At 65.0% G+C, this 57,671-nt stretch carries 48 protein-coding genes, 2 tRNA genes and 1 pseudogene (1 of these 51 running past the window's edge); 19 read left to right on the top strand and 32 right to left on the bottom strand.

From position 1 onward, the window contains the following. The 4 genes from pstA to phoU form a co-directional block, all read left to right on the top strand. Nucleotides 1–1,035 carry the 3' portion of a phosphate ABC transporter permease PstA gene (pstA, locus tag IG178_RS06110; protein ID WP_193211640.1) on the top strand. The gene continues 87 nt to the left of window position 1, outside the view, so 1,035 of the gene's 1,122 nt are visible here — the last part of the coding sequence; its start codon lies off the left edge, out of view; the stop codon is at nt 1,033–1,035. Further along, nucleotides 1,029–1,811 carry a phosphate ABC transporter ATP-binding protein PstB gene (gene pstB, locus IG178_RS06105; RefSeq protein ID WP_193211639.1) on the top strand — a complete coding sequence of 261 codons (783 nt, stop codon included), beginning with the start codon at nt 1,029–1,031 and terminating at the stop codon, nt 1,809–1,811. Before pstA ends, pstB (IG178_RS06105) begins: the two co-directional genes overlap by 7 nt. A 79-nt stretch (nt 1,812–1,890) precedes the next feature. Continuing rightward, nucleotides 1,891–2,700 carry a phosphate ABC transporter ATP-binding protein PstB gene (pstB, locus tag IG178_RS06100; protein WP_193211638.1) on the top strand — a complete coding sequence of 270 codons (810 nt, stop codon included), beginning with the start codon at nt 1,891–1,893 and terminating at the stop codon, nt 2,698–2,700. Nucleotides 2,701–2,711: 11 nt separating this feature from the next. Beyond that, entirely contained in the window at nt 2,712–3,410 is a 699-nt protein-coding gene (gene phoU / locus IG178_RS06095) for a phosphate signaling complex protein PhoU (RefSeq protein WP_193211637.1), read from the top strand. A gap of 5 nt (nt 3,411–3,415) precedes the next feature. On the opposite strand, the gene rhaM is transcribed toward phoU, so the two are convergent. Further along, a complete protein-coding gene (gene rhaM / locus IG178_RS06090) occupies nt 3,416–3,730 on the bottom strand; it encodes an L-rhamnose mutarotase (protein ID WP_193211636.1) in 315 nt (104 codons plus the stop codon). After that, a complete protein-coding gene (locus tag IG178_RS06085) occupies nt 3,727–4,929 on the bottom strand; it encodes a bifunctional 3,4-dihydroxy-2-butanone-4-phosphate synthase/GTP cyclohydrolase II (RefSeq protein ID WP_193211635.1) in 1,203 nt (400 codons plus the stop codon). The genes rhaM and IG178_RS06085 overlap by 4 nt, the downstream gene beginning before the upstream one ends. A 164-nt stretch (nt 4,930–5,093) precedes the next feature. On the opposite strand from IG178_RS06085, the gene IG178_RS06080 reads away from it, so the two are divergent. The 5 genes from IG178_RS06080 to IG178_RS06060 are packed head-to-tail and all read left to right on the top strand — an operon-like array spanning nt 5,094 to nt 9,762. Next, entirely contained in the window at nt 5,094–6,146 is a 1,053-nt protein-coding gene (locus tag IG178_RS06080; protein WP_193211634.1) for a sugar phosphate isomerase/epimerase family protein, read from the top strand. Nucleotides 6,147–6,157: 11 nt separating this feature from the next. Continuing rightward, nucleotides 6,158–7,237 (top strand): Gfo/Idh/MocA family protein, encoded by a 1,080-nt coding sequence (locus tag IG178_RS06075; protein ID WP_193211633.1) that lies wholly within the window; start codon nt 6,158–6,160, stop codon nt 7,235–7,237. 13 nt (nt 7,238–7,250) lie between these two features. After that, nucleotides 7,251–7,589, top strand: coding sequence for a hypothetical protein (locus IG178_RS06070; protein ID WP_193211632.1), 339 nt, complete (start codon nt 7,251–7,253; stop codon nt 7,587–7,589). Between the two features lie 30 nt (nt 7,590–7,619). Continuing rightward, nucleotides 7,620–8,780, top strand: coding sequence for a Gfo/Idh/MocA family protein (locus IG178_RS06065; protein WP_226894975.1), 1,161 nt, complete (start codon nt 7,620–7,622; stop codon nt 8,778–8,780). Nucleotides 8,781–8,838: 58 nt separating this feature from the next. Continuing rightward, nucleotides 8,839–9,762: a ThuA domain-containing protein gene (locus IG178_RS06060; protein WP_193211631.1), complete on the top strand. Its 924-nt coding sequence runs from the start codon at nt 8,839–8,841 to the stop codon at nt 9,760–9,762. A gap of 6 nt (nt 9,763–9,768) precedes the next feature. Here IG178_RS06060 and IG178_RS06055 read toward each other — a convergent pair whose 3' ends face one another. Genes IG178_RS06055 through IG178_RS06045 form a run of 3 tightly spaced genes read right to left on the bottom strand, consistent with a single transcriptional unit; the run spans nt 9,769 to nt 13,083 of the window. Next, nucleotides 9,769–11,103 carry an SGNH/GDSL hydrolase family protein gene (locus IG178_RS06055; protein WP_193211630.1) on the bottom strand — a complete coding sequence of 445 codons (1,335 nt, stop codon included), beginning with the start codon at nt 11,101–11,103 and terminating at the stop codon, nt 9,769–9,771. A gap of 43 nt (nt 11,104–11,146) precedes the next feature. After that, nucleotides 11,147–12,139 carry a beta/alpha barrel domain-containing protein gene (locus tag IG178_RS06050; protein ID WP_193211629.1) on the bottom strand — a complete coding sequence of 331 codons (993 nt, stop codon included), beginning with the start codon at nt 12,137–12,139 and terminating at the stop codon, nt 11,147–11,149. Next, the gene (locus IG178_RS06045; RefSeq protein WP_193211628.1) at nt 12,136–13,083 is read right to left on the bottom strand and encodes a carbohydrate kinase family protein; all 948 of its coding nucleotides are present in this window, start codon (nt 13,081–13,083) and stop codon (nt 12,136–12,138) included. Before IG178_RS06045 ends, IG178_RS06050 begins: the two co-directional genes overlap by 4 nt. Nucleotides 13,084–13,343: 260 nt before the next feature. Here IG178_RS06045 and IG178_RS06040 point away from each other — a divergent pair, with 260 nt between their 5' ends. Both IG178_RS06040 and IG178_RS06035 read left to right on the top strand, forming a co-directional pair. Continuing rightward, complete coding sequence (locus IG178_RS06040; protein WP_193211627.1) at nt 13,344–17,381, top strand: beta strand repeat-containing protein; 4,038 nt, start codon at nt 13,344–13,346, stop codon at nt 17,379–17,381. Nucleotides 17,382–17,510: 129 nt separating this feature from the next. Next, nucleotides 17,511–18,386 (top strand): helix-turn-helix domain-containing protein, encoded by an 876-nt coding sequence (locus IG178_RS06035; protein WP_193211626.1) that lies wholly within the window; start codon nt 17,511–17,513, stop codon nt 18,384–18,386. An 11-nt stretch (nt 18,387–18,397) separates the two neighbouring features. Here the strand turns inward: IG178_RS06035 and IG178_RS06030 are convergent, their stop codons facing one another. Further along, nucleotides 18,398–19,264 (bottom strand): hypothetical protein, encoded by an 867-nt coding sequence (locus tag IG178_RS06030; protein ID WP_193211625.1) that lies wholly within the window; start codon nt 19,262–19,264, stop codon nt 18,398–18,400. Between the two features lie 116 nt (nt 19,265–19,380). On the opposite strand from IG178_RS06030, the gene IG178_RS06025 reads away from it, so the two are divergent. After that, nucleotides 19,381–19,986, top strand: coding sequence for a class I SAM-dependent methyltransferase (locus IG178_RS06025; RefSeq protein ID WP_193211624.1), 606 nt, complete (start codon nt 19,381–19,383; stop codon nt 19,984–19,986). Here the strand turns inward: IG178_RS06025 and IG178_RS06020 are convergent, their stop codons facing one another. The 4 genes from IG178_RS06020 to IG178_RS06005 form a co-directional block, all read right to left on the bottom strand. After that, nucleotides 19,987–20,907 carry an endonuclease/exonuclease/phosphatase family protein gene (locus IG178_RS06020; RefSeq protein WP_193211623.1) on the bottom strand — a complete coding sequence of 307 codons (921 nt, stop codon included), beginning with the start codon at nt 20,905–20,907 and terminating at the stop codon, nt 19,987–19,989. Next, nucleotides 20,904–21,965 carry a peptidylprolyl isomerase gene (locus IG178_RS06015; protein WP_193211622.1) on the bottom strand — a complete coding sequence of 354 codons (1,062 nt, stop codon included), beginning with the start codon at nt 21,963–21,965 and terminating at the stop codon, nt 20,904–20,906. The genes IG178_RS06020 and IG178_RS06015 overlap by 4 nt, the downstream gene beginning before the upstream one ends. 58 nt (nt 21,966–22,023) lie before the next feature. Continuing rightward, on the bottom strand, nt 22,024–22,335 hold the full coding sequence (locus IG178_RS06010) for a hypothetical protein (RefSeq protein WP_193211621.1): 312 nt from the start codon (nt 22,333–22,335) through the stop codon (nt 22,024–22,026). Between the two features lie 78 nt (nt 22,336–22,413). Further along, on the bottom strand, nt 22,414–23,601 hold the full coding sequence (locus IG178_RS06005) for a L,D-transpeptidase (RefSeq protein ID WP_193211620.1): 1,188 nt from the start codon (nt 23,599–23,601) through the stop codon (nt 22,414–22,416). 172 nt (nt 23,602–23,773) lie between these two features. Between IG178_RS06005 and IG178_RS06000 the strand changes: the two genes are divergently transcribed. The 3 genes from IG178_RS06000 (at nt 23,774) to IG178_RS05990 (ending at nt 26,587) form a co-directional block, all read left to right on the top strand. Then, a tRNA-Gln gene (locus IG178_RS06000) sits at nt 23,774–23,847 on the top strand. Between the two features lie 24 nt (nt 23,848–23,871). Then, nucleotides 23,872–23,945: transfer RNA gene (locus IG178_RS05995), tRNA-Gln, on the top strand. 209 nt (nt 23,946–24,154) lie between these two features. Beyond that, nucleotides 24,155–26,587, top strand: coding sequence for a malectin domain-containing carbohydrate-binding protein (locus IG178_RS05990; RefSeq protein ID WP_193211619.1), 2,433 nt, complete (start codon nt 24,155–24,157; stop codon nt 26,585–26,587). A gap of 10 nt (nt 26,588–26,597) precedes the next feature. Here the strand turns inward: IG178_RS05990 and IG178_RS05985 are convergent, their stop codons facing one another. From IG178_RS05985 to nagB, 12 genes are all read right to left on the bottom strand, one after another. Next, a complete protein-coding gene (locus IG178_RS05985; protein ID WP_193211618.1) occupies nt 26,598–27,704 on the bottom strand; it encodes a GAF domain-containing sensor histidine kinase in 1,107 nt (368 codons plus the stop codon). Nucleotides 27,705–27,825: 121 nt separating this feature from the next. After that, the gene (locus tag IG178_RS05980) at nt 27,826–28,557 is read right to left on the bottom strand and encodes an amino acid ABC transporter ATP-binding protein (RefSeq protein WP_193211617.1); all 732 of its coding nucleotides are present in this window, start codon (nt 28,555–28,557) and stop codon (nt 27,826–27,828) included. Beyond that, on the bottom strand, nt 28,547–29,323 hold the full coding sequence (locus IG178_RS05975; protein ID WP_193211616.1) for an amino acid ABC transporter permease: 777 nt from the start codon (nt 29,321–29,323) through the stop codon (nt 28,547–28,549). The genes IG178_RS05980 and IG178_RS05975 overlap by 11 nt, the downstream gene beginning before the upstream one ends. Before the next feature lie 6 nt (nt 29,324–29,329). Further along, complete coding sequence (locus tag IG178_RS05970) at nt 29,330–30,133, bottom strand: transporter substrate-binding domain-containing protein (RefSeq protein ID WP_193211615.1); 804 nt, start codon at nt 30,131–30,133, stop codon at nt 29,330–29,332. A gap of 383 nt (nt 30,134–30,516) precedes the next feature. Next, the gene (locus tag IG178_RS05965) at nt 30,517–32,670 is read right to left on the bottom strand and encodes a choice-of-anchor L domain-containing protein (protein WP_193211614.1); all 2,154 of its coding nucleotides are present in this window, start codon (nt 32,668–32,670) and stop codon (nt 30,517–30,519) included. A gap of 174 nt (nt 32,671–32,844) precedes the next feature. Further along, nucleotides 32,845–34,101, bottom strand: a complete 1,257-nt coding sequence (locus IG178_RS05960; RefSeq protein WP_193211613.1) for a hypothetical protein — start codon at nt 34,099–34,101, stop codon at nt 32,845–32,847. 600 nt (nt 34,102–34,701) lie between these two features. Continuing rightward, entirely contained in the window at nt 34,702–37,881 is a 3,180-nt protein-coding gene (gene secA / locus IG178_RS05955; protein ID WP_193211612.1) for a preprotein translocase subunit SecA, read from the bottom strand. Between the two features lie 254 nt (nt 37,882–38,135). Next, nucleotides 38,136–39,254, bottom strand: coding sequence for a phosphotransferase enzyme family protein (locus IG178_RS05950; RefSeq protein ID WP_226894973.1), 1,119 nt, complete (start codon nt 39,252–39,254; stop codon nt 38,136–38,138). Continuing rightward, complete coding sequence (locus IG178_RS05945) at nt 39,251–41,098, bottom strand: sodium:solute symporter family protein (protein ID WP_193211610.1); 1,848 nt, start codon at nt 41,096–41,098, stop codon at nt 39,251–39,253. Before IG178_RS05945 ends, IG178_RS05950 begins: the two co-directional genes overlap by 4 nt. A 24-nt stretch (nt 41,099–41,122) precedes the next feature. Beyond that, the gene (locus IG178_RS05940; protein ID WP_193211609.1) at nt 41,123–41,977 is read right to left on the bottom strand and encodes a PIG-L deacetylase family protein; all 855 of its coding nucleotides are present in this window, start codon (nt 41,975–41,977) and stop codon (nt 41,123–41,125) included. Next, nucleotides 41,974–43,371, bottom strand: a complete 1,398-nt coding sequence (locus IG178_RS05935) for an ROK family protein (RefSeq protein WP_193211608.1) — start codon at nt 43,369–43,371, stop codon at nt 41,974–41,976. Before IG178_RS05935 ends, IG178_RS05940 begins: the two co-directional genes overlap by 4 nt. Before the next feature lie 5 nt (nt 43,372–43,376). After that, a complete protein-coding gene (gene nagB / locus IG178_RS05930; RefSeq protein ID WP_226894971.1) occupies nt 43,377–44,141 on the bottom strand; it encodes a glucosamine-6-phosphate deaminase in 765 nt (254 codons plus the stop codon). 253 nt (nt 44,142–44,394) lie between these two features. Between nagB and IG178_RS05925 the strand changes: the two genes are divergently transcribed. The 4 genes and pseudogenes from IG178_RS05925 to IG178_RS25885 all read left to right on the top strand — a co-directional run bounded on the left by IG178_RS05925 (nt 44,395) and on the right by IG178_RS25885 (nt 46,542). Beyond that, nucleotides 44,395–45,297: a helix-turn-helix transcriptional regulator gene (locus IG178_RS05925; RefSeq protein WP_193211606.1), complete on the top strand. Its 903-nt coding sequence runs from the start codon at nt 44,395–44,397 to the stop codon at nt 45,295–45,297. A gap of 60 nt (nt 45,298–45,357) precedes the next feature. Next, nucleotides 45,358–45,873, top strand: coding sequence for a type 1 periplasmic-binding domain-containing protein (locus IG178_RS05920; RefSeq protein WP_226894969.1), 516 nt, complete (start codon nt 45,358–45,360; stop codon nt 45,871–45,873). 33 nt (nt 45,874–45,906) lie between these two features. Next, nucleotides 45,907–46,173 (top strand): annotated as a pseudogene (locus tag IG178_RS25890) (substrate-binding domain-containing protein); the annotation flags it as partial. Next, a complete protein-coding gene (locus IG178_RS25885; protein WP_343225935.1) occupies nt 46,168–46,542 on the top strand; it encodes a helix-turn-helix transcriptional regulator in 375 nt (124 codons plus the stop codon). The pseudogene IG178_RS25890 and the gene IG178_RS25885, both read left to right, overlap by 6 nt. Nucleotides 46,543–46,548: 6 nt before the next feature. On the opposite strand, the gene IG178_RS05910 is transcribed toward IG178_RS25885, so the two are convergent. The 10 genes from IG178_RS05910 to IG178_RS05865 all read right to left on the bottom strand — a co-directional run. Further along, nucleotides 46,549–47,337 carry an SDR family oxidoreductase gene (locus tag IG178_RS05910; RefSeq protein ID WP_193211603.1) on the bottom strand — a complete coding sequence of 263 codons (789 nt, stop codon included), beginning with the start codon at nt 47,335–47,337 and terminating at the stop codon, nt 46,549–46,551. Nucleotides 47,338–47,395: 58 nt separating this feature from the next. Beyond that, nucleotides 47,396–48,235 carry a metal ABC transporter permease gene (locus IG178_RS05905; protein ID WP_193211602.1) on the bottom strand — a complete coding sequence of 280 codons (840 nt, stop codon included), beginning with the start codon at nt 48,233–48,235 and terminating at the stop codon, nt 47,396–47,398. Beyond that, nucleotides 48,232–49,101 carry a metal ABC transporter permease gene (locus tag IG178_RS05900; RefSeq protein ID WP_193211601.1) on the bottom strand — a complete coding sequence of 290 codons (870 nt, stop codon included), beginning with the start codon at nt 49,099–49,101 and terminating at the stop codon, nt 48,232–48,234. Before IG178_RS05900 ends, IG178_RS05905 begins: the two co-directional genes overlap by 4 nt. Next, nucleotides 49,094–49,999, bottom strand: a complete 906-nt coding sequence (locus IG178_RS05895) for a metal ABC transporter ATP-binding protein (RefSeq protein WP_193211600.1) — start codon at nt 49,997–49,999, stop codon at nt 49,094–49,096. The genes IG178_RS05900 and IG178_RS05895 overlap by 8 nt, the downstream gene beginning before the upstream one ends. Continuing rightward, nucleotides 49,996–50,925, bottom strand: coding sequence for a metal ABC transporter substrate-binding protein (locus IG178_RS05890; protein WP_305067821.1), 930 nt, complete (start codon nt 50,923–50,925; stop codon nt 49,996–49,998). The genes IG178_RS05895 and IG178_RS05890 overlap by 4 nt, the downstream gene beginning before the upstream one ends. Nucleotides 50,926–50,991: 66 nt before the next feature. Then, complete coding sequence (locus tag IG178_RS05885; RefSeq protein WP_193211599.1) at nt 50,992–51,759, bottom strand: transporter; 768 nt, start codon at nt 51,757–51,759, stop codon at nt 50,992–50,994. Between the two features lie 86 nt (nt 51,760–51,845). Next, nucleotides 51,846–54,074, bottom strand: coding sequence for a hypothetical protein (locus tag IG178_RS05880; protein ID WP_193211598.1), 2,229 nt, complete (start codon nt 54,072–54,074; stop codon nt 51,846–51,848). 11 nt (nt 54,075–54,085) lie between these two features. After that, nucleotides 54,086–56,068 (bottom strand): BatA domain-containing protein, encoded by a 1,983-nt coding sequence (locus IG178_RS05875; protein ID WP_193211597.1) that lies wholly within the window; start codon nt 56,066–56,068, stop codon nt 54,086–54,088. Nucleotides 56,069–56,119: 51 nt separating this feature from the next. Further along, the gene (locus IG178_RS05870; protein ID WP_193211596.1) at nt 56,120–57,016 is read right to left on the bottom strand and encodes a DUF58 domain-containing protein; all 897 of its coding nucleotides are present in this window, start codon (nt 57,014–57,016) and stop codon (nt 56,120–56,122) included. Next, nucleotides 57,016–57,671: AAA family ATPase (locus IG178_RS05865; RefSeq protein ID WP_193211595.1), on the bottom strand; the 656-nt coding region annotated here is incomplete at its 5' end. The genes IG178_RS05865 and IG178_RS05870, both read right to left, overlap by 1 nt.

The raw sequence follows: 57,671 nt of genomic DNA, 5'->3' as shown, positions 1-57,671 counted from the left end.
ACCTGGGGCATCGTCATCGTGGCACTGCTGCTTTTCGGCCGCATCTGCTGGGACGGCGTGCCGGTGCTGGTGAAGCCTGATTTCCCTTTCATCGACGTCGCCTTCCTCACGGAGAAGACCGAGACCCTGCACGTGTTCGACGATGCCAACGCGGAGCGTCACAGCCTTCCGGCATCTGAATATTACCAGTGGGTCGACGAGCACGGCGCGGACGCCGTGTTCAACGCCCAGACCTACTCCTACTCCGGGGGCGGGATCGCCGGGCCGATCGTCGGCACCGCGCTGTTGACCTTGCTCAGCATCATCCTGGCGCTGTTTTTCGGGGTGGCCGCGGCGATCTATCTCAGCGAATACGCCAAGCAGGGGAGGTTCATCAACCTGGTGCGCCTCGCGATCCTCAACCTGGCGGGCGTGCCTTCCATCGTCTTCGGCCTGTTCGGTTTCGCTGTCTTCGTGCTGGTGGCGCCGGTCTTCACCGACGTGCCTTCGGACCGCTCCTTGTTTGCAATTCCCCTGGGCTTCACCTGGCTGAGTTTCCAAGGCTGGAACTCGTCGCTGATCGCCGGATCGGCGACCCTGGCGTGCATGATGTTGCCGGTCATCATCACCGCTTCGGAGGAATCCCTGCGCGCGGTGCCCCAGGGTTTCCGCGAGGCGTCGCTGGCGCTCGGGGCGACCCGCTGGCACACCATCCGGAAATGCGTGCTGCCCTTCGCGATGCCGGGAATCCTGACCTCGTCCGTGCTGTCGCTGGCCCGGGCGGCCGGGGAGACCGCGCCGATCATGTTCACCGCCGCGGTGGCCGCCAAGGATGACTTCCCGTGGGAAGGGGTGTCGGGGCCGCTCGGCGTGCTGCAGAGCCAGGTGCAAGCCTTGCCTTATCACATCTACACGCTGGCCGCGAGGATCCCGACGTCGGAGTACACCCAGCGCGCGCAGTACGGCTCGGTCTTCGTCTTCCTGCTGATGATCTTCATGTTCTCGACGCTCTCGATCGTCCTCCGCAACCGCGTCCGCTCGAAACTCAAATGGTAAGCGATCCTCCCACCAAGGCGGTCCCCGCGGTCGCCATCGAGAACCTGCGCTTCCAGTACGGCGACAAGCAGGTCCTGCACGACATCAGCCTCGACATCCCGTCGCGCGAGATCACCGCGTTCATCGGTCCTTCCGGCTGCGGGAAGTCGACCCTGCTGCGTTGCATCAACCGCATCAACGACCGCATCCCCGGAGCCCGCGTCAGTGGCGGGTCGATCCGGGTCGCCGGGATCGACATTTCCCGCCCGGACCTCGACCTGCAGATGTTGCGCCGGCGGGTCGGCATGGTGTTCCAGAAGTGGAATCCTTTCCCGAAATCGATCTACGACAATGTCGCCTACGGCCTGCGCATCCACGGCAAGAAATCCGGCACCGAGATCGACGAGCGGGTCGAACACTGCCTGCGCCGGGTCGCGCTGTGGGACGACGTGAAGGACCGACTCAAGGCCAGCGCCTTCGGGCTTTCCGGCGGGCAGCAGCAGCGGCTGTGCATTGCCCGGACCATCGCCACCAAGCCCGACATCATCCTGATGGACGAGCCCTGCTCGGCGCTCGACCCGCTTTCGACGCTCAAGGTCGAGGAGCTGCTGCTCGAGTTGAAGCAGGACTACACGATCATCATCGTGACCCACAACCTGGCCCAGGCCAGCCGCTGTTCCGACAAGACGGCCTTCTTCTATCTCGGCAAGCTGATCGAGCACGGCCCGACCGGGAGGATCTTCACCACGCCGCAGGTCCAACAAACCGAGGCCTATGTCTCCGGTGCCTTCGGGTGATCCGTCGGGCCGACCTTTACAAGACGCCATGCCACTGGTAACCGAAGCACCGCCGAGGGAACGCCCGACGACCCCGCCGATGACGCAGGAACACCCCGCCACACCCGCCGCCGCCTCCCCGACCTCGTCGGCGGTTCCGGCCATTCAGGTGAAGGGGGTGGACTTCAGCTACGGCGACAAGCAGGTCCTCAAGGATGTCACCCTCGACATCCCGACCAACGAGGTGGTCGCCTTCATCGGTCCCTCGGGCTGCGGCAAGACGACCTTGCTGCGCTGCTTCAACCGGATGAACGATCTGGTTCCCGGCGCCGCGGTGACCAAGGGCTCGATCATCATCGAGGGGGCGAACATCGCCGACAAGGCGATCGACCCGGTCGAGTTGCGCCGCCATGTCGGCATGGTGTTCCAGAAATACAACCCGTTCCCGCGCAGCATCTACGACAACGTGGCCTACGGCCCGCGGACGCTCGGCGAACGCAAGAAGTCGGTGCTGGACGAGGTGGTCGAGAAATCGCTGCGCCGCGCCGCCCTCTGGGACGAGGTGAAGGACCGGCTGGACGACATCGCCACTGGCTTGTCCGGCGGCCAGCAGCAGCGGCTGTGCATCGCCCGGACCATGGCGGTGGACCCGGAAATCATCCTGATGGACGAACCGTGCTCGGCCCTGGACCCGATCGCCACCGCCCACGTCGAGGACCTGATCCTCAGCTTGCGCGAGCACTACACCATCGTCATCGTCACCCACAACATGCAGCAGGCGACCCGCGTGTCCGATCGCACCGCCTTCTTCTACCTGGGTGAGATGGTCGAATACGACACCACCCGGAAAGTCTTCGAAAATCCCTCCCACAAGCGTACCATGGATTACATTAGCGGTCGCTTCGGTTGATCCAGAACACCATGCACTCCGATACCCCACACATCCTCCGCGAGTTCGACCTTGCCTTCGAAATGCTGCGCAAGGAGGTCATCTCGATGGCCGGCCAGGCGCGCCTCAACCTGGAGCGTGCCATGGAGGGCCTGCTCTCGCGCGACATCGAACGTTGCAAGGCGGTGGTGGCGGATGACGACGAGGTCGACGACGCGGAATTGAGGATCGACCGCATCGGCATGGAGACGCTGGTGCGCTTCCATCCGGTCGCCAGCGACCTCCGCCAGGTGATCACGTCGATGAAGGTCGCGTCCAATCTCGAGCGGGTGTCGGATCATGCGGTGAACATCGCCAAGCGCGCCCGCAAGATGCTGTCTCGCCCGGAGTGCCCCGAGATCACCTTCATCGAGCCGCTCTACGCGTTGGCCGACCAGCAGATGCGGGACGCGCTTTCCGCCTACACCGACCGGAATTCCGAGCTCGGGGCCTCGCTGCAGCTGCGGGACAAGGAACTCGACAAGATGCACAAGCGTCTGATCGCGACCTTCACCGCTCGGCTGGAAGAGGGCGGGGAGCGGGCGGAGGACTTCCTCCACCTGATCTTCGTCGCCCGCTCGCTCGAGCGGATCGGCGACCTTGCAGTCAACATCGGCGAAGATGCCGTGTTCCTCGACTCCGCCAAGGACATCCGCCACGAGAAACCGGCCAAACCCGATGAAACGGCCTGACCGTTTCAGTCGAGGTGGAAGACCTCGGTCAGTGGCGCCGACACCGGCGAATCATCGTCGTTCGCCGGCATCACGTCGCTCATGAACTTCCACCAGCGCCGGCAGACGTCCGTCTGGGCGATGGCCGCCCAGCGCTCTTCGCTTTCAATCTCGGCGTAGCCGAACAGCCGGCCGGATTCCGCATCGAGGAAGATCGAGTAGTTATGAACCCCGTGGCTTTTCAAGACCGCGGCCAGCTCGTCCCAGATCGGCTGGTGACGGCGGGCGTATTCCTCCTCCATGCCGGCATTCACCGACATCGCGAATGCCTTCCGGATCATAGGTGATGGCCCATGCGCTCGCGCTTGGTGTCGAGGTAGCGGGCGTTGTGGACGTTGGCGGGCAGGCTGATCGGCAGTTGTTCGACGATCTCCAGCCCGTAGCCCTCGAGGCCGACGACTTTCTTCGGGTTGTTGGTCAGCAGCCGGATCTGGCGGACGCCCAGGTCGTAGAGGATCTGGGCGCCCATGCCGTAGTCGCGGAGATCGGAGGCGAAGCCGAGGCGCTCGTTGGCTTCAATGGTGTCGAGCCCTTGCTCCTGGAGCTTGTAGGCGTGGATTTTGGCGGCGAGGCCGATCCCGCGGCCTTCCTGGCGGAGGTAAAGCAGCACGCCGCCGTCCTTGGCGATCTGCTCCATCGCGGCATCGAGCTGGCCGCCGCAGTCACAGCGCTGGGAAAGGAACACGTCGCCGGTCAGGCATTCGGAGTGGACCCGGACCAGCGTGGGTTTGCTCGAATCGATCTTGCCCCGGACCAGCGCGAGGTGGTGGGAGCCGTCGGTTTCGACCCGGTAGAGGTTGCACTCGAACTCGCCGTGGTCGGTCGGCAGCTGGATGCTTTCCTCGCGGATCACCAGCTTCTCCGAGCGGCGGCGCCACTCGATGAGCTGGGCGATGGTGCAGGCCTTGAGCCCGTGTTCCGCCTGGAACTCCCCGAGGTCGCCGACCCGCGCCATGGTGCCGTCTTCCTTCATGATCTCGCAGATCACGCCGGCGGCGGGCAGGCCGGCCAGGCGGGCGAGGTCGACCGATGCCTCGGTGTGCCCGGCGCGCCGCAGCACCCCGCCGCAGCGGGCTTGGATCGGGAAGACATGGCCGGGGTGGACGAAGTCGTTCGGTCCGGCCGCCGGGTCGGCCAGCAGCTTGACGCAGCGCGATCGGTCCGCGGAGGAAATGCCGGTGGTCACACCGGTGGCGGCATCGACCGACACCGTGAAGGCGGTCCGCTGGACCTCGCGGTTGCGGCGGGTCATCTGCGGCAGGTCCAGCTCGTCCGCGCGCTCCTGGGAAATCGGTGCGCAGATCAGGCCGCGGCCATGGACGGCCATGAAGGAAATGATCTCGGGAGTGCACAGCGCCGCGGCGGCGACCAGGTCGGCCTCGTTTTCACGCGACGGGTCGTCGGCGACGATGACGATGCGTCCGGCGGCGATCTCCGCGATGATTTCCTCGATCGGGCTGAAGTTGAGCTCGGTTGCCATGAACGGGGGCAGCGTCGTCCGCGGCAGGCCGGAGGTCAAGGAGCGCGCACGGGGTGGGGGGAAGGATACACCTGCATGTCGCGATTTTCCCGGTTCAAACGGATTTTCCCTTTCCCCCGGTGAAAGGGCTTGGCCAATCTGGACGCACCAAACGACCCACGATCATGTCACGACCCGTCACACTTTTCACCGGCCAATGGGCCGACCTCCCCGCGGAAGAACTCTTTCCGAAGATCAAGGCCATGGGCTTCGATGGCGTCGAACTTGCCTGTTGGGGCGACCACTTTGACGTCCAGAAGGCGCTCAACGAGCCCGGCTATGTCGAAGGTCGCTGGGAGCTGCTGAAGAAGCACGGCCTTGTCTGCTACGCGATCTCCGCCCACCTCGTCGGCCAAGCGATCTGCGACCCGATCGACGAACGCCACAAGGCGATCCTGCCCGAGCACGTCTGGGGCGACGGCGAGCCGGAAGGCGTCCGCCAGCGCGCGGCACAGGAGATGATCGACACCGCCAAGGCGGCGCGGAAGTTCATCGACGCCGGCAAGGCCTACATGGCCGACAAGCCGGCCGGATCCGGCAAGGCGGTCGTCAACGGTTTCACCGGTTCGTCGATCTGGGGCGCGCTCTACGCTTTCCCGCCGACCAGCCAGGAATACATCCAGAAGGGCTTCGACGACTTCGGCAGCCGCTTCAAGCCGATCCTCGACGCCTTCGAGAAGGAAGACGTCTACTTCGCGCTGGAAGTTCACCCGACCGAGATCGCCTTCGACATCGCCTCGGCTCAGCGCGCGGTGGAGGCCGTGGGCGGCCACCCGCGCTTCGGCTTCAACTACGACCCCAGCCACCTCGGCTATCAGGGCGTCGACTACGTGAAGTTCATCTATCAGCTCGGCGACCGCATCCACAACGCCCACATGAAGGACGTCTGGTGGGGCCACGGCGACGGCAGCGTCGGCGTGTTCGGCGGCCACACCGATTTCTGCGATGCCCGCCGCTACTGGGATTTCCGCAGTGTCGGCCGCGGCGACATCAACTTCGAGGAAGTCATCGTCGCCCTCAACGACATCGGCTACGCCGGACCGCTTTCGATCGAGTGGGAGGACGGCCGCATGGACCGCTTCCACGGCGCCACCGAGAGCTGTGCCTTCGTCAAGAACCTCGACTTCCCGCGGAACACCGTCGCCTTCGACGCCGCCTTCGACAAATCGAACCAGTAATTCAAAGAATCATGTCCATCAAAGTAGGAGTCATCGGAGCCGGCGGAATGCTGCGCTATCACGCGGAAGGTTTCCGCAAGGCCGGAGCCACCCTTGCCGCCGTCGCGGATCCCGCGCCGGGTGCCGCCGAGCGCGCGGCCAAGCAGTGGGACATTCCCAGTGCCTATGACAGCGTCGACGCGATGCTCGCCGAGGCGGATCTCGACGCGGTGTCGATCATCGTGCCCAACAAGTTCCACATGCCGCTGGCCATCCAGTGCCTGGAAGCCGGCAAGCACGTCTTCAGCGAGAAGCCGCCGGCGCTCAATGCCGCGGAGGTCGAGGAGATGATCGCCGCCGCGGACAAGGCCGGCAAGAAGCTGATGTTCAACTTCAACAACCGCGCGCGGCCCGAGTCCCGCGCGATGGCCGCCTACATCGCCGACGGCACCGTCGGCAAGATCAACTCGGCCCAGGCCAAGTGGGCGCGCCGCACCGGCATCCCCGGCTTCGGCGGCTGGTTCACCTCCAAGGCGCTGTCCGGCGGCGGTCCGCTGATCGACCTGCTGCACATGATCGATCTCTCGCTCTACTTCATGGGCTACCCGGAGCCGGCCTACGTGATGGGCCAGACTTTCCACGACTTCATCACCGACAAGAATTTCAAGGGCCCGTGGGGCATCCCCGACCGCGCCGACGGCACCACCGACGTGGAGGCCGCCGCGCACGGCTTCGTCACCTTCAAGACGGGCCAGACGCTTTCGCTGCAGGTCTCCTGGGCGGAGATGATCCACCGTGAGGAAGCCTCGGTGGTCTTCCAAGGCACCGGTGCCGGCGGCAAGGTCGAGCGCCTGTTCGCCGTCGACGGCATCGACGAGACCGCCATCGACACCTGCGAGCTCTACGTCCAGGAGAACGGCCGTTCGGTGAACCGGACCATCGTCTGCGAGCCCTGCGAGGACATGGGCCGCAGCGATTCCGCCGCCAACTTCATCGACGCCATCACCGGCAAGGCCGAACCGCTTAACACCCCGGACCAGTCGCTGAAGCTGATGAAGATCATCGACGCGATCTACGAGTCCGCCGCGACCGGCAAGCCGGTGGCGGTGTAAAACATTCAGGCTGATGAACGGATCCCGCTGGCTACTCCTGCTGGCTTTTGCAGTAGGGGTGTCGGCGGGTCTCGTTTGGCCGAAAGTGTGGCGTGCCTACCAAGGCCCTTTTTACAACTCTCAGACTTTCGATTGTCCTCCGAATCATCAAGTGCAGGTGATTGGTCCGGAGAAAGGCGATGGCTGGCTCGTCGTTGTTGAAAAGGGGATCAACGCTCCGGTCCAATCCCGAAGGATCGAAAACATCGAAAAATGCGAGGGGTTCGGCTTCGATTCCGTGAACGGTAATTTTGACTACGTGTGGTACAATGATTCGGCCGAAATGCAGGTTGGGTCCTTGAAAGTGCGATAACGACAATCCTCCTAAGATTTCTAAACCTCTATGAACCGCAAACTCCGCATGGGCATGGTCGGCGGCGGCCGTGGCGCCTTCATCGGCGCCGTGCATCGCATGGCCGCCAATCTCGACGGCCAGATCGAACTCGTCGCCGGCTGCTTTTCCTCCGACCCGGAGAAGAGCAAGGCCTCGGGCGACGATCTGTTCCTCGATCCGTCCCGCGTCTACTCCTCCTATGCCGACATGGCCGAGAAGGAAGCCGCGTTGCCGGCCGACCAGCGCATCGACTTCGTGTCGATCGTGGTCCGCAACGACCTCCACGTTCCGGTCGCCAAGGCCTTCCTCGCCGCGGGCATCAATGTCATCTGCGAGAAGCCGATGGCGCTTTCGCTCGCCGAAGCGAAGGAGTTCGCGGCGATCGTCGAAAAGTCGGGCAAGGTCTTCGCGCTGACCCACAACTACACCGGCTACCCGATGGTCAAGGAGGCGCGGGCGATGGTGAAGGCCGGCAAGCTCGGCCGGCTGCTCAAGATCGTGGCGGAGTACCCGCAGGGCTACGGTTCCAGCGCCTTCAAGGAAGCCGCCCCGAGCAAGATCGCGAACTGGCGGATGGACCCGTCGATCTCCGGGATCTCCAACTGCATCGGCGACATCGGCTCTCACGCCGAGAACCTCGCCCGCTACATCACCGGTCTCGAGATCGAGGAGCTTGCCGCCGAGTTGACGACCTTCGTGCCGGGCCGCCACCTCGACGATGACGGCAACATCCTGGTTCGCTACCAGAACGGGGTGAAGGGGATCGTCTACGCCTCGCAGGTCTCGAGCGGCGATGAAAACAACCTCAACGTCCGCATCTACGGCACCGAGGGTTCCATCGAGTGGCACCAGGAGCATCCGAACGAGCTGATCGTCAAGTTTCCCGACAAGCCGCGGGAAATCTGGCGGCGCGGGAACTCCTACAACGGTCCCGAGGCGAGCAAGTTCACCCGACTTCCGTTCGGTCACCCGGAGGCTTTCATCGAGGCCTTTGCCAACATCTACCTCGCCGCCACCGAGGCGATCCGCGACGAGGTCGAGGGCAAGTTCCCGCGTGAGGGAGGTTACGACTTCCCCGACGTCAACGACGGGGTCGAAGGCATGGCCTTCATCGAGGCTGCGGTTGCCTCGTCGAAGAACAACTCGGCCTGGACCAAGCCCGGCGCCTGATGACGGAAATGACCGGAAAGTCCGGGTGGCGGACCGGCGTAGCGTTGAGCCCTAGATCATGAAGCCCAGCCTCCTCCTTCCCCTTGCCGGCGTGGTCGGCACCTTCCTCCTCGTCGCCGCCGGTCCCGATCAGGAACAGGCGCCGCCGGGAGCCGCCGACGCCATCTCCAAGGCCTTGCCCGCCGAGGCCTACGCGAAGCCGGCAAAACCCCGCAAGGTGCTGGTGTTCTCGAAGACCGCCGGTTTCCGCCATACCTCGATCGCCACCGGCAAGATTGCCCTCACCGAACTGGGCAAGAAGACCGGGGCCTTCGAGGCGGTGGTCAGCGACGACCTCGCGAACTTCGAGCCGCAGGCGATCGCCAAGTTCGATGCCATCGTCTTCCTCAGCACCACGATGGATCCGTTCACCCCGCCACAGCAGCTGCTGGACAAGATGAACGAGGTCGACCGCAAGGATGCTCTGGAGCGGGTCAAGCGACTGCAGAAGAGCTTGATGGATTTCATCAAGGGCGGGAAAGGCTTCGTCGGCATCCACGCCGCCACCGACACCTTCTACAACTGGCCGGAGTACGGAGAGATGATCGGCGGTTACTTCAACGGTCACCCCTGGGGCTCCGGGCAGGAGGTTTCGATCAAGGTCGAACCCGGCCGGGCCGAGCACCCGCTGGCCGCCATGTTCGGGGGCAAGAACCTCGAGTTCAAAGAGGAGATCTATCAGTTCAAGGAGCCCTACGACTCGAAGAAGGTCGAGATGCTGCTCCGCATCGACACCGACAAGACCGACATGACGCTGAACGGCATCAACCGCAGCGACAACGACTTCGGGGTGGCCTGGGCGCGGTCGTGGGGCAAGGGCCGCGTGTTCTATTGCTCGCTGGGTCACAACGACCACATCTACTGGAACCCGGAAGTGCTCCGTCACTACCTCGCCGGCATCCAGTGGGCGATCGGCGACTTCAAGGTCGAGATCGGCAAGTGAGGTGATTCACCGGGGCACCGCGTTCAGGCGGACGAAGCCCCGCTCCGCCGTTGCGGGGGTGACCGATACCGTTCCGTCCGGTGCCACATTGGTCCGGGCGGCGGGCACCGGCAGCCAGTCCATCAGGTTGCCGGATTCCTCCGCGGTGAGGGTGGCGTAGCGGAGCGCGGTGGGGTCGGGCTGCCACGACAGCGAGCTGCCGGGGGCGAAGCTTCCCGCGAAGGGTTCGCTGAAGTCGCCGGGAGAGGTCCCTAGCAGCTGCTCGACCAGATTCGGCAGGCCGTCGTGGTCGGGATCCTCGTCCATGCCGGATCCCGCGAGGCCGGCGGCGGCGATCCAGTCGAGGTAGGGTTGATCGGGGTCCAGTCCCAACAGGTTCTGAAGGATCTCCCGGTCGGAGAAGGGCGTGAGCTCCCGGCCGGTGGCCGTTTCGAGGGCACCGATGATCTCGTTGGCGATCAAGGCCTGACCGACGGTTGAAACGTGGAAGTCGTCCCGGCAGAACACGTGGTCCGGAGGATTCTGGTTGGATCCATCCACGGTGAAGATCGTTCCGTTGAGGTGGAACGGGTTTTCATCGAACAGCCGGTCGGTGAGGTGGTCGATCCGGGCGACGGTCGGCGGAACCGCCAGTCCCGCGGCCCAGGCGACCAGGTCCTCGTTGAACGCCGCGATCTTGGCCCGGGTCGTGGCCTGCTTGGCGGGATCGTTGTAGATGCCGGAGATCTGTGGCGTCGCGCCGACATCGGGCACGGTGCATAGCACGATCGGGACGTTCGGCCGGTAGGTGCGCACGAAGGTGCGGACTGCCGCCAGCCGGTTGAGGATCCGGTTGAAGAAGTTGTCGGCCTCGGTGTCGTTGAAGAGGTCGTTGTAGTCCTGCTTGAGGTCGTTCGCGCCGAGCAGGATCACCACCGCTTCGGCGACGGAGAGCTGGTCGATGAGGGCACTACGGGTCTCGTAGTAGGCGTATCCGAGCGGCTCGCCGGACGGCGGGTCGAAGGGATCGTCGGTGTTGATCAGGTTGAACCAGTTGTCGGTGGTCATGCCGGGGATGCCGAAGTTCCACTCGTGGCCGGCGATGCGGAGGTCACCGTAGGCGGGTGCGGTGCTTTCGTAAGGCCCGAGGGAGACTTCGGTGGGCCGGAAGATGCGGAACAGCTCCGGCCAGCTGCGCGTGTTCGCGTTGTCCGTGTCCGATGCCGGCGCGGAGAAGGTGAGTTCGAAGGCATACTCCTCGGTCATGCTGTCGCCGATGGCGAGCACCCGCAGCGGTGTAGCGCCGGAGGCGAGGGTGAGGAGCAGGGAAATCAGGAAGGTGCGGCAGGTGGTGAACGGCATGGTTGGTCTCCCGCACCCTAGCCCAGATCCGCGGATCTCCAAATCAGCGGGCGTAGCTCAGTTCGGTCGCGGTCAGGGCGAGGTCCTCGTCGAGCGTCCTCCGTGGCGGCAATCCGGCCTTTTGCAAGGTGTCGTGGTAGGACTTCACCGCGTCCACCGGCGTGAGATCGCCATCGGTGATCCGCCTGAGGTGGCGGATGAATTCCACCGGGTGCTCGGCATCCTTGATCTTGCGGCCGAACAGGGCGACCCGCGCGCCGTGCTTGCGGGCTTCGCCGATCAGCTTGAAGGCGTCGTGGGTGGTCCCCGAGCTGCCACCGAGAATGCCGACGATCAGGTTCTGGGGGTCGTAGGCGGCGAGGTCCTCGATCGCCCCGGGTGAAAGGAAGGGGATTTTCAGGAACACCGGCCAGTTGCCGCAAGGGACGCCCGCGAGCGTCCGGCAGATCTGGTCGTTGAGGAAGTGGGGAAGGTCCCCGTCGTCGACGCGACCGGTTAGATTCGGTGCGAACACCTCGAGGAAGTAGTGGAAGCCCAGCCGGGCCGCGTTGAGCCGGAAGTCCTTGAAGGCCTGCAGGCTCTCGTGGTCGGCCTGGAGGTCGTTGTTAAAGGTGATCGAATAGAGGCCGAGTTCCGCGCCGGTTGCCGCGATCGCCTCCTCGAGATCACAGGTGGCGAAGGGGCGCGATGCCTCCTCGCGGTAGCGAGCGCCGCGGCCGCACCAGATGTCGGTGGTGTCGTTGGCGCGGATCGCCGGGGTCACGGCCGACGCCTCGAAGACCCCTTCGTCCCGCAGCAGGCCGAGCTGGGAGACGGAGGCCAGCAGGATGTCGATCTCGCCGTCGTCCACCACCTCGCGGATGCTCCGGCGGAAACCGGGCATGGTGTTCCAGCGCCTGCCGTCGGCGGGGTAGGGGGCGCCGGCCGCGGGGATGCCCCAGGCCATGTCGGCATCCTTGGCATCGGCGATGATGAAGGCCCGCGGGTCGCGATTCGTGCGGATGGCGTCGAGCTTTTCTAACAGTCGGGTTTTCATGGGAGAGATGAAGCCGCCGCCTGCAGGGCGGGCGAGAAGCGGTGGAGTTCGTTCCGGAGGGTGGCTCGGTCGGGAATCCCGCTGCGTCCCCCGAGCGCCGTGGCCACCCGCGATGCCACCCATGCGGCGAACTCCATGCGCAGCGGAAGCGGCCAGCCGCGGAGGAGTCCGACGGCGTAGCCGCCGTGAAAGGCGTCGCCGCAACCGTTGGTATCGACAACCCGGGTCTCGAAGGCGGGTTGGTGAAGGATTCCATCCGGGGTGAGTGCCCAGCTGCCGCGGTCCCCGTCGGTCACCAGCATCTGGCCCGTGCCTATCTCTGCCAGCGCCCGCAGCGCCGCTTCCGGGGTGTCCTGACCGGTGGTCGCGCGCGCGGTATGCAGCGGCAGCAGCACGTCGGAGGCAAGGGAAATGCACTCGTGCACGAATCCCGTCTCGCCGTGCTCGAGGTCGATGATGCTGGGGCAGGAGATGCTTGCCGCAGCGCGCAGCATCCCCAACGCGGCGGTGGTGTCATAGCCGTCGACGATGACCAGCCGGGCTTCCTTGATCGCCGCAAGCGGGATGTCCTCGTCCCGAATCCAGCCGTAGTCGTGCAGGTTGTAGAAAACGGTGCGCTCGCCGGAGGCTCGGTCGATCTGGATCATCGACACGCCGGCCCGCTCACCGGGGGCCATGATCAGGTGATCCGGCAGGATCCCGGCCTGAGCGAACTGGGAGCGGGACAGGCGGCTGATCGGGTCATCGCCGAGGCGGGCTAGAAACGCGGTTGCATGGCCGAAGACCGCGGTCACGCACGCGGCCGTTGAAGCCGGCCCGCCGCCTTGAACCTCCATCTCGGGAGTCTCGTACTTGCCTCCGGCCACCACGCCGGCGGGCGGCCGGGCGAGGAAGTCGACGACGTTGATACCTGAGGCGATGACTTCAGCGGTGGGCGGGTGCATGGGAAGACGTTGCGGTAAGGTAAACGGGGGATCCCGCGGTTTTTTTCCGGACAGATCCAATCCGCCGGATGCCGCTGCGACAAGGGCCGGAGGTGGTCGCGGCCCGGTCACTAGGGAAATGCATAGGTAGGCAGGGCAGGGGAGCTGGTCTTGACTCCCGCCAGCCTGAGGAAACAGGCGAGTCGCAGTCCAATCACCACATGAAGCCCAACTTATCCCCGATATCCCGCCCTTCGCTCGTCATCTGTCTGGCACCGATCTTGACCTTCGCCTCCGCATCGGCGGACGTGATCGCGCTCAACGAGCAAGCCACCACCAACGATTGGATATTCCCGCTCGGCACCAATCTGCTCGACGGTGCCACCGCCACCCCCGGGACCGCCTCGACCCATGAAGGTTCTTCCGGCGCCTGGTCCACCTTGACCGACGGTTTGCTCGGCCTGCCGGGTGAAAATGCCAGCAGCGTCACCCCGAACAACGGCGAGTCGGTCATCTTCCCCCTGGATACCGCGGCCCAGCCGGCGGGCTATGACATCACGTCCTTCGACTCGTACTGCGCGTGGGGCGACAGCGGGCGCGACAACCAGGACTACACCCTGGAATACTCGACCGTGGCGGATCCGCTGACCTTCATCCCCATCGCCACCGTCGCCAACCACACCGGGAATCCCAACAACTGCACCCACACCCGGCTGACCGATACCTCGGGCTATCTGGCCACGGCGGTGCACTCGATCCGGATCAACTTCGCCGGCCAGGAGAACGGCTACACCGGCTTCCGCGAATTCATCCTGCTGGCCGATCCCGCGGTGGTCACCACCGTCAACGAGTCCAACAGCACCGGCACCTGGACCCTGCCATCGGGCACCAACCTGCTCGACGGCGCGACGGCCAACACCCCCTCCGTGCCGGCGGGTGCCAACCATGGCAACGGCGACATCACCTCTTCGAGCTGGACCACCTTGACCGATGGCACGGTCGGCACCCCTGCGGTGCAGACGCAGGCGGTGGCCCCCTTGAACGGGACCTCGGTGATCTTCCCGCTGGATACCTCGGTGAATTTCAACGGCTACAACATCAGCTCCTTCGATTCCTACGCGGCCTGGGGGGACAGCGGCCGTGACAACCAGGATTTCGCGATCCGCTATTCCACGGTGGACGATCCGACGACCTTCATCCCGCTGGCGGCAGTCAGCAACCACACCGGCAACCCGCTCAACGCGACCCACACCCGCATCGCCCCGACCTCCGGCTTCATGGCCACCGGCGTGGCGGCGGTCCAGTTCCTGTTCAACAACCAGGAGAACGGCTATGTCGGCTACCGCGAGTTCATCATGCTCGGCAGCGCCGCCCCTTTGGCGGATCCGCTCACCTGGACCGGCGGCAGCGGCTCCGCGGGCACGGCCGACTGGGTGACCACCCCGGACAGCAACTGGGCGGAAACCGACGGCGGGGCGCCGGCCGACTACGACAGCCTCGCGCCGCTGACCTTTGACAGCACCGGGAGCAACACGGACATCAACATCCCCGCGGCCCTGACGGCTTCGTCGATGGGCTTCGCCAACGGCGACACCGTGCCCTACAACTTCGGCGGCGAGGCAATCACGGTGAGCAACGGCCTGACGGTCTCCGGTTCCGGGGATGTATCCTTCGGCGGCTCCCTGAGCGTCGCGACAGGCACCGTCCACGCGGGTTCGGGAAGCGTGGCATTCAATGGTCCGCTCCAATCGAACGGCCTGACCGTGTCGGGGACGGGGGAGGTAACGCTCGGCGTCGCCAACCCGCTCTCCGGAACGACATCGGTGGGCAATGGCGTGCTGAATGCCATGGATGACGGATCCCTTGGGACCAGCGCGCTGATCGTGACCGGAGGTTCGGTCAATTTGAGCTCCGCGGCACCGGTCGTCGGCAGCCTTGCGGGAACCGGCGGGGACATCGTGCTCGGCAATCCGCTGAGCCCGGCCTCGACGACGCTCCTTGTCGGCGACGGCAACATCACCACCTTTGCCGGCGACATTTCGGAGGCCGCGGGTGACAGCGGCAGTCTCACCAAGACCGGCAGTGGCAGCCTGACCCTCGCGGGAACGAACAGTTACACCGGCCCGACGACCGTCACCACAGGCGGTCAGCTCGAGATCAGCCAGCCGTCCGCACTCTACAACGCGAACACTGCGGCCTGGACCGCCGCCAACCTCATCGTGCAGCCGGATGCGGTCCTGGCATTCAACGTGGGGGGTGCCGGTGAGTTCACCGACAGCGACATCGCCGCGCTCGATACCGGCGGCTTCGCGGCCGGCGCCATCATCGGGTTCAACACGGGCAACGGCGACTTCGCCCTGGATCACGCCCTGGGCGGCGACATCAGCCTCGTGAAGAACGGCGTCAACACCCTGACCCTGACCGGTGGCAACACCTACAGCGGATCCACCCGGATCACCCGCGGGGTGATCGAGGCGGCGAATCCCGCGGGCGCCTCGATCCCTGGCGACATGGTGGTCGGCAATGCGTCCTTCGACGTCTTCCTCAACATGGCGGCCGACCATCAGTTCGGGGCGGGCTCGATCCTGTCCTTCAACACCGGGCCGGGCGCGCCGAACGGGAAGGTGAACCTGCGCGGGACCGCCCAGACCATCGCCGGACTCGACAGCGCGCCGACCAACAAGGTGGCCCTGATCCAGAACGACGAGATCGGCCAACCGGGCTACACGACCAATCCGGGCCCTGCCTCGCTGACGATCGACGCTGCCGGCGATCACAGCTTCTACGGAATCATCCGCAACCAGGACGGCGATCCCCTGTCGTTGGTCAAGAATGGCCCGGGGACCCAGGAACTCCTGAACAGCGCGGCCCAGGGATACGGCTATAGCGGTCCCACGACCATCAACGACGGGACCTTGCGGCTGAACTTCAACGGCGGGAACTCCGGGTTTGCCTCGGACATCACCGTGAACAGCCCGGCGACCTTCGAAATCGACGGAACCTTCAGTTTCAACCGCGTCATCTCCGGCGACGGGACGGTCGTCAAGACGGGGTCGGGCGCGGTGGTGCTCAACAACGGCAGCAACAGCTACGCCGGTGGCACCGTGGTCAACGACGGCATCCTCGGGCTCCATGCGACCCAGGGAACCCTCGGCGAGGGCACGGGCCCCGGGCAGACCTGCGTCGCCGGCGAGATGATCCCGTCCAACGTCATCACCGTGAATGCCCCGGGCGTGCTCTCGCTCGACTTCATCGCACCGCTCGGGAACTCGGGCATGCTGCCGCAGTTCGCCCCGTCGGTGGTGATCAACGACGCCGCGACGCTGTCCGGCGGCACCAACACGGTGGCCTTCGTGCCCAACCTGACCCTCGACGGCGGCATCGTACAGATCGCCGATGGAGCGACGCACGGCGGCTTCAACACCAACCTGGCCTTCGTCGGGACGGTAGCGGTCGGCGGGGTGAGCGAGTTCCCGTCGTTCATCTTCACCACCGGGGTCGGGACCAATGCCAATGCCTCGCTCGGGTCGGTGGGCCTGCCGGGAACGGTCTTCGACGTGGCCGATGTGACCGGGGATTCCGGGGTGGACCTCGACGTCAGCGCGGTGCTCCGCGACGTGCTCGGCTTTGCTTCGCCGCTGACCAAGACCGGCCCCGGCACGATGTGGCTGGAACTCGGCAACAGCTACACCGGCACGACCACGGTCGAGGAAGGGGAGTTGAGGCTCGAGGTGGCGTCCCTGGCCGACGGTGCGAACGTCGTCATTGCCGCCGCGGGAACGCTCGATCTGGCCCACGGCGAGGAAGACACGATCCGCGGTCTGATTCTCGATGGCGTGCAGGTCGCTGCCGGGACCTACGGCTCCACCACCAACGCCACGCCCGGGATCATCCAGACCCCGCGGATCACCGGTGATGGTCTCCTGGTCGTAACGGTGGATCCGCCGGTGGACTTCGAGACCTGGGCACTGGTCATTCCGGATGCCGGTGCGCGGGACCGCGAGGATGACGCCGATGGCGACGGATTCACGAACCTCGAGGAGTTCATTTTCGGCACCTCCGCGGTCGACGCCGACGGTTCGCTGACTTCGATGGAAGCTTCCGGCGGTGACCTGATCGTCCGCTGGAACCAGCGCATCGACGCCGGCACCTATGAACTTCAGGAAAGCAACACCATGGAGTCGTGGCCGGTCAGCCTCGTCGTTCCGGTCGAGGATGCCGACCAGACGGGCGTGCCCGAGGGCTATGTCCGCATGCAGGCCACCTTCACGACCGGGGCCGGCAAGGACTTCATCCGGATCGAGGGCGCCGAGTTCTAACCTTCCGTTACCTCTGGTCCGACCGCGGCCTCTTCCCCGTCCCCGGGGGAGGGGCCGTTTGTCGCGGAGACGGTCCGGTGCAAGGATCGGCGTTGCCTCGATCGCGCAGCGTGGCAAGCTGGCCGCGTCGTGAGCAGTTCCCCCAAGGCGCAATTCGAGATGGTTCCGCAAACCGATCGCGAATCGTTCGCCGTCAGGGAATTCAAGTTGAAGCGCTTTCCTAGCGGTTGGCACTACCATCCCGAGATCGAGCTGACCTGGGTGGTCGAAAGCAGCGGCCGCCGCTGGGTCGGCGACCATGTGAACAACTACCAGGCCGGCGATCTGGTCTTGATTGGGCCGAATGTGCCGCACTACTGGATGAACGACGAGACCGGGCGTCCGGATGAAATGGCCCATTCGATCGTGATCCAGTTCCGGCGGGACTGCTTCGGCGCGGACTTTTTCAGCTTGGTCGAGATGCGCGGGGTCGACGAGCTGCTCAAGCGCTCGATGCGCGGCCTCCAGTTCGACGGGGCGGTGCGCGACCGGGTCGCCGGACGCATGAGCGGCCTGCTCGGAATGGTGGGGCTTCCGCGCTTCGTCGAGCTGGTTTCGATCCTCGGGGAACTCGCCAAGGCCACCGACGCCAAGCCCCTGTCCAGTCCCGGATTCACGCCGCGGCCCGACCAGGGCAGCGTCGAGCGGGTGGACAAGATCTACGAATACATCGCCCGCCGCTCCGCCAGCGATTTCAACCATGCCGAACTCGCGGGATTGCTCGGGATGAGCCCCTCCGGGCTTTCCCACTACTTCAAACGCACCGTCGGCACCACCTTGAGCTCCTTCGTCGCCGAGGTCCGCATCGGCCAGGCCTGCCGGCACCTGATCCTCGGCGACCGCCCGGTATCGGAGATCGCGTTCAAGGCCGGTTTCGAGAACCTCTCCAGCTTCAACGCCTGGTTCCGGCGCCTGCGCGGGATGAGCCCGCGGGATTTCCGCCAATCCCACCGGCGGGGGAGCTGAGGGACCGGCGCTCAGCTGGCGCCGAGGCGGGCGAAGCGTCGCTTCAGGTCCGGCTTGTCGAGGTCGTCGGGCGTCAGCCATCCGGGGAGCCCCGGGTGCCAGAACGGCTCGTAGATGCAGGTCTGGCCACCGATCACGCCGCCGAGGTAGCTGAAGGTGCTTTTGGCGACGAAGAGGATGTCGCTGGAGACGAAGTGGTGGAAGGACTCGAAGACATCGTCATCCAGGTGCAGCCGGGCCCCGAGGTCGGCATAGGCGCGGAAGTCGGCGGCCTCGCCCTGCGAAAAGAGCCGGACCGTGGCGTGGTCGGGCCCGACAGCTTCCACGACCTTCCGCAAGCGTCCGATCATCACGTCGTCGGTCGTGAAGCGCTCGGAAAAGCGCCCGCTTGAGCCGACGTCGCCGCGGCGGAGATGGACGGCAATCTGGACCCGGCCATCGTCGTAGCCTGCCAGGTAAGGTTTGTCGGAGAGCAGGTATTTTTCCCGCAGCTCCGGGGCGATGGCATCCCACGATTCGGGATGGCGATCGGTCACCTTGTGGCAATGGGCGACCACATGCAGGCGGTGCGAGCGGGGGAGAAAGCGGTGCGGTTTGCGGACCGCGACCACCGGCAGCCCGCGGGCCTCGACATCCGCCGCCGGGATCTCGTCGGAGCCCAGGTTGAAGAAGTCCTCCCACGCGCGCGACCAATCCGTCGCCGCCATGCCAGCCGGCGCATGGGCGACGTCGGCGACCGGGGTGTGGACGTAGGTCAGGCCCCTGAGACGGGCGAAGATCATGGTGGAGATCCTGGCGGAAATCTGGGCCCCGCCGCCGTCATCGCGGTCGCGGCAAGTGATGAAGCTGTCCTTGGGTCGGAGGAACGGAAACGGCACGGCGCAGCATGGTCCGCGACCGGTGGCGATGGCCAATCCGAAAACCGGCCGGGCGGTGGCGGGCGGCGGAAAATGCGCTTGGACGTGGCCGCCTCCAAGCCTAGCCTTGCCTGCCCATGGCCACCTGGATCAAGAACCTCAAGGAGAAGCGCAAGTACAGCAAATGGATCGAGGACGGCCGTCCCGATCCGCCGCCGCCCCTGGCGAAGCGCGAGATGCTGCTGGAATACAAGCAGCGCCATGGCCTTGAGATCCTCGTCGAAACCGGGACCTTCAAGGGCGACACGGTCGAGGCGATGCGCGGCGAGTTCCGCAAGGTCTACTCGATCGAGCTGGCGGAACATTTTTACCTCGAGGCCAAGAAGCGCTTCGCCGGCGTGTCCAATGTCGATCTGCGGCAGGGCGACAGCGGCAAAGTGATGGCCGGCCTGGTCACGGAACTCGACGCTCCGACCTTGTTCTGGCTGGACGGCCACTATTCGGGCGGCGACACCGCCCAGGGCGACCTGAACTGTCCGGTTTGGGGCGAGTTGGAGGCCATCTTCAGCGGCTGCAAGCAGCCCTTCGTCGTCCTCATCGATGATGCACGTTGTTTCCGGCACGTGGGCGCGGAGGACTATCCGGATGTGTCCGACATCGAGAAGTGGGTGGCGGAGCGCCGCCCCGACCTCGGCCTGGAGGTGGCGATGGATTGCATCCGCATCGCCCCGAAGTCCGCCTGATCAAGGCCAGCGGACCTTGGCCCAGACCGGGAAGTGATCGGACGGCTGGAGCTGCCGCGAGGCCTCCACGCGGATGTCCGCGGCCTCGATGTGTGCGCCGCGGCTGACCAGGATGTGATCCACCTTGGCCCAGCCGCTGCGGTGGCCTTCCCAGAAATGCAGGGTCCGCCGGTTCTTCACGCCCGGGTGCAGGGCCTGGTAGGTGTCGATCAGCGCGTGCTTCCACGGCGTCCGTGGCTTGCCGGCGAGCGTGACGGACTTGCCGGTGAAGTAATCCACGGCGGGGTTGCCTTCGGTGGCATTGAAGTCGCCGAGCAGGATCACCGGTTCGTCGGCCGCCACCCGGGCGTCGATCCTTTCGGCGAGAAGTGGTGCCGCCATCTCCCGTGAAAACTGGTTGCGGTGATCCCAGTGGGTGTTGAAGACGTGGAAATTCTGGCCGCTCGCCCGGTCGGCCAGCCGCAACCATGAGGCGACGCGCGGGAAGCTGTTGCCCCAGGTCATTGAGCCGGCTTTCTCCGGATGGTCGGACAGCCAGAAGGTGCCGCCGTCGAGCTTCTCGAAGCGGTCGCGCCGGAAGAAAATCGCCGCGTATTCGCCCTCGCGCTTGCCGTCGTCGCGGCCGACGCCGTGGAAGTCGTAGTCGGGAAGCGAGGCTCGCAGGTCGGCCGCCTGGCCGTGGCGGGCTTCCTGCACGCCGAAGAGGTCGGGGTCGATCGTGCGCATCGAGCGCACGACCCGGTCGATCCGGTTCGGCCATGCCCGCCAGTCGCCTTCTTCCGGGTTCTCATAGCGGACGTTGAAGGTGGCCAGCGTCAACGACAGGGCTCCGTCTTCGGCGATCGGCACCGCCTTCGGCAAGGCGGTCCGGCGGCAGGACGAAAGCAGCCCCAGCAGCAGGAAAAGGACGGCGATTCTCATTCGGGAATCATGTCCAGGAAGACCTCGATGAAGGGCTTTTCGCGAGAGCGGGTGGCGTCGCGGAAGGCCCGGGTCGCCTCACGCCGCTTCACCGCCTCGATCGCCGCGATGACTTCATCGTGCGCCTCCTCGTAGCTCCGCTCTTCCGCGGCTTTGCGCTCCAGCACTTCGACCAGGTGCCAGCCGAGCTTAGTGCGGACCAAGCCCGGCCGGTTCACCGGCATCGCGAAAACCGGGGCGGCAAAGTCGGGGGGCATCCGGTCTCGGGACAGCCAGCCGAGATCGCCCCCGGCCGCCTTGCTGCGCGGGTCCCCGCTGAGCTCCGTCGCCAGCGTGGCGAAGTCCTTGCGCTTGGCCTTCAAGTCCTCCAGCGCAGCCTCCAGGGTCGCCTTCGCCTCCGCGGCATCGTGACCGAGGGTCGACAGGAAGATGTGCCGGACCCGGATGCGTTCCGGGTGGCCGAGCTCGCGGGCGTGTTCGTCGAACCACTCGCGGGCCTCGTCCTCGCTCACGGCGATCTGCGGGGCGATCCGGCTTTCGACATACTTTTGCTGCTGCAATCGGGCCCCGACCCTCAGGCGAAGTTCCTGGTCGGTGTCGATGCCCTCGGCCTTCAGGTCGGCCTGCAAGGCTTCCTCGCTGGGGAACCGGTCGCGGAGGCGCTGTAGGGCCCCGTCGATCTCCTGGTCGGACACCGGCAGCTCCTTGGCATTGTGCTTCGCCTTGATCCGCAGCAGCTGCTCGTCGATCAGGTCGTCGAGGGCGGCAAGCCGCTCGATCCGTCGTTGGGGCGGCGGGAGATCCTCGAGCGTCTTGCCCCGCAGCCACAGCCGTTCCCGGGTCGCCCGCTCAAGCTGGGTTTTCAGGATCGGGTAATGCATCACCCGGGCGACCACGCCCGAAGCTTTGGCCGCGGCAATCGACTCCGGGCTGTTGGGGAGGCTCCGCTGGATGCGCTTGCGAAGCGGGCCGTTGAAGACGAAAAGATCCCCGCCGACATAGAGCGCGACGGCGGAATAGAGGGCGATGCGGACGACGAATCCTTTGGTGGGGCGCACGGTGGGAAAGTTCCAAGTGAAAAAGTTCCAAGTGCCAAGGGGAGGACCGAGGCGAGGGCTAGAGAATCTGCCACGGCGAGCAACGGTCCCAGAGATTCCAAAACAGGTAGCCCAAGCCCATCGTGAGCCCGGCACCGATGGTCAAGCGTATCCAAAGGCGCTCGTCACCATGATCTTTCCTGGCGGCGCGAGTGGAGAGGATCAGCCAAAGCGCGGGAACGAGCAGGAACAAAACGCCCCACTCGCGAATCCACATGGCGAGGACGGGGGGATGACTGAATTCCAGAAGGGTTTCGTTTGTCGCGGCGCGGATGACGATTGTTCCGAGGACGATGATTCCGAATTGGAACGCCGACAGGATCGTATGCAATCGATGCTCCGGAAACGTATCACTCATGGCTCGCCGAAGATTGCCCGCGACCCCTTCGCATCAAAGCCTTTTCCTCGCTCAGCGCACCTCGACCGTCGCACCGGGCCGGATCAGGGTCGGGATGCGGATGGCGTCCCAGTTGGCGAGGCGGATGCAGCCGGCACTGCGGGCGCGGCCGATGGTTTCCGGGTCGGAGGTGCCGTGGAGACCGATGCCCGACTTGCTGAGGCCGTTCCAGATGATGCCGACCGGGCTGTTGGGGCCGGGCGGGATGTTGAGGGCGTCGTTGCTGCGCTTGCCGGTGTCGAGGAGCGACTGGTCGTAGCGCCAGACCGGCAGCTCGACGCTGTTGTTGAGCTTCCAGACCCCGTGGTGGATGAATTGCGGTTTGCCCGGAGTGATCGGGAAAGAGGCGACCAGGGCGTGGTTGGGCCGCGGCTTCACGAGCACGGGCTTGTCGGAGACCAGTTCCTCCTCCTCGACCAGCAGGGCGGCGGGCGCGGCTTCGAAGATGCGCACCTGGTTCTGCTTGGTATCGACCACCACGTGGCGCTCCGACATTTCCGGATCCGCCTCGTAGCGCTTGCCGGTGACTTCCTCGATCAGGAAGGGCCGCACGTTCGGGACGATCAAGGTGCTGCCGGGCTTCGCGCCCCAGGTGTTCTTGGAGCCATTCAGCTCCAGGATGAAGTCCACGTCGGTGTGATAGCGTTCCGACATGAACTCCGCGATGCTGCGGTAGCTCATGCGCTTGGCCTCGGCCTGCTTGGCGCGGTTGTGGGAGAGACCGGTATCGACCCATTTGGTGGCCACCTGCGGGACCACGGCGGTGGCGAAGGCATTGGGCACCTTGTGGCGCGCGCTGGTCATCACCGGGCCCATGTCGCCGGAGGGGTGGCCGTGGGTTTCGTTCCAGGAATTCACCGCGAGGATGGTGAAGCGGCCGGGTTTGCCATCGATCACCCCGGGGCCGAAATTCTCCTGATCCAGGAAGATCTGCAGTCGCACCGCGTCCTCTCCAGACGGCAGGTTGCCCACGTCGGACGGCGCGTCGGTTTTCACCGCCGGCTTGCGCTCAGGGAGTTTCACCACGCCCGGAGAAAGCGGCTTGGCCTCCTCCTCCTGAGCTTCCGGAGCGAGGTCGGCAGGAGCACCCTCCGGCGTGATTTCGGACGGATCGACCGGCAGGGCACGCAAGGGTTCGTTCTGACCGATGGCGGGGGCCACGGCCGTGAGGACAAGGAGTGGCAGGAGTTTCCGGAACATCTTCGGGAAGTTTGAAGGTCGGGACGCGGGGAGTATTCCATGATTCCGCCGCTTGTCACGCCACGAAGCCCGGTGGCCATCTAACGGTGGGGCAGGGGGCGGCAGAACCTTGCCAATTTCCGCATTGCCAAAAGAATTTCTTCGGCCTAGCGTCCGCCCGCCGGCGGCAAAAAGCCCTTTGGTGTAATGGTAACACTACGGATTTTGATTCCGTCATTTCAGGTTCGAGTCCTGGAGGGGCTGCCACCGCGGCCCGTGCCGGCCGCCCATAGTCCCGTAGTGTAACGGTAGCACAAGAGATTCTGACTCTCTTAGTCTTGGTTCGAAACCAGGCGGGACTGCCACCTCTTCCAGGGTTCCAGTGGAAATCCGGGCATGAGTTCTGCTCGTCCCAAGGTGTCCAAGTTATCTTGATCTAACTTCACCGAATTTGGTTTGCGGTGCCGCGACTACTCGGCACTAGTGGTCACAAAGAGGCCCCCCGCCGTTCGCCACCTCGATGATTACCCCCCTCAGTCGCCGATGCCGTCGTCACTCCGACGGCGCCAGCATCGTGCCCCGTTCAATCGTGGCCGGTCTGGCTCTTGCATTTGCCGTGCTCGCGGTGTCGGGCACCGCTGCCGCGGCCGGTGAGGCCGCCGCGAAATTGACCGCCAACAGCGGGGCGGGGAGCATGGGCAGCTCGAGCACCAATACCACCGGATCCTTCCAATTGGAGAACAATGCCTCCGGCGGCCAGAGAATCGTTTCGTTCAAGATCGACCTTAGCACGGCCGTCCTGATGGACATCGTGTTCGACCCGGCCGGGACCGCGGGGGATCCGGATGGGAAGGCGTTCGAATTGGACACCTACGACGGCACCGGAACACCACTCCACAGCTTTGAGAATCCGCACGACGGCATCGGCAGCGAGGACGGCTACGACGTGCTCCGGGTGGACTTCGGGACCGGGGTCGATTTCGGTCCGGGCGACCGGATGACCTTCTCCGCGGACGTCGACCCGACGAATGTCAAAGGCGCTCCCGGGCCGGGACCGGAGCATTCGGCGAGCATCTCGGGATTGGAGCTGATCGGCGCGACCGTCACGGTCACCTTCGACGACAACACGGTGATGAGCGTCCGGATGGGCGGGCTCGCGGGGAATTCGAACACGAACAAGATGTCGGTGGGGGTGATGTCGCCGGACAACCTCGCGACCCCGGTCATTTCCGTCCCCGGCAAGCTGTCACCGTTCACCAGCACCACGCAGCCGACCGTCCGCATCGACGGACCGGCGGGTGCCAACGTCCGGCTGTGGACCTTTTACAGCGCCCTCTACCTCGATGGCGTCCCGGGAGGCGGATATGACATCGATCCCTACGAAACCAACAAGATCATCGGCTACGGCTTCTCGACCGTGACCATCGGTGGCGGCGGCTCGGTCGATGTGCCGCTCGACTTGGATTATGATCCGTCCACCGGAGGGATCAACCAGGTGGCGGCCGTGGTGGAGGGATCGGGTGGGCTGCGCAGCTCGTCGTCGAACATTTTGACCATCGACTACGATCCGGGCGGCGTGAGCTCCGATGACGAGCCTCCCTCGATTCCGGGAAACCTGTCGGCAAGTGCCGTGAGCGCCAGCAGCCTGACCCTCGGATGGGACGCGTCGACCGACAACACGGCGATCGACCGCTACACGATCTTCCGTGATGGCGGGGAAATCGCGAGCACGACCCAGTTGAGCTTCACCGACGGGGGGCGACTGCCGGCGACCAGCTACATCTACGAAGTCGTGGCGGTCGACATCGCGGGGAACCAGTCCGGGCCGGCCACCCTCAGCGTATCAACTCCTCCCGATCAGGATGATCCGACACCACCCGGTTCGCTCCAGGCCATCGGTGGGGACGGCTGGGTGCAGCTGTTCTGGTCGGCGGCCAGCGATGACTCGGGCGTCGAGGGCTACCGCGTCTACCGGGACGCCGTCTTGGTCTCGACGGTGTCCGGTCTCGGCTTCCTCGACAGTGGCCTGGTGAACGGGACGAGCTACGAATACAGCGTGGTCGCCGTCGATCTGGCGGGCAAGGAGTCGCCGCCCGCCACGGTTTCCGCGACTCCCGAGGCCGGCGCGGCGGTGGGCAACGGGGTCCTGCGGGTCAATGCCGGCGGCGAGTTTCCTTACGTCGATCCCGAGGGGAATACCTGGGAGGCGGACTACGGCTTCAACACCGGCTCCCGGAGCACCTACACCACGACTATCCTGGGGACGGACAATCCCGAGCTGTATCAATCCCGCCGATCGGTGAGCTCGTCGAACCCCGACCTCCACTACGGGTTTGAACTGCCGGACGGGAACTATCAGGTCATTCTCCATTTCGTCGAAGTGTGGACCGGCGGCTTCACCGCGGGTGCCCGGGTCTTCGACGTGAGCGCGGAAGGAACCCTGATGGTGGACGACCTGGACATCTTCGACCGCGCCGGCGGCAACACGGCCTGCACGGTCACCTTTCCGGTCGTCGTCAGCGACGGCCACTTGGATCTCGATTTCACGCGGGTGGCCAACAATCCCACGATCTCTGGCATCGAGGTGTTTGAGATTCCGGAAAACGTCGGAGGTCCTCCGACCTTCGAGGAGTGGCTGACGCTTCACGGATTGGACGGAGAAACGGCGGGCGACTCGGATGGCGGGGGGCTCGACAACCTCGCGGAGTTTCAACTCCAGCTCGATCCGACCGATGCCGCCGACGACCTCGAATTCCGGCTCGTCGGGCACCGGGATGCAGGAGCGATGGTGCTCTCGTTTCCGCCGCTCAAGCCGATCGGCGACTACTTCCTGCATCGCAGTCCGGATCTGGAAGATATCGGGAATCCCGCCAACCGGATCGACACCGTGACGAGGTCCCAGATCGAGGCGATGACCCCGCAGGAGCGCGAGGACTATTCGGTGACCGATCCGGCCGGACCGGGGAATGCGTTCTACCAGTTGTTCTTCGAACCGGTGGCCGAGTGACCGGCCGGCGCTATCTCTCCTGCTGTGGAAAGGACACCCGGAACCGGGCGCCTTCGCCGGGGCGACTGAGAAGCAGCACGCTGCCGCCTTCCTGTTCGACGAGCCGCTTGACGATCGACAGGCCGAGCCCGGTGGAGGGTTCGCCCGCGGTCGGTTGGGCGCTCATCCGCGAGTAGCGGCGGAATAGCTTCGGGTAGTCTTCCTTGGCAAAGCCGGGACCGGTGTCGCCGACCTCAAACACGCCGTATCCGTCCTGTTCGCTCACCGACACCTGGATCCGGCCCCCTGCGGGCGTGAACTTGATGGCATTGGAAAGGAGGTTCTCCGCGACCTGCTCGATCACCCAATCCGGAGCGGCCACTGGCATCGGTGACTTGCTGCCATCGAAAAGGATCTGGAGGCCCTTGTCCTCGGCGGCGATCTCCTGGCGTCCCACCACATCCGCGAGCTGCGCCGAGAGGTCGGGACAAACGCCCGACGAGTGGCGGTCGCGCCGGGCCAACGACTCGACCAGCTTGAGGGCACTGTCCGTCGACTCGCCGAGGGCGCCGACCAGCGGCCGCAACGACCCGGGCAGTTCCTGTTCCTTCTCCTGGAGCAGGCTGGCCACCATGCGGATGCCGGCCAGGGGCGTCTTCAAGTCGTGGATCAATACGTCGAGCGAACTTCGCTCGGTCTCCTTGGTGGTGTGGAGCTCGACCTGCTCGACCACAATGGCGGTCAGGTCGCGGACCACGCCGATGTCCTCTTCCGACCAGGCCCGGGGTTTGGAATCGATCACGCAGAAGGCGCCGTAGATCAGGTCGTCCGGGCCGTGGATGGGAAATCCGAGATAGGCGATCACGCCGAGGTCGGCGATCGCTCCATTTTCCGCGACCCGCGGGTCCAGCCGAGCATCCGGGATGATCAGCGGCCGCCGCTCGCGGACGGCGTGTTTGCAAAAGGAATGGCTGAGCGGGGTCTGGCGCTCCTGGTTCAGCGGATCCGGGAGGCCGCACGCCCCCGCGAACACCTGCCGGGAATCGTCCACCAGCGAAACAAGGCACACCGGTACCCGGAGCAGCCGTGAGGCGAGGGCGGTGACCCGCTCGAAATCGACGTGGCGCGACGGTTCCATCAGGCCTGATGCCTTGAGGGCGGCAACTCGCACAGGATCAAGAACCGGGTCACTGTTCGTCATGTTCGGAACGAGCGTTTAGGCGCAAAACTGCGCCTCCGCAAGGCCGGTGTTCGTGGCCTCAGTAGCGCATCACCCGCGACAGGAAGCGCTGGCAGGCCGGCGAATCGGGCGATGCGAAGAGCCGGCCCGGCGGCTGGCATTCCTCGATCTTGCCGGCGGCGACGAAGGCGACCTGATCCGCGACCGCCTTGGCGAAGCCCATTTCGTGGGTGCTGAGAATGATGTCCTGCCCGGCTTCGGCCAGCTCCTGGATCAATTCGAGCACCTCCGCGGTCATCTCGGGATCCAGCGCGGAAGTCGGCTCGTCGAGGAAGAGGATTTCCGGCGAAAAGGCGAAGGCACGGGCGATGCCGGCCCGCTGTTGCTGGCCGCCGGAAAGCTGGGCAGGGAGCTTGGCGGCGTGCTCCAACAGTCCGAAGCGGCCGAGCGCCTGGTCGGCCAGTTCGCGGGCGGCCGTCGGGTCGTGGCCGTGGACCTTTTCCAGCGGCAGGGTGATGTTGCGGCGGGCGTCGAGATGGGGGAACAGGTTGAACTGCTGGAACAGGAATCCGTTTCTGCGGCGGTAGGCCTGCAGGAAGGCGGGATCCGCCGAAAGCCGGTGATCGTTGACCTGGACGCTTCCCGCATCGGGGACTTCGAGTCCGCCCAGCACCCGCAGCAGGGTGCTCTTGCCGCCACCCGACGGGCCGATCAGCACCAGCACCCGGGCCTCGCCGAGGTGCAGCGACAGGCCGTCCAGCGCGGCGGTCGCACCGAAGTGTTTCGAAACGCGATCGACCTCAAGTTTCATGGCGGAAGCGTTTCTCCAGCCAGTGGGACAACCACGCGACCGGGAGGGTGAGGATCAGGTAGCCGAGGGCGAGGGGAACATAGCCCTCGAGCCCGGCATAGGAACGGGCGATGAAGTTCTTGGTGTTGTAGAAGTATTCCGACACGCCGATCACGCTCAGCAGCGACGAGTCCTTGATCAGCGAAACGAACAAGCCGGCGATCGCCGGCAGTACCCGTCGCAGCGCCTGTGGGAAGATCACGTGGCGGTAGACCTGCACCGGGCTGAAGCCCACCGCGCGGGCCGACTCCCACTGCGCCCGGGGGATGCTCTCGACCCCGCCGCGGAGTATCTCCCCGAGATAGGCGCCGCCGAAGAGCGATAGTAGCAGGCCACCGATCAGAATCTTGTCCTCAAAGCCGGCGTCGGCGAGCGGGCGGGACAACAGCGGCGCGAAGATCACGAAGTAGCCGAACAGCAGGTGCACCAGCAGCGGGGTGTCGCGCACGAATTCCAGGAACAGCCGGCAGGTCCGCCGCAGCACCGGAAGCGGCGAGCGCTGGCCGAGCAAGAACAGCAGGCCGAACACGATGCTGCCGAGCAGGGCGCCAAGGGAGATCTTCAAGGTCAGCCACCAGCCGATCCACAGCGATTCGCGGTACTGCCACGCCTTGGCCCAATCCGTCTCCCTGCCGAGGTTCCCGAGGACCGCGGTGCAAAGCCAGGCGATGCCGCCCGCCAGCGCGACGGCGGTCAGGGCGTTGGCAATCTGCTGGCGGCGGGACATGCCGGGTCAACGGATGATGAAGGGGATGCCCTGGCTTTCGAGGAAGGCCTTCTCTTCCTTCAGGTAGCGGTCTCCGAGCTTCTCGAAGCCTCCCGATGCGCGGAAGCCGGCGATGAAGTCGTTCACCTGCTTGCGGAGATCGTCGTTCCCCTTGGCGATGCCGATCGCCCAGGACTCCTCGACGAAGGGCTTGAGGATGCCGCGGGTGGTGTCGGGGTTCTCTGTCGCGTATTTGAAAATACTAAGCTGGTCGTAGAGAAAGGCATCGGCCCGGCCCTGGACGACCTCCAGCACGCAAGCGGTCTGGTCCTCGAAGACCACCAGCTTGGCATCGGGCAGATGTGCGGTGATCCACGTCTGGGCCGTCGTGGCGGTCTTGGCGGTGAGCGGAAGCTTGGCTCCCTCAAGGTCGTCGATCGAATTGATGCCGGAGTCCTTGCGCACCAGCATCGCCAGCCCGGTGAAGGCGTAGGGATCGGAGAAATCGATGCTCTTGGATCTCTCCTCGGTGGCGGTCATCGACGACAGCACCAGATCGACATTGCCGGTCTTGAGAGCGGGGATGAGTCCCGAGAACTCCATTGGCACGATCTTGAGCGGCCGGCCGAGATCGGCGGCAAGCGCCTCCGCCATCCGCACCCCGACGCCGTCGGGCTTGCCCGCGGTGTCCTGCATCTCAAAGGGCGGGTAGGTGAGGTCCATCCCGACCCTCAACGGCGGAGGCTCCGCCGGAGAAACGGATTTCTCCCGGCATGCGAGCGCGGTGACGGCGAACAGGCCGAGAGCGAGGAATCGACGGCGGGCGGACATGCCGCGGGAGGATAGCGGGAATCCCCCATGGCGGAAGCGGATTTCCCGGGGAGCGATCCTGTTGCAAGCAGTTGGCTGTCGGACCGCATTGCGATGCGACACTCAATCGCGGCTGGCGGGGTGGCGAAGATCCAGTCGTCGCACCTGATCCAGATAGCCAAAAGGGGCCGGTGTCGGATTGAGACCCGCCCATGCCATGGTGCAGACCGCCCCGAGAATGTGAGCGCCATAGGAGAACCTCCGGTAAATTGAACTGGAATGCATGGCACACGAACCTCCGGAAGCTCATCCCATTCGTCTGCCTCATCCTTGGGATCAAGGGGGGACGTTGATGCTTCACAGGGGCTCGTGTGCCAATGTTAATCGAGGCGAGCGGGGGGGGCTCAGTCCGCCGGGTCGATCGTTCTGAGACTTGCAGTCTCCATGAAGAGCCCGGAGTCAAGTTGACCGTCGTTCACATCGGCTATGACGATCTTGACATGATGAATCTCTTCCGGGGTGACAAAGGCATGGAGCTTCAGCTTGAGGGTCATCCCGTCATACTCAACCGGTGCGTGGGGCGAGACGACCCTGTCCAGAATTTGCGCTTCATCATAATACAGCTCGTCACGGACGGCCGCGATCTCGCTCGATGTCTCCGAGTGGATGGAATTCAAGGCGATGATGTCTTCTCCGTCCGGAACGAGTGATACGACCACTCCGTCGACGAAGACGGCGAAAGCGTCGTTGAACGAACCAACATACTCCAGGTACTCTTCCGATCCGAACTGGATTTCCAGCTCGAGTTGCCCGTTGTCACATTCGGCGTCAAACTCCAGGATGGCGGGATCCCGCGTGTAGTTCCCGGAGATTCTGGCTTCCAGGTCGGCGTCGCCGCCATTTTGTTCATCCCAGATTTTCGAGGTCGCGGGGCTGATGTTGCCGTCGTCCCAGTGCTCGAATAGCCCGCTGGTCAACAGAACCCCCGAGTCGATCTCCAGTCCGAAATCCAGGCCGTCGGAAAACTCGTCGCTCGCGGGTTTGGGCCCCTTGTAGATCGAGTTCGTAATGGTGACTGACGATTCGTCGGCGATCACCGCGGCGAGTGTCGCGCCCATGTTCGGGGCCCGGTTGATCTTCAAGCTGGTTTTGTAGCTGGAGATCTCGTTCCCGTCCTCGACCGTCAGGACAATGGTGTTCTCACCATCCTGGAGCTTGGCGTGGGGAATCACGATTTCATCGACGCTGCTTCCCGCTTCGGACTCCAATTCTCCTGTTTCGACGATGAATGCCGTTACCGTGATGTTCGTGGTGGAATTGGGATTGGTGGCATCCACGCTGATCGTCAGGTTGGTGTTTGCCGCGATCGTCGACCCGTTGGCTGGGGATGTGATTTCCAGTTCGGGCCTGAACAGGGTATCGGTGATGATTACCGTGTAGGGTGACGAAAGCGCGGAGGTTGCACCCTTTGCATCATAGGCCTTCGCGGTGATGCTGTGGGTTCCTGCCCAGAGGGTTTCAGGCACTTCGTCCACTCCATCGAAAACGCCAAAGGGGGCTTCGTAATCGGTGGCGAAGAGCACGCCGTTGTCATAGAACTCGACGTAGCTGATCGAATCGCCAAGCGCCAGATCCGGATCGGATACAGTCACCTCGAAGGTTGCATCCTGTACGGATGTGGCAGGGGAATCCGGTCCGTCGGTGATTGTCACGGTCGGGGCATGATTTCCAACCACGGTCACGGTTCGTGTCTCCGAAGAGAGCAGGCTGCTTCCGGAGCCGAAGGCCTCGGCCTTGATTTCATAGACTCCGGCGGACTCGGGGATCCAAACGGTGCTGCCCCTGACAAACTTCTCCGTCCTGTCGATCATCTCCCGGTAGCTGATCGAAGTCACCTTGCCGATCTGCGTCCAAGGGGCGCCAACTCCATCCGGACGAACGTGAATGTCGATTCTCTCCGGAACCGTGGTTGTGGGCAGCCCCAGAGAGTCGATGTCAAAGGCGCAGACAACCCCTTCTTCGAGCAGGACCGTGGAATCGTCGATCGGCAGGGTCACGAATGCCGGCCCCGCGGGGCCGAGCGTACTGAAATCCAGCGAGAAGACGAGTTTGAGCTGGCCGACGTTCGCCATGCCCCGGTTGATCGAAGCGTTCGAATCGTTGGCAGGATTCCAAGGATAGAGGGTGTTGTCCGTATCCGTGAAATAGCTTTCGTCCGCGACGAGCTCGTTGTCCAGGAGCTGGTCCTCGACCCAGTCGGCGTCGTAGACGCTCAGGTGCTTGTAGAAGGGTGCGGCGAGAGCCTTGAGAGCACCGGTCTGGAGGGGGGATTTCTGCGCCGCAAGCCAATCCGCCGAAGGAGAGAGCGGCCTTTCCGGGAAGAAGACTCCGCTGGTGGCGGACTCCGTGTCCTTGAAAAGTTCGCTTTCGATTGCTTCCACCACGTCGGCGGTGCTGCCGAGACGATCAGAAAGGGTTTGAAAGGCGCGCAGGGCCATCCACTTGGCCTGGCCCGCGTTTGCGGCGGCGTGGTTGTCCGGGGGCGACGGGATGGTCACGGGATCGTTGGGATCCGACCACCAGGCCGGGTCTGCGTCAGCAATGGCGATGCCTGCCGCCAACGCCGTGGCGGCGATGAATCGGAATCGGCAGCATCGGGGCGCTGGATATAATCCGTGCATGTGTGGGAATGGGAGAGTTGTTGGAAGAGACGGATCGAGATTTGGCGGACTTCAATCGCCATAAACACCCATCGAAATATCTCCTTGGGGAACGCTGATGATCACCTTCCCGTTCAGTCGTGTATGGCCATCCACCACCAGGGCTTCACCACCGCTATCCGTCGTCGGTGACGGGTCTTCCAACGCATCTTCCGGATCCGCGGTGACAGCGGCTTTCCAGGCCTTGTTCGTAAGGGTGGTCTGGCCGTTCTTGAGGACGGTCAAGGCATCACTGCGGGAAGTGTCATTGATGCCATTGCTCAGCCGGAAGAGGCCGTCGAGATCGGAGAAGCTGCCGATGTTGATGGGAGATGATTCCAGACCAAAGCGCCCGAACACCACTTCACTGGCAGATTTCGCCGAAACCTGGAGTCCATAAGCAAAAGAGAAGAGTCCCTCGCTGGTGACATTGTTCCCAGCCGCATAGGAATACGGTCCGCTGGCGGTGGCTTGGTATCCGTAGGCTTGGGAAAGGGTTGAGGTCGCCTCACTCCAGTAGCCGGAAGCCGTCGAGTAGATGCCGCTCGCCGTGGAATGGTCCCCTTGGGCTTCGGAATAGGAACCGGATGCCACGCTGGCCAGCCCGTTCGCGAGGGCGTAGGAGCCGCTTGCGGTCGAAGTGCCAAGGGCAAGGGATCCGCCATTGCTCACGCTGCCTCTCGGGACGTAGGTGGCTTGCCACGCGGTGCTGGTCGGCGGAGTCGCCGCCGACAACGCGGAATCAAAACCCGAAAGTTGAAGGAAACCTTGGCCGGACAGGTAGCTCGCGGCGTTGGACTGGTCGAGAACCGCATTGCCTCCGACCGTCAGGGATCCTCCTGAGATTGAGACATCCACATTGTTGAAGGATGCGGTTTCCGCCGTGCTGTCGATGGAGAACAATGCGGGGTTCGATTGGGCATAGAGTGAATCCCAATAGGGCACGACCTCGAAGACGCCGTCATTGGTTCCAACAGTTCCAAGATGGATTCGGACCGGATCGCCGAGGAAGTGAAGGCCTCCCAAGTAATCATACCTCGTGGTTTCGACAGCATCCGACCACATGAAGATTGACGCTGTATCGCTGGTCATCGAGAGATTGCCCGCGGCATCTGGCTTCAGGTAAATGTCTGGATCTCCGAATTCAATGCCGTCCGGAAGGTTCTCAGGGGCTGCATGACAGAGGGTGGCGATGGAGGCAATGCTCAGCGCGCAGTTGATGGGGAGGTTTCGCATGATGTTTGGTTTCTTTTTCTTTTTATCGTATTTCTCTCTGTTGAGAGGATTCATGATCTTGGAAACATAACAACAAGGTTGCTGGAAGTGGAATTGGGCGATTGTCTGATTTTGGGTGCAGTTGTCTCAAAAGCACCCCATTGGGATTTTGGTTGGAGATTGGTCTGTCGAACCTGTCTCTTTTGATTTAAGTCCCCATCGGAGCTATGGGGCCCCCGGATCTCGGAGGTGTTTCGTCGAGTGTATTTAGCATCAGGTGGGGCCCCTCGAAACTTTCGCTCCACCCATGTTCATAGGTGCCACCCGTTGAGCAGTAGTTCCGCGCCGTCGATGCCTTGCTGGTTAAAGGGCTCCGGGTGGCGATGACGTGCCTTGCCCAAGAATTCTTGAATCGGAACGGTCCGGTTTTATGAGCCCGAAACAACGGCTGTTCGGTCAGGGTGCCAGCGATTTCATCCTCCCCTCGTTAGGAAGTGCCCGCCATCAATTGATCCGGGTCGCAGGTCGCATGCGCAGACGCGAAAATGGGCGGAAGGTTGTCCTTCCACCCATTTTCAGTGATTCAGAGATGACTCGGCTATCCCGGAACTTGCCTCTGCGGTTCAGGCCAGAGGCGGAGATCTTTTGGACAGGAAACCCGAAGGGATCGAGGGCTTAGCCCTCTTTCCCGCAGCACTGCTTGAACTTCTTGCCGGAGCCGCAGGGGCAGGGGGCATTGCGGCCGCCGCTGGAGTCGCCGATATTGAAGCTCGGCGGACGCCGCTTGGGCAGGTTCAGCTTGATCTCGCCGTCGCCGGTGTCTTCCACCAGGACATTGCTGGAGCTGCCGGTGGTGGCGACGTTGGCGCGCGAAACCGGTTGCTCGCTGCTGTGCAGCGCCTGCGGGGCGCCGTGGAGTTGCTTGAGGATCGCCTCGAGGTTGCTGGCGGAGCGGAACAGGTTCTGAAGTGCCTCCTGCTCGATGTTGGCCATCAGCGCGGAGAACAGCTCGTAGGCCTCGACCTTGTACTCGACCAAGGGGTCCTTCTGGCCCTGGGCGCGGAGGTGGACGCCTTCCCGCAGGGCGTCCATGTTGTAGAGGTGGGCCTGCCACTGGCGGTCGATGGCGGCGAGCATCATGCGGCGCTCCTCGGTATCGAGGATCTCGGGCGGCAAGCCGTCGACGCGCTTCTGATAGGTCTCCTTGACCCGGGTCATCAGGAAGTTGGCGATCTGTTCCGCCGACTTCGAGGTAATGTCTTCCGGGGTGACGTGGATCGGCAGGGTGGCGTTCACCCAGTGAATCAGCTCGTTGTAGTCGGGATTCGCCTCGTCGCGGTCGGCCAGGAACTCCTCGACCTTCTGCGGGATGGTCTTTTCGATGATCTCGTCGACCAGCTCGCGCGGGTCCTCGGTGGAGAGCACCTCGTTGCGATAGCCGTAGACGACCTCGCGCTGCTTGTTCATCACGTCGTCGAACTCCAGCACCCGCTTGCGCCAGGTGTAATTGCGCTGCTCGACGCGCTTCTGGGCGGTTTCCACCGACTTGTTGAGCCACGAGTGCTCGAGGGCCTCGCCCTCCTGCATGCCGAAGCGCTCCATCATGGAGGTCATCCGGTCTGCCGCGGCGAAGTTCCGCATCAGGTCGTCCTCAAACGAGATATAGAACTGGCTGAGGCCCGGGTCGCCCTGGCGGGCGCAGCGGCCGCGCAGCTGGCGGTCGACGCGGCGCGACTCGTAGCGCTCGGTGCCGATGACGAACAGGCCGCCAACCTCGGCGACGCCTGCACCCAGCTTGATGTCGGTGCCGCGGCCCGCCATGTTGGTGGAAACGGTGACCGCGCCGCGCTGGCCGGCGTTGGCGATGATCTCGGCCTCCTGGCGGTGATACTTGGCGTTGAGGACGGTGGCCGGGATCTTGGCGCGCTTGAGCATGCGCGAAACCGTCTCCGAGGCTTCCACGGATGCGGTGCCGACGAGGACCGGCTGGCCCTTGGCGTGGGCTTCCTCGATCTTCTTGATGACCGCGTTGTACTTCTCGCGGCGGGTCTTGAAGACCTGGTCGTTGAGGTCCTCGCGCTGGTTCGGCCGGTTGGTCGGGATCGGCAGGACGTCGAGCTTGTAGATGTCGGCGAACTCGGCGGCTTCCGTTTCGGCGGTGCCGGTCATGCCCCCGAGCTTCTCGTAGAGGCGGAAGTAGTTCTGGATGGTGATGGTCGCGAAGGTCTGGGTCTCCTTCTCGATGGCGACGCCTTCCTTGGCCTCGACCGCCTGGTGGAGGCCGTCGGACCAGCGGCGGCCGGGCATCTCACGGCCGGTGTTCTCGTCGACGATGATGACCTTGCCTTCCTTGACCACGTACTGGACGTCCTTTTCGTAGACGCAGTAGGCCTTCAGGAGCTGGGAGATGTTGTGCATCTTCTCCGCCTGGCTATCGAGCTTCTGCTGGAGCTGCTCCTTGCGGATGGCGCGCTGCTCGTCGTTGAGCGAGAAGTCGGCCTCGAGGTCGGCGAAGAGGGTGCCGATGTCGGGAAGGACGAAAGCGTCCGGGTCGCCGGGGGAGAGGAACTCGCGGCCTTTCTCCATCAGGTCGGAGTCGTGGCTCTTCTCGTCGAGGGTGAAGTAGAGTTCCTCCTTCAGCGCGAACAGCTCCTTCTTCTGGGCGTCCTGATAGAAGGAAAGCTCGGTCTTCTCGAGCAGGCGGCGGATTTCCGGCTCCTCCATCATCCGCATCAGCTGGCGGTTGCGGGGCTGGCCGAGCTTGACCTTGAAGAGCGCGCGGCCGGCTTCCTCCATGTTGCCCTCCTCCTGCGCCTTCTTCGCCTCGCTGACGAGCTGGTTGCAGAGCTCGGTCTGCTTTCGGACGATCTGCTCGACCATCGGCTTGTAGCGGTCGAACTGGTGGCTCGAGACGCTGGACGGGCCGGAAATGATCAGCGGCGTGCGGGCTTCGTCGATGAGGATCGAGTCGACCTCGTCGATGACCGCGAAATAGTGGCCGTGCTGGACCTGCTCGTCCTTGGACGAAGCCATGCCGTTGTCACGCAGGTAGTCAAAGCCGAACTCGGAGTTCGTCCCGTAGGTAATGTCGCAGGCGTAGTGCTGGCGGCGTTCCCACGGCGGCATCTGGTTCTGGATGCAGCCGATGGTAAGGCCGAGGAACTTGAAGAGGGAACCCATCCACTCCGAGTCGCGGCGGGCGAGGTAGTCGTTGACGGTGATGACGTGGACCCCCAGGCCGGTGAGGGCGTTGAGATAGGTCGGCAGGGTGGCGACGAGGGTCTTGCCTTCCCCGGTCATCATTTCCGCGATCATGCCGCGGTGCAAGGCGATGCCGCCGACCAGCTGGACGTCGAAATGAACCATTTCCCAGCCGAGCTCCTGGTCGCAGACCGAGATCTTGGACCCGCACATCCGGCGGGCGCCGTTCTTCACCACGGCGTAGGCTTCGGGGAGGATCTGCTCGAGGTACTTGGCGCGCAGCGGGATGAAATCCTGCTCGATCTCGTGGAAGGCGGTCTTCGCGGCTTCGACCGACTCGGCGGTGGCCTCGACGGTGGCAGGGAGATTCGGGAAGTCTTCGCGCAGGGGGGCGAGGCGGCCGCGCATGTATTCGGCCGCTTCCGCCAGCCCTTCGGCGTCCATGCGCTCGAGCTGGGGCTTGGTGGCGACCTTGAGGACGTGGTAGCGGGCGAGGTGGGCCTGCCAGGCCTTGGTCATTTCCCGCAGCTTTTCCTCCGGCTCGCGCTGCAGGGCCTCCTCGATTTCATTGATGCGCTCGACAGTCGGCCGGATCCGGCGCAATTCGCGCTGATTCTTCGAGCCGACGATTTTCTGGAGGATCCACTTGATCATTTGAACGTAAGGTAAGGAGCCGGGTTGCGGCCGGGGCGGACGCCATACACCCGAATAACGCGGGGTGCAAGCGGCACGGCGGCGTGTTCCCCGGTCAAGATTGGAACGCCACGGGGCGGATTCGCGACCCGCGCGGCTGGTTGGCGCCGGAAAAGGCGTCCGTGCCCGGGTTTCGCCGCCTCAGCGGTGTCCGCCGGCCCCGATCCGGCGGTCCCGGGGGCTGCAGGCTCGGCCGGCGGCATGACGCGATTCTTTCACGACACGGCGACCATGTCGTCGATGCGCTCCCGCATGTCATCCATCTGACTTTCGATCGACTCCACCAGCCGGAACTGGGAGCGGCAGCGGTCGAGGTTGTGCCCCTCGCGGTGAATCTTGAAGTAGGTGTCACCCTGCAGGAAATCGGTCAGGAAGCGCATCCCGCACTCGAGGGTCATGAGCTTGCCCGAAAGCGGAAGCAGTTCCCGCTCGGCATCGGTCAGGAATTCGGCGGTGCCCTCCAGGTAGCCGCGGGCGATCGCCTCGAAGTACTCGATCCGCATGTGGATCTTCGACAGGTGGGTCGAGTCCTCGCGCTCCGGGTTGGTGGCGGTGCGGATCATGTCGCCGAAGTCGCTGAGGGCGGTGCCCGGCATCACGGTGTCGAGGTCGATGACGCACACCCCCTCGCCGGTGGCGTCGTCGATCATGACGTTGTTGAGCTTGGTGTCGTTGTGGGTGATCCGCTCGGGAATCCGGCCATCGGCGATGGCGTCGACGATCAGGCTGGTCTCGGCCTCGCGCTTGAGCACGAAGGCCATTTCGTCGGCCACGGCCGAAGCGCGGCCCCGGGTGTCGGCCTCATAGGCCCGGACCAGGGCTTCGAAGCGCTTGCGGGTGTGGTGGAAGTCGGGGATGGTCTCGAACAGGCGGCCGCCGGGAATGTCGGCGAGCAGTCCCTGGAAGCGGCCGAAGGCGCGGGCGGCCTCGCTGGCCTGGCCGACGTTCTCGATGGCGTCGTAGGTCCGCGCCTTTTCGATGAAGAGGTAGCAGCGCCAGTGGTCCTCGCCGTCGACGTGCCAGTTTTTCAGGGATCGGGTGGGCACCAGGCTGAGCGCCCGCCGCGAGGCGTCCGGGCCGGCGAGCTTGGAGCGGGTGTGCGCGCAGACCCGCTCGATGTTCTCCATCAGCTTCCCCGGGTTCGGGAAAACGCGGTGGTTGATGCGCTGGAAGATGTAGCGGACCTCGGTCCCGGCCTGGTTGAAGTTGACCGCGTAGGTGTCGTTGATGTGACCGCTTCCGTAGGGTGCCGCCGAGCTGAAATCGGCGGGGATCAGGAAGGCCTCGGAGATTTTCTGGAGATCGTGCATGAACGGGTGATCGGTGGCGCTCAACGGGCGCGGGTTTTTCCGAATAGTTTGAAGAGGGCGAAGCAGGAGCCGATGGCGATGGCGCCGAGCACACTGCCGGCGAGCGAGTTGCCGTAGACGAAGTTGCCGATGCAGAAGAGGCAGCAATAGACCATCAGGGTGCCGATGAAGACGCAGAGGATCTCGTAGGGAAGCTCCCAGGGCTTGCCCTTGCTGCTGCCCTCGATGTCGACGCCGTCGGCCTCGGCCATCTTCCGCAGCTTGGCCCAGCCGGGACCGCCGGGCTTGGTCTTGGTGTAGAACTGGTAGAGCGTCTCCTTGTTCTCCGGCTTGGTGACGAGCGCGGTGGTCAGCCAGACCACGGTGTTGAGGGCGACGGCGAGCAGCAGCCTCACGGTGCCGCCGTCGAGCGAGACGGCGGGGGCATCCGCGGTGCCGCCGAAGTTGAGGGCGAGCGAGTCGGCATTGACCAGGAACACCAGGACGAAACCGATCAGGATGGCGCCGACCATCGCGACGATCTCGGTGATGGCGTTGATCCGCCACCAGAACCAGCGCAGCAGGTAGATGGAGCCGGTGCCGGCGCCGGAGAGCAGCAGCAGGTCGAAGGCCTGGGTGGCGCTCTTGAGCTGGAGCGCAAGGAAGCCCGCGCCGATCATCAGCACCACCGTGCACAGGCGGCCGACGGCGACGAGGTGCTTCTGACTGGCGTCCTTCTTGACGAAGCGGCTGTAGAAGTCGTTGACGAGGTAGGAGGAGCCCCAGTTGAGGTGGGTGCCGATCGTCGACATGTAGGCGGCGATGATCGAGGCGATGACGATGCCCAGCACGCCGGGGCCAAGCTTCGAGATCATCGCGGGGTAGGCGACGTCATGGGCGAGGTACTCCTGGCTGATGCCCGGGAAAGCCTGGCGGATGTCGTCGAGTTCTGGAAAGACCAGCAGCGAGGCGAGGGCGACGATGATCCACGGCCACGGCCGGATCGCGTAGTGCATGAAGTTGAACAGCAGGGTCGCGCCGATCGCGTTCTTCTCGTCCTTGGCCGAGAGCATGCGCTGGGCGATGTAACCGCCGCCGCCCGGCTCGGCGCCGGGATACCAGACCGCCCACCATTGCACGGCGACCGGGATGATCAGCATGGAGATCAGCAGCGAGAGGTCGCCGGGATCGGGGAAGATGGCCAGCTTGTCGGCGATCGGAGAGTCGGGGCCGAGCATTCCCGCGAGGCCGCCGATGGCCTGCACCTCGGGCTGCTGGACGGCGATGTAGGCGGCGTAGACCGCGCCGAACATGGCGATCGAGTACTGGAAGAAGTCGGCCCAGATGACGCCCTTGAGACCGCCGAGGGTGGCATAGATGACCACCCCGATGGAGCCGAAGAAGACGCATTGCCAGGCGGGGACCGCGAACAGGATCTGGCCGTACTTGATGATGGCCAGCGTCACCGTGGCCATGATGAGCAGGTTGAAGAACAGGCCCAGGAAGACCGAGCGGAAGCCGCGCAGGAAGGCGGCCGCCTTGCCGTGATAACGGAGTTCGTAGTACTCGAGGTCGGTCATCACCTCGGAGCGGCGCCACAGCTTCGCGTAGATGAAGACCGTCACCATGCCGGTGATGAGGAAGGCCCACCACGCCCAGTTCTTGGCGACGCCGTTTTCACGCACCATGCCGGTGACCAGGTTCGGCGTGTCGGCCGAGAAGGTGCAGGCCACCATCGAGATCCCCAGCAGCCACCACGGCATGCCGCGTCCGCCGAGGAAGAATTCCGAGGTGCTTTTGCCGGCGGTGCGGGAGGCGACGAAGCCGATGGACAGGACGATGACGAAGAAGACGCCGATGATCGCCCAGTCGATGGTTTGCAGGTGCATGAGGTGTTTTCCGGGAATGAAGGGTCAAAGGAACTTGTGGATCCGTTGCTGGATGTCGGCTTTGAGGCGGTCGACGTAGCCGGTGGTGTAGGTGGCGATGTCGAGCGACTCGTCCTGTAGCAGCGGGGTGAGATCCATGGCCCAGGAGAGGCCGGTCTCGGTGTCCGAGGCGTGGGACTCGTAAAAGGTGGCGTTGGCGAGTCGCCGTCCCATCACGGCGAGGTCGTAGCGTTTGCCGCCGGTGATCTGGGAATCGAAGATGCCGTTGAGCGCTGCCTGGAGGTTCGGGCGGGCGCTGACCGGGAGGACGCCCTTGTCCTCGTCGAGCAGCCAGTCGAGCCCGCGCCAGATCTCGCAGCCCCAGGCTTGTTTCGGGCGCTGGTCGGCGGGCAGCCGGCGCAGGGCAGCGATGCAGCGGAGCAGCACGGCGATGTGGGTGTCGTGCTTGTCGGCGGGGTTGTGAAGATAGACGACCTCCGGCCGGGTGGCCTGGAGGATGGCGAGGAGGTCTTCGACCGGCCGGGCGTCGGCGGGGTCCTTGATGGCGGAACTCGGGTAGCCGAGCTGGATCATCGCGGCGTACTCGCCGACCGTCGCCGCCTTGCGCTGCTCGTCGGCGCGGATGGCCCGCATTTCGTCGTCGCTGAACGCGCCGTAGGGGCCGACGCGAGAACTGCCGCCGCCGTCGGTGCAGGTGACGCCGGTGAACCAGCGGTCGTCGCGGCGGTAGCAGGCCTCGATGCCATGGTAGGCGAAGAATTCGAGGTCGTCCTGATGGGCGCCGATCGCGAGGTGGGTGGTGCGTGCCAGGGCGTCCTCGGCCGGGGCTCGGTCGGGGACGAAGAGGTCGGCTCCCGGGTGATGGAGAGAGAGGCTCATGACGGGATAACGGGCAGGCTTGCCGCGGCGATCGCCTGGCCGTGGCGCTTCATGGTTTCGTCCGGCGTGCTGATCTCGATCCCGGCGGAAAGCGTGGGGAATTCCTCACGTAGGACCGTGCGGGCCTGGTCGAGGAGGATTTCGCCGCCTTCCCCGCTGAGCACCCGGCCGAGCAGGAGCAGGTGCTTGATGTCGTAGAAGCGGGCGTAGTGGGGGATGGCGTAGCCGAAGCAGGTCCCCAAGGTGCGGTAGAGGGCGGCGGCGCGCTCGTCGCCGGCGGCCATCGCTTGCTGGACCTCGACCAGCTGCTCGCGCTGGGGTTGGTTCGTGTCGATGTCCAGGCCGGCGGCGGGAATCAGCCGCGAGACGCCTTGCTGGCTGAAATACTGCACCGAACAGCCGCGGTCGCCGGACCACTCGTCGGCCGGGGCCTGGTCGCGGTAGTCGACCGGCACGAAGGCCAGCTCGGAGAGCCAGTTGGTGACCGATCCGGAGGCATCGACGTAACCGGCGGCGGTGCTGGTGCCCATCGCGATGCCGAGCACGCCCCCGCTGCCGAGCGACATCGATCCGGCCAGGGCGGTGACGTCGCCGTCGTTGACCACCTTCAGCGGCACGTCGTTCCACTCGCGGGCGATGTCGAGGAACATCTCCTCGACGCGCGACTTGAACATTTCCTCGGGAACGCCGCGGAACAGTGACGCGACCCGGACCCGGTTGTTGACATAGACGCCGGCGGCGGACCCGCCGATGGCATCGATCCGCGGCAGGTGCGCGGCGGCCCGGCGGAGGCTGTCCATGATGCCGTCGAAGTGGTAGGCGGGATCCTTCTCGAAGTAGGGGTCCCAGGCGATTTCCTCGGAAAACACCACCTTGCCGTCGATCAAGGCGGCGCACTTGCGGTCGGAGCCGCCGAGGTCGAAACCGATGCGGCAGCCTTCGACGCCGCGGGCGCCCGACGCTCCGGATGGGCCGTCCGTGTGATCGGGAAGTGACGCGGCGGCCTCGATCACGAGTTCGGCGGAGAAGACCTTGCGGATGAAGTCCGCGTCGAAGGCGCGGGCGCCGCGCTTGGAGTAGATTTGGCGCAGGTCCTCGCAAAGTTCCGGGGCACCGGCGATCGACACGCGGTTGCCGCCGCGGGCCCACAGCAGGAACTTGATGATCCTTTCGAGGTGGCGGAGGTTGAGCTCGCGCCACTCGGGTGCCGGCGGCAGGAGCGTTTCACGGTGGGTGGTGAAGGTGCCGTCGGGGCGGGTCAGGCGGATGGCGACGTCCCGGCTGCCGTGGAGACGGCAGCGGTCGTCGAAGTCGCGGCACCACAGCGAGGCCGGACGGAATTCCGGGTCGAGCTCGGGGACAAAAATCGAGCTGCGTTCAAGAGGGGGAAACATCGCAATCATCGGTCGAGGTAGGTGGCGGCGGCGTCATCGAGGATGATGGTGACGTTGCCGTGGTTCTGGAGGAGGCTTGCGGGCAAGGCAGGAGAAGGGGTTTCACGGAGAGCCTTGGCGACGATGGCGGCTTTGCCGGCTCCCCAGGCCATCATCGCGATCTCGCGGGCCTCGAGGATCGTCCCGACGCCCATGGTGATGGCTTCCACCGGGACATTCCCGAGGCCGCCGAAAGTGGCGGCGGCATCCTCGCGGGTCACCGGGTCGAGGGTCACCCGCCGGGTCCGGCTGTCGGCGGGCGAGGGCGGTTCATTGAAACCGATGTGACCGCTGCGGCCGATGCCGAGGATCTGCAGGTCGATTCCACCGGCAGCGGCAATCGCCGCTTCGTAGCCCGCGCAGTAGGACTCGATTTCCCCGGTCTCGATCGTGCCATCCGGGATGTGGATGTTCGGCACTGGCAGGTCGATGTGATCGAAAAGCTGCTCGAACATGAAGGTCCGGAAGCTGTTCGGATCATCGGCCGGGATGCCGAGGTATTCGTCGAGGTTGAAGCCGATGACATTCCGGAAGCTCAGGCCTTCCTCGCGGTGGAGGCGGATCAGCTCGCGGTAGAGCGGGATGGGGGTGGAGCCGGTGGCAAGGCCGAGCACATAGTGCCCGCCCTCTGTCTCACGATGGCGGATGGCGGCGGCGATCCGTGCGGCAAGCTTCTTGCTGGCCGCGTCGGAAGAGGCGCTGACTTCGATCCGGGGAGGGTGCGAAATCATCATGAAAGCGGTAGGAAAGTCGTGTTTGATGACTCTTTTGTAGGCCTATTCGGTGAATCGCGGTTACCTTTAGCGGTGAAAAAAATGATTATTCCGGTGAAATGATGCGCGGCCCGGTCGATCGGCGGATTTCATTGAAAGCCAATGGGATTCCTTCGCTTTATCGGAGCGAGGCACTGATAACCAGAAGTTTCCGGGGGCGCTGGACGGGCGAATCTCCTTGAACTCGGAGCGCTGATTTCAAAGTTCGTTCATGGACCTGCCGCAGCCACTCCGCGAGGCGATCGTGCGATTGCCGGTGCTGGCCTCGCCGGCCGACTACTTCAAGGGACGCAGCCGCATCCATGCCTGCGCCTTGGACGACATCCTGCTGTTCTCCCGCAAGGATGCGAGCGACCTGCAGCGGCGGAGCGCCGAGTCCCATCTCCACCGCCGCTTCGTGCTGGTGGTGTGCTTTGAGACCGTCGGCACCTTGTCGGTGGATGGCGTCCCCTTCGTTCTCGGTCCCGGCCAGGCCCACCTGGTGTTCCCGCAGTCCTACCATCACTTCGTCCAACTCGAGAAGCCGTCGCTGCTGTGGTTTTTCGTCACCTTCGAAACCCGCGAGTCCGAGCGGCTGGCGCCGCTGCGGCAGCGGACGGTGAAACTCGCGGACGAGGATCTCGCGGTGTTCGCGTCGATGGTCGCGCGCTTCAGCAAGGGCGAAGGGGCCGGCCAGGGCGACGCGATGAACTTCGAGCTCGCCCAGCTGTTGTGCCGTTGGTGCGACCGCGTCAACCGGGCGGAGAACAACGCCCGGATCATCCCGGCGCGGAAGTACTCGTCCCTGTGGCAGCGCCTGCAGGGGTGCCTGGAGAAACTGCCGCCCGAGGACCTGCGGGTCGGTCCGCTGGCGGTCAAGCTGTCCATTTCGGAGCGTCACCTGAGGCAGCGCTTCCTCGACCAGTTCGGTGTCCCGCTGGGGACTTATTTGCGGAACTACCGCATCCGCCGCGCCGTCGGACTGCTGGTTTCAAGCGACCTGTCGCTTTCCGAGATCGCCGACCGCTGCGGCTACCAGTCGACGGCGAGCTTTCACCGCGCGTTCCTCGCCCACGCCGGGACCGGGCCGGGCGAGTTCCGCCGCCAGGCCGGGCGCGACGGCCGGAAAGCATGAGCAACCCACCGCGGCGATGGGGGATTGATCTCCCGACGGCCAACAGGGAGCATCGCCGGGATGAACGTCGGCCTGATCTTGCCCATGTTTTTCGAGTTCTCCCGTGCGATCCGGGACGGGGTCCTCGACTGGGTCGACCAGCACCCCGGGTGGCGGGTGATCGAACTCGATCCGACCCGGCAGCAGCTCGGCGCCCGTTTCCTGCGGCATCTTGACGGCGCGATCACCTGGCTGACACCGGCAGGGGAATCCTGGCCCCACGAGGCGCTCGCCAAGCTGCCGGTGATCGACTGCGGGATCTGGCAGAGTGCCGGGGACGATCGTGCGGGGTTGGCGGCGGTGTCGTTTGACCGTGACTCGACCAGCCGGCTCGCGATCCGGCATTTCGCGGACCTTGGCCTCGAGATCGCGGGCTACGCCGGATTCGGAATCCAATCCGGTGGCGTGCTGGTGCCCCGCGTCGCGAACATGCGCGCCGCGGTGCTGGAGGCCGGCCTGCAGTGGGTGCAGTTTGACCTCGGCGATCCGGCTTCAAAGAACCACCCGGAGTGGGTGCTCGAGAGTGCGCGAATCTAGGGCCTTGGCTCCTTTCTCGATGATTGCCCGAAGCCGGTCGGGCTCCTGGCGGAGGACGACTATTGCGCTTCGGTGCTGTGTGAGGCGGCGACCGTCAAGGGCTTGGACGTTCCGGGTGAGATCGCGATTCTCGGACATGGCGACCGGGTGATCGGCCGGACGGGGCGTCCCGCCTTGTCGTCCGTCGTCATCCCGGGCCATGAGGTGGGATTCACGGCCGCGGGCTTGCTGGGCGAATGGATCGACGGAAATCCGCCGGATCCCTGGCGGCGTTTGATCCCGTGCCGCGAAATCGTGATCCGGGCCAGTACCGGCGGCCGCTCGCTGGATCCCGACATCGAGCGGGCGAAGCGTCACCTGGACCGCCACGCGCTGGAAGGCGTCACGGTGCAAGAACTGGCGCACGTCGCCCGGTGCTCCTCCAAGACCCTGCGCAGCCGCTTTGCCGAGGTCTACGGCATCGAAATCCCGCGCTTCGTCCGCGAGCAGCGGCTTGCCGTCGCCCGGAAACTCCTGTCCGAAACGGACCTTGAGATTTCGGTCATCGGCAAGCGCTGCGGATTCTCCTCCGCGCCGAACTTCTTCAACTTTTTCACCCGGCACACCGGTGGCATCGGACCGTCGGAATACCGTGCGGCGCACCGCGTGCCGGGCAACGGTGCCAAGTGACCGGCCTCAGATCTTCATCGCGTTGAAGCCGCCGTCGACGACCATCTCGGTACCGGTGATGAAGGCGCCGGCCCGGTTCGAGGCGAGCAGGAGGGTCGCGCCGATCAGGTCGTCGGGCGCACCGAAGCGGCTCATCGGGGTCTGCCGGAGGATGTCGAGCACGCGGCTTTCATCCAGCACCTTGCGGTTTTGTTCGGCCGGGAAGAAGCCGGGGACGAGCGTGTTGACGCGGATCGAGTACTCGGCCCACTCGCGGGCGAGGTTCTTGGAAAGGTTGTGCACCGCGGCCTTGCTGGCGGAGTAGGTGAAGACGCGCGACAGCGGGATCAACCCGGACATCGAGCCGAGGTTGATGATCGACGCCGGGATGGCCTCGTCGATGAAGTACTTGCCGAAGACCTGGCAGGTGCGGAACACGGCGGTCAGGTTGGTGTCGATGATGCGCTTGAATTCCTCCTCCTCGATCTCGAGGAACGGGGTCGGGGCATTGATGCCGGCGCCGTTGATCAGGATGTCGATGCGACCGGAGCGCTCGACGACCTGGTCGACGAGTTCCTGCAGCGACTCCCGCGAGGTCACGTCGGCGGGCATGAAATAGCCCTTGCCGCCGAACTCCTCGATCTCGGCCAGCTTGCGCTCGGCCTTCTCGCGGATGCGTCCGACGAGGACGACTTCGGCGCCGGCGTGGGCCAGGCCGGCGGCCATGCAGCCGCAAAGTTCACCGGTGCCGCCGATCACCACGGCGGTTTGTCCCTCGAGTCCGAACAGGTCTTTGAAAAAGGCGGCGGTTTGCATGCGCGGAGATTCGGCGGGGGAGGCTGCGGCGGCAAGCGGAATGAGCCGCCGGGCGGTGTCATGCACCGGCCGCGGCCTTGCGCCGGAAGATGCCGTATTTCGGCGCGAACAACAGCGACCCGAAGAACAGCAGCGCCTGCACCAGGACGATGCAGGCCCCGGTGTCGCCGGCGATGTGGAAGCTCGTGAAGATTCCGGCGAGCGTCGAGCCGGCGGCGGCGGCCACGGCGACCAGCAGCATTCGGTCGAAGCGGTCGGTCCAGAGCTGGGCGATGCTGCCCGGGGTGACCAGCATAGCCACCACCAGGATGATGCCGACGGCCTGGAGCGAGGCGACGATCGCCAGCGACAGCAGGGCGAGCAGCAGGTAGTTGAGGAACTTGTCCGGCAGGGCCATCACCCGCGCCTGGCCGGGGTCGAAGCAGATCAGCAGCAGGTCGCGGCGCAGGGTCAGGGTCACCGCCAGAATCAGGCCGCCCAGGCCGAGGGTTTGCCACAGCTGGGACTTGGTCACACCGAGGATGTTGCCGACCAGGATGTGGTCGAGGTGCATGTCGGACTCGGTCTTGCTGAACAGGACCAGCCCGAAGGCGAACAATCCGGTGAAGACCACGCCCATCGCCGCGTCCTCCTTGATCCGGCTGTTCTGTTTGATGAAGCCGCTGCTGACCGCGCAGAACAGGCCGGCGAGGAAGGCTCCGACGGCCAGCGGGACGGCGGCCCAGTAGGCGATCACGATCCCCGGCAGGACGGCATGGGAAACGGCGTCGCCCATCAGCGACCAGCCTTTCAGAACGAGGAAGCAGGAAAGCACCGCGCACATCGTCGATACCACCAGCCCGACGAGCAGGGCGTCGCGCATGAACTCGTAGTGGAGTGGCTCGAGGAATCCGCTCATGGCATGGGGGTGGCGCTGGCGCGGATGCGGCGTTTCGACGCGATGATGCCGTGCTTCGGCGCGAAGACGAAGGCGGTGAGGAACAGCAGCATCTGGAGGGTGACGATGCAGCCGCCGGTGGCCCCGTTGAAAAAGTAGCTGGCGTAGGCTCCGACCAGCGAGGTGACGACGCCCATTCCGGCGGAAAGCCAGAGCATCCGGCCGAAGCGGTCGGTGAGCAGGTAGGCGGTGGCCCCCGGGGTCACCAGCATGGCGACGACCAGGCAGGCGCCGACCGCCTGCAGGGCGGCGACGGCGGTGGCGGCGAGCAGGGAGAGCAGGACGACATGCAACAGCGCCGGGCGCAGGCCGAGGGTGCGGGCCTGGTTGGAGTCGAAGCAGAACAGCATCAGGTCCTTCCACTTGAAGCCCAGCACCAGCAGCGTGACGGCGCTGATCCAGAGCACCTGGAGGATGTCTCCATCGGAAATGCCGAGGATGTTGCCCAGTAGGATGGTGGTCAGGTCGACGTGAGAGCGGTTGAGGGAAATGAGCAGCAGGCCGAGGGCGAAGTAGGCGGTGAAGACGATGCCGATGGTCGCGTCCTCGCGGATCCGGCTCTTGGTTTTCACCAGCGCCATGGTGCCTGCCGCCAGCAGTCCGGCGGCGAAGGCACCAAGCGCAAAGGGCAGTCCGAGGATGTAAGCCGTGGCCACGCCGGGAACGACGGCGTGGGAAAGCGCGTCGCCCATCAGCGACCAGCCCTTGAGTGTGACGAAGGAGGAAAGGAAACCGCAGGTCCCGCCCACCAGCGCGCTGACCCACATGGCGCGCAGCATGTAGTCGTAGTGCAGCGGGACGAGCAGGGCTTGGAAGAAATCACTCATGCTCCTCCGAGCGCTGTTTGAGGAGTTCCTCGTGCTCCTTGCGGTTCGTGTACTCGAGGTGGCCGTCCTTGCCGAACACCAGCGGGCGCTCGTCGTCGGTGAGCACGCGGATGGTCCGGCCGTCGTGCTCCTGGACGGTCGACTGGTCGAACTGGAACTGTCGCAGCACCCCGCCGAAGGCCAGCGACAGGTTCTGCTCGGTGAAGACATCCGCGGTCGGGCCGTAGGCGAGCACGGTGCGGTTGATGAGCACCACCTGGTCGCAGAATTCGGGGACGCTGCCGAGGTTGTGGGTGGAGACGAAGATGATGCAGCCGGCCGCACGCAATTCCCGCAGCAGCTCGATGATGGCTTCCTCGGTCTTCACGTCGACGCCGGTGAAGGGTTCGTCGAGCAGGATCACCCGGCCGCCCTGGGCCAGCGCCCGCGCGAGGAAGACGCGCTTCTTCTGGCCGCCGCTCAACTCGCCGATCTGGCGGTCCTTGAAGTCCCACATCGAGACGCGGCGCAGGCTTTCCTCGACCTTCCGCTTGTCGATCGCCCGCGGGATGCGGAGGAAATTCATCTCGCCGTAGCGGCCCATCATGGTGACGTCCCAGACGCTGACCGGGAACTGCCAGTCGACCTCCTCGGCTTGCGGGACGTAGGCGACGAGGTGCTGCTTGAGCGCGCCGCGCACAGGTTCGCCGTTGATCTTCACGCTGCCGGCCGACGGGCTGACGAAACCCATGATGCTCTTGAACAAGGTCGACTTGCCGCTGCCATTGACGCCGACCAGCGCGCAGATGGTGCCGCTGGCCAGGTGGAAGGTGGCGTCGTGCAGCGCCAGGTGGCCGTTGGGATAGGCCACCGACACGCCCTCGACATCGAGGCTCGGCATCTCGTCGTTCCCGCTCATGGGGTGTTCAGGAATCCTCTCACGATGGTGTCGGCGTTGGCTTCCAACAGCTTCAGGTAAGAAGGAGCCGGGCCATCCGGGCCGGTCAGTGAGTCAACATACAGCACCCCGCCGTAGCGGGCGCCGGTTTCCTGGGCGACCTGGCGGGCGGGCTTGTCGCTGACGGTGCTTTCGGAAAACACCACCGGGATCTCGTTGGCGCGCACGCCGTCGATGACCTTGCGCACCTGCTGCGGGGTGCCCTGGCCGTCGGCATTGATCGGCCACAGGTAAAGCGGACGGAGGTCGTAGTTGGCGCAGAGGTAGGAAAAGGCACCTTCGCTGGTGACCAGCCAGCGTTGGCCGGCGGGAATGGCCGCGAGCTTCTCACGGACCGGCTCATCCAGCGCCTTGATCTTGGCGATGTATGCGGCGGCGTTCGCATTGTAGGTCGGCTCGTTCTCCGGATCGATGCCCACCAGGGCCTTGCGGATGTTCTCGACGTAGATCGCGGCATTCGCGGGGGACATCCACGCATGCGGGTTCGGCTTTCCGGTGTAGGGGCCCTCGCTGATGCCCATCGGCTCGATGCCCTCGGTGAGGACCACGCCGGGCACGTCCTTGACGTTCTGGAAGAACTTCTCGAACCAGAGCTCCAGGTTCATGCCGTTCCACAGCACCAGGTCGGCCTGCTGGGCCTTGACGATGTCCTTCGGCGTCGGCTGGTAGCCGTGGATCTCGGCCCCGGGCCTGGTGATCGATTCCACCTCGGCGGCGTCTCCGGCGACCTCGCGGGCCATGTCGGCGATGATGGTGAAACTGGTCACCACGCGCTTCTTTCCGGAGGGGGATGATTCCTTCGGTCCGCTGCATCCGGCGGATAACACGGCCAGCAGGCCGATGGCGAACAGCAGGACGCGATGGGGCATGGCTAGACAGGATTTCATGTCAGCGGGTTTGGCAAGGATCATGTTCGGTTCCGTGTAGAATATTAGATGAGGCTAAGTTTCGGATCAAAACTTTGCACTCACACCGACGAAGGGGCTGAAATCAACCGAGGCGGAAGTGAGTCCGACGCGGACACCGCCGTCGAATTGAAGGGTCGGCGTGACCAGCCAGGTCAGGCCGGTGTTGAAGTAGGCCTCGAAATCGTCGCCTCCCGAGGTGCTGGCAATCCCGACCATTTCGACGAAGCCGCCGGTGCACTCGGTGATCGAATGGCTGGCGGTGGCCGAGGCGAGGAAGGCAAGCTGGTGACCGCCATGGTCCGCGGCGACGAGGTCGAGTTCGGCCTGGGTCCCGAAGCTCCAGCCGGCAGGTCCTTCGAATCCGAAGGGCACGATCACGCCGCCCTCGAACTCGCCGCTGCCGAGGCTGTCATCGGCGGTGGGCAACTGGATGAAGGGCATCACCGCCAGCGCGGTCGGGCCGTCGTCGTTGCCCCACAGGTTATGCTTCACGCGGATCTGGATGTCGCCAAAGCCATCGTCGCCGTGGCGCTGGTGTTGGTAGAAGGGCAGCACCAGCTGGACATCCGTGGACGAGGTGAGGCCGATTTTGGCGTTGAGCTCGCCGAGCGTGAGATCGCGTTCCCGGCCATCCTTGGACCAGTTGGCAATCTCCATTTCGAACTGGAGGTGTCCGGCATCCACGGTGTGAGGACTTTCCGTGACGTCGGGCCGGTCGGTGCTCAAGGGGCGGAGGTCGGCCGCGGCCGCCAAGGGGACGGTCGCGATGAGAGCAAGTAGGCGGGTGGGGAGCGGAAGTGAGTATGGAGTCATGTCGCGGCCGGAATTAGCCAAGGCTAAAAAAGATGTCCAATGCTAAAATCGAAGTCGGCAGCTGGCGAAAACAGGAGTGTGTGGCGTCAGAACGCGCCGTTCAGCTTCCGGCCGGTCCAGAAGATGCCGAGCAGGAGCACGACGACGGCGACGGTGGCCCAGTGGGACCACAGCGGCAGGCGGTTCTCGATCGGTCGCGGCTCGGGCAGGGCCTCGATCTCCTTGATCAGATCGGGAAGCTGTTCCGGGGAAATCATGCGGCCCTTGGTGATGCGGGACATTTCCTCCAGCACCTCCGGGCGGGCGGGCTGGCCTTGTTGTTCGAGTTCGACACCTTGGGCGAGCAACTTGGTTTCAATCGGCTCGGCTCCAGTTTCGTCGATCGAGGCGCGCAGGGTCCACTCGCCCGGCAGGTCGATTTTCAGTCGTCCGGAGTAGGCGCCCCAGGCGGTGTCGTTCTTTTCCAGGCCGAGGCGTTCTTTCCTGCCGTCGGGCGCCGTGGCATCGACGTAAACCACGCCTTCTTCGAGCGGCGCGCCGTTGGGGTCGAACGCGTTCGCGTTGAGCGTCACAACGTCCCCGGGCACCGGCCGCTCCGGGGTGAAATAGAGCCGCACCCGTTCGCCTGCGGCCATGTTGCGCTGGTAGGACATCCAGCGGGCGACCTGGCCCCAGAAGCGGTAGTGATACTTGTCCTCCACGCCGCGCCGCCAGCGCCAGGCGGAGTCCATGCCCATGAACAGCACCTTGCCGTTGCCGGCGGCCTTGGTGACGATGATCGGCACCGGCCCGAAGCGGCCGCGGCGGTTGGAGTTCACCGCAAGGACTTCGGTGCCGCCCTTCGACTTGATCACCGGCGCATGCCAGTGGAAACCGGGCAAACTGCGCCAGACGTCCGGGTTCGCTTCCTCGGAGTCGGCAAGCATCGTCAGCAGCGAGCCGCGGCCTTCGCCGGTCAGGCTCAATGGCGCGGCGACCGGATCGTTGAAGCCGCCCTTGTTTTCCGGATCGAGGATCACCGGCATCAGGTCGCCGAGCGCGGTGTCCAGCAAGGTGAACTGGTTGCCCTGCGGACCGGGCAGGAAAACGATCCCGCTGGCCTGGCTCTCGACCAGGCCGCGCAACAGTTCGCATTGCTCCTTGGTCAGCTGGTCGGGGGCGACCCCGACGTCGCCGAGGAAAATGACGTCGTACTTCGAGAGCTCCTCGGGCTTCAACGGGAACTCCTGGACGTAGTCCGGCCCGTCGCCCTTGCCGAGCTGGGGGTGGAACAGCAGGCAGGAAAGCTTCACCCCGGGATCGCGGGACAGGGCGTTGCGGAGGTAGCGGTACTCCCAGCGGGGCAGCGATTCGATCACCAGCACCTGGATCGATTCCGGGCGGCCGGAAAGGGTGAACTTGCGGGAGTTGTTCGACTCGATGCGCTCGCCGTCCGCCACCGGGATGGAGAGCTCGAGCATCGCCGAGCCTTCCCGTTCGATCCGCCACAGGATGGTGTCGTAGGTCGGGTTCCCGGGCGACAGGGTGATCTCCTTGGTCTTCTCGTGGCCCGCGTCGTCGCGCAGGCGGACGATGGTGCGCACCTCGCGGTCGAGCGAGGAGCGGATGGTGAAGGGGATCTGCACGTTCTCGCCGACGATCCCATAGGCGGGGGCGGTCACCGCAAGCAGGTCGAGGTCGGGCAGGCGCTTCTTGCTGCCGACCGGGATGGTGAATAGCGGCACCCCGCGCTGGAGCATCTTCTGGGCGGCGACCACGGGAGGTTCCCCGGTGTTGAAATCGCCGTCGGAAAGCAGCACCGCCGCACGCAGGTTGGTTTCGTTCTGCAGCAGGTCGACGAGCGGAGCTGACAAGTCGGTGCCCGCGAGCGCCGCTTCCGATGGATCCGCCGGGGGCTCGCCGAAGGAACGATCGAAGAGTTCGTTCGCCCCGTCGTCCCGAAGCGGGTCCCAGAGGGAGCTGTCGAGGGCATGGCGGGTCCACTCGGCCCGCGAGACCACTTCGCCTTGCGGCGAGAAGAGCTGGGGCAGCTCGGCGTCGAGGGTTTCCATCGACTTCGACGCGTCCCACAGGATGGCGATCCTCGGCTTGGTTTCGGGATTGAGCTGGGTCAGCCATTCCGGCTTCCACAGCAAAAGTACGACAAGCAGCGTACAAAGCATCCGCAGGGACTCGAGCAGGGCGGTCCGGCGCGGATGGGGGCTGCGCTTCCACGACAGCACGCAGAGGCCGGCGACGAGCACCAGCGCCACCACGCCGACCGCGAGCGTCGCCGGGGTGGGGGAGAAATGGAGGTTGTGGAATTGGAACGACAAAACGGGTGGGATCAGGCGTTGGACGGGCGGCTTTCGAAGGTCCCGGCGGGCTGCTTTTTCGGCAGGCACAGCAGCGCCTCGGCGACCAGGAAGCAAAGCATGGCGATCAGGAAGCCGCGCCAGACGTCGCGGGAGACCTGGTCGTTGGCGGAGGTGCCGCGGTCCTCGAGCAAGGTGAAGCCGGTGCCGTCGAGGACATCGTTCAGACGCTCCCGCGAAAGGATCTCGAGGTCGTCTTCCCCGGCGGGTCGGTTGAGCGCGAGGATGCGCTCGCCGAAGCGGTGGATGCCGGCTTCGTAAGGTTCATTGGCAGATGCAGGAGCACCGTAATCGTCGAGACGGCTGCGGGCCTCGCCGGCCCGCGGTTGCGCGGCGCGGCTGCCGAGGGTCGCGAGGTAGCCGGCGTCGAAGCGCTCGGCGCCGTCCGCGATCGAACGCTGGGTCACGGGCAACAGGACGTCGGCATCGGCCAGGTTCGACCAGGTGTAGTCGGGCTGCGAACCGACGAACCACGCGGTGCCCCGGTCCATCACGCGGCGGACAAGGAAGGGCTTGCCGTCGTCCCAGCGGGCGAGGATGGCCGCTTCGCCTTCTGGCAGCCGGCGCTTCACTGCCTTCATCCGGTCGGCCGGGATCGGGGTGCCGTCGAGGCCGTCGCGGAGCAAACCGTCGTCGTGATCCCACGAATCGAGGATGAAGAAGGTGTCGGCGTCGGACTCCTGGACCGCCGACCATCGGATGCCGAGGAATTCCGCCGTGCTTTCCTCCCGGGGGGCGAACAGGACGAGGTCGCCGCCGTCGCCGAGGAACCGTTCGAGGGCCTCCGCCGTCTCGCCGGCCGGCAAGGGGGCCGCCCAGAAAATCGCGGCGATGCCGTCGGTGTCCAGCTGCCCCAGTTGGGCGGGATCGACCCGCTCGACGCCGCGCTGGTCCTTGCCGCCGGGGGCCGCGGCGATGGTGAGGTAGTCGGCAGCCTCGCCGGGCGGGGCCACCAGCAGGCTCTTCACCGGTCGTGCCGGACCGTAGGCGAAGAACGCGGCGTTGTCGCGCAGGTTGCCGTCGCCGGGGATGGACAGCCAGCCATACCCGGTCTCCTCGTTGGGAGGGATCGGCAGGGACTTGCGGAAGCGGTAATTCTGGCCCGCCACGGTGACGTTGCTGGTGCTGCGGACACCATTGAGGGTGACGGTGAGAGGCAGGCTCAGGATCTCGGCGGAGTCCTCGCCGCGGGCGATCTCGATGTCGAGCACCAGCTGGTCGCCCGAGCGCCGCGACGAGAGCAGACGGATCGACTGGTTGGTGGCGGCTTCACCCCCGAGCATCAGCACCCTCAGCTTTGGCGGCTGGGGCAGGCCGGCCAGCGAGGCGCGGACGGATGCCCAGCGGTCGTTGTCCGGCTGCCAGTTGGTGGCCTGGAGGTCGGAGGCGATCCAGACTTCCGCGCGGCCCGGGGTTTCCAGCAGGAACTCCGCGGCGCGGGCTCCGAGAGTGGAAATGTCGGCGCCGGTGTCGGTGGCGGCGGTCGACGAAATGCGGTCGAGGACGTCCGGGCTCGGAACGTCCTGGGGTTCGCCCGAAGCGCTGTCGATGAGCACCAGGCGGGTGCCGTCGAGGTCGGCCAGTGCGCCGCGGATGCGTTCAAGGGCGAGTTCCCGCCGGGGGATCGTGCCTCCTTTCGGCGTGGCTTCCATGCTGGCCGAGCGGTCGAGGATCAGCACCACCAGATCCGGCTGTCCGCCTCCCCAGCCCAAGACCCCGCTGATCAACGGCCGGGCCGCGGCCGTGGCCAGGGCCGCCACGCCAAGTGCGCGGCAGGTGAGGATGAGAATGTGGCGCAGCCGCTTCTTGCCGCGGGACTCGCGGGTTGCTTTGAGCAGGAACTGCATCGCCGCCCACATGACCGTCTTGTGCCGCCGGCGGTTGAGCAGGTGGATGATGATCGGAATGCTCGCGGCGAGCAGGCCCCAGAGCAGGAGTGGTTGCAGGAAGGACATCGAAAGGAACGGACCGCGGGGACGGGGAGGAGCGCGAAGATCGGGGTTGGGTTAGGAGTGGCCTTTCTTCGGCAGCCGGGCGGTCAGGAAATCCCGGAGCAAGGGTTCCAGCGGGGTGTCGGTGGGAACGAGTTGGTAGTCGGCGGCGGCGTCGTGGCACTTGTTCTTCACCGCGGTGAGGAAATCCCGCAGCGCGCTCTGGTATTCGTCGGCGATCAGCGTCGGTTCGACCACCAGCGAGGTCCCGTCTTCCATGTCGACGAAGCGGTGGGGCCGATCGAACTGGAACCCCAGTTCCTGCGGGTCCATCAGGTGGAAGACGCAGATGTCGTGCTTGCGGTAGCGGAGGTGCTGGAGGGCGTCGGAAAACGCCTGCGGATCGGTGAAGAGGTCGGACAGGATCACCACCAATGCGCGCTGGCCGATCTTTTCCGCGATGGTGTGAAGGGCGGGGATCAGGCCGGTCTCCCCGGCGGGCTCGAGTTTGCCGAGGGTGTCGAAGATGTGCTGGAGGTGCGCGGGGCGGCGGCTCGGCGGGATTTCGAGGTGGAGTTTCTCGGTGCAGACCGAGAGTCCGGCGGCATCGCCCTGGTTCACCAACAGGTACGCCAGCGAGGCCGCGATGCGGTTGGCATAGCTGATCTTGGCTTCCCCCTGGCCGGCGAACTTCATCGAACCGGAGGCGTCGACGACGAAGTAAGCGCGGAGGTTGGTGTCGGCTTCGAATTCCTTGATGTAGAACCGGTCCGAGCGGGCGAAGGCCTTCCAGTCGAGGCGGCGGGTGTCGTCCCCGGCGACGTACTTGCGGTACTCCGCGAATTCGACCGACGACCCGCGGTGCGGAGAGCGGTGCTTGCCGGCGACGTTGCCGAGCATCGGCACCCGCGTTTCCAGCGGGATCGCGCCGAGCCGGGCCAACAGGCCGCTGTCGAGGAAGTCGTATTTCATCACTCGTCCGCCATTTCCCCGATCAGACGCTCGACGACTTTCTTGGACGTCATGCCCTGCGACTCGGCGGCGAAATTGGTGATCACGCGGTGGCCGAGAACCGGGACGGCGACGGCTTCGAGGTCCTCGAGGCTGGCCATGTAGCTGCCGCGCAAGGCGGCGCGGGCCTTCGCCCCGAGGATGAGGTACTGCACGGCGCGCGGACCGGCACCCCAGGCGACGTAGTCCTTGATCCAGCCGGGCGACTCGGGGGTTCCGGGGCGGGTCTTGCGGACGATCGAGACGGCGTAGTCGTAGAGATGCTCGGGCACCGGGATGCGCCGGACGAGTTGCTGGTAGGCCATCACCGCCTCGCCATCGAGCAGATGGTTGAGGACCGCGCGGGCGGTGCCGGTGGTTTCGCGGGCGATGCGCTTCTCCTCTTCCGAGCTGGGGTAATCCACTTCGATCAGGAACATGAAGCGGTCGAGCTGGGCTTCCGGCAGCGGGTAAGTGCCCTCCTGCTCCACCGGGTTCTGGGTGGCGAGGACGAAGAACGGCGGCTTGAGATCGTAGCTGCGGCCGAGAACCGTGACCTTGAGCTCTTGCATCGCTTCGAGCATGGCCGACTGGGTCTTGGCCGGCGCGCGGTTGATCTCGTCCGCCAGCACGATGT

It is taken from the genome of Neoluteolibacter marinus (assembly GCF_014904755.1).
Taxonomy (GTDB): domain Bacteria; phylum Verrucomicrobiota; class Verrucomicrobiia; order Verrucomicrobiales; family Akkermansiaceae; genus Haloferula; species Haloferula marina.
Note: the sequence above shows the minus strand (reverse complement) of the source record. Positions and strands in the feature narration are given on the sequence as shown.

Excerpts from the sequence above, each read along its gene's own strand:
- IG178_RS06065 (WP_226894975.1), top strand. The coding sequence starts at position 7,620 with ATGAACCGCAAACTCCGCATGGGCATGGTCGGCGGCGGCCGTGGCGCC.
- IG178_RS05885 (WP_193211599.1), bottom strand. The coding sequence starts at position 51,759 with ATGACTCCATACTCACTTCCGCTCCCCACCCGCCTACTTGCTCTCATC.
- IG178_RS05985 (WP_193211618.1), bottom strand. The coding sequence starts at position 27,704 with ATGGAACCGTCGCGCCACGTCGATTTCGAGCGGGTCACCGCCCTCGCC.
- IG178_RS05875 (WP_193211597.1), bottom strand. The coding sequence starts at position 56,068 with ATGTCCTTCCTGCAACCACTCCTGCTCTGGGGCCTGCTCGCCGCGAGC.
- IG178_RS06070 (WP_193211632.1), top strand. The coding sequence starts at position 7,251 with ATGAACGGATCCCGCTGGCTACTCCTGCTGGCTTTTGCAGTAGGGGTG.
- IG178_RS05935 (WP_193211608.1), bottom strand. The coding sequence starts at position 43,371 with ATGTTTCCCCCTCTTGAACGCAGCTCGATTTTTGTCCCCGAGCTCGAC.
- IG178_RS06050 (WP_193211629.1), bottom strand. The coding sequence starts at position 12,139 with ATGAAAACCCGACTGTTAGAAAAGCTCGACGCCATCCGCACGAATCGC.
- IG178_RS06045 (WP_193211628.1), bottom strand. The coding sequence starts at position 13,083 with ATGCACCCGCCCACCGCTGAAGTCATCGCCTCAGGTATCAACGTCGTC.
- IG178_RS06075 (WP_193211633.1), top strand. The coding sequence starts at position 6,158 with ATGTCCATCAAAGTAGGAGTCATCGGAGCCGGCGGAATGCTGCGCTAT.
- IG178_RS06005 (WP_193211620.1), bottom strand. The coding sequence starts at position 23,601 with ATGTTCCGGAAACTCCTGCCACTCCTTGTCCTCACGGCCGTGGCCCCC.
- IG178_RS05920 (WP_226894969.1), top strand. The coding sequence starts at position 45,358 with ATGAACGTCGGCCTGATCTTGCCCATGTTTTTCGAGTTCTCCCGTGCG.
- IG178_RS05940 (WP_193211609.1), bottom strand. The coding sequence starts at position 41,977 with ATGAGCCTCTCTCTCCATCACCCGGGAGCCGACCTCTTCGTCCCCGAC.
- IG178_RS06025 (WP_193211624.1), top strand. The coding sequence starts at position 19,381 with ATGGCCACCTGGATCAAGAACCTCAAGGAGAAGCGCAAGTACAGCAAA.
- secA (WP_193211612.1), bottom strand. The coding sequence starts at position 37,881 with ATGATCAAGTGGATCCTCCAGAAAATCGTCGGCTCGAAGAATCAGCGC.
- IG178_RS06060 (WP_193211631.1), top strand. The coding sequence starts at position 8,839 with ATGAAGCCCAGCCTCCTCCTTCCCCTTGCCGGCGTGGTCGGCACCTTC.
- IG178_RS05890 (WP_305067821.1), bottom strand. The coding sequence starts at position 50,925 with ATGAAATCCTGTCTAGCCATGCCCCATCGCGTCCTGCTGTTCGCCATC.
- IG178_RS06020 (WP_193211623.1), bottom strand. The coding sequence starts at position 20,907 with ATGAGAATCGCCGTCCTTTTCCTGCTGCTGGGGCTGCTTTCGTCCTGC.
- IG178_RS05970 (WP_193211615.1), bottom strand. The coding sequence starts at position 30,133 with ATGTCCGCCCGCCGTCGATTCCTCGCTCTCGGCCTGTTCGCCGTCACC.
- IG178_RS05900 (WP_193211601.1), bottom strand. The coding sequence starts at position 49,101 with ATGAGTGATTTCTTCCAAGCCCTGCTCGTCCCGCTGCACTACGACTAC.
- IG178_RS05870 (WP_193211596.1), bottom strand. The coding sequence starts at position 57,016 with ATGAAATACGACTTCCTCGACAGCGGCCTGTTGGCCCGGCTCGGCGCG.
- IG178_RS05925 (WP_193211606.1), top strand. The coding sequence starts at position 44,395 with ATGGACCTGCCGCAGCCACTCCGCGAGGCGATCGTGCGATTGCCGGTG.
- IG178_RS05895 (WP_193211600.1), bottom strand. The coding sequence starts at position 49,999 with ATGAGCGGGAACGACGAGATGCCGAGCCTCGATGTCGAGGGCGTGTCG.
- IG178_RS05905 (WP_193211602.1), bottom strand. The coding sequence starts at position 48,235 with ATGAGCGGATTCCTCGAGCCACTCCACTACGAGTTCATGCGCGACGCC.
- nagB (WP_226894971.1), bottom strand. The coding sequence starts at position 44,141 with ATGATTTCGCACCCTCCCCGGATCGAAGTCAGCGCCTCTTCCGACGCG.
- IG178_RS05980 (WP_193211617.1), bottom strand. The coding sequence starts at position 28,557 with ATGAAACTTGAGGTCGATCGCGTTTCGAAACACTTCGGTGCGACCGCC.
- IG178_RS05960 (WP_193211613.1), bottom strand. The coding sequence starts at position 34,101 with ATGAATCCTCTCAACAGAGAGAAATACGATAAAAAGAAAAAGAAACCA.
- IG178_RS05910 (WP_193211603.1), bottom strand. The coding sequence starts at position 47,337 with ATGCAAACCGCCGCCTTTTTCAAAGACCTGTTCGGACTCGAGGGACAA.
- phoU (WP_193211637.1), top strand. The coding sequence starts at position 2,712 with ATGCACTCCGATACCCCACACATCCTCCGCGAGTTCGACCTTGCCTTC.
- rhaM (WP_193211636.1), bottom strand. The coding sequence starts at position 3,730 with ATGATCCGGAAGGCATTCGCGATGTCGGTGAATGCCGGCATGGAGGAG.
- pstB (WP_193211639.1), top strand. The coding sequence starts at position 1,029 with ATGGTAAGCGATCCTCCCACCAAGGCGGTCCCCGCGGTCGCCATCGAG.
- IG178_RS05945 (WP_193211610.1), bottom strand. The coding sequence starts at position 41,098 with ATGCACCTGCAAACCATCGACTGGGCGATCATCGGCGTCTTCTTCGTC.
- IG178_RS06055 (WP_193211630.1), bottom strand. The coding sequence starts at position 11,103 with ATGCCGTTCACCACCTGCCGCACCTTCCTGATTTCCCTGCTCCTCACC.
- pstB (WP_193211638.1), top strand. The coding sequence starts at position 1,891 with ATGACGCAGGAACACCCCGCCACACCCGCCGCCGCCTCCCCGACCTCG.
- IG178_RS06085 (WP_193211635.1), bottom strand. The coding sequence starts at position 4,929 with ATGGCAACCGAGCTCAACTTCAGCCCGATCGAGGAAATCATCGCGGAG.
- IG178_RS05975 (WP_193211616.1), bottom strand. The coding sequence starts at position 29,323 with ATGTCCCGCCGCCAGCAGATTGCCAACGCCCTGACCGCCGTCGCGCTG.
- IG178_RS06080 (WP_193211634.1), top strand. The coding sequence starts at position 5,094 with ATGTCACGACCCGTCACACTTTTCACCGGCCAATGGGCCGACCTCCCC.